A 57,671-nucleotide genomic window follows, 5' to 3' on the forward strand; every position below is an offset into this window, starting at 1 on the left:
TGCTGCGCTGCGCGGAGCTGGCGGGGGGCATCCATCACATTCCCAAACTGCTGTGCCAGCGGTCGGTCGTGGAACTGGACGGTCCCGCATTGGAGCGGGCGGCGCTGGAGCGCGCGCTGGAGCGGCGGGGCATCGCCGGTGAGGTTCTTGCGACTCCGATCCAAGGGACGTGGCGGGTCAAGCGGGCGGTGCCGACGACGGGCAAGGTGTCGATCATCATCCCGACCTGCGCGTCGCACGGTTATATCGAGACCTGCATCGAGACGCTGCGTTCCAGGACGGCCTACCGCGATTTCGAGATCATCTGCATCGACAATATCCCTCAATCGGAGGTCGCCTGGAAGGTCTGGCTGCAGCAGCATGCCGACAAGGTCATCGAGATCCAGGAGGCCTTCAACTGGTCGGTTTTCAACAACCGGGCGGCGGCGATGGCGGATGGCGAATTCCTGCTGTTCCTGAATGACGACATCGAGATCATCCAGGACGACTGGCTGGATGCGATGCTGGAACATGCGCGCCGGCCGGAGGTGGGGATCACCGGCCCGCAACTGCTGTATCGCGACGGCAAGGTGCAGCATGCGGGTATGTTCCTGGCCAATAACGGTATCGGACGGCATGCGTTCCGGTTCGCGGCGAACGACGATCCGGGGTATTTCGGGCTGGCGCTGACCCAGCGCAATGTGATCGCGGTGACCGGTGCCTGCATGCTGGTGCGCCGCGAGACCTTCGAGCAGCTTGGACGGTTCGACGAGGCGCATGAAATCGTCAATAACGATCTTGATTTTTGCCTGCGGGCGCATCGTGAGGGGCTGCTGACTGTATACACGCCGTATGCGTCGCTGACTCATTACGAATTGGCAAGCCGAGCGAATTTGAAGGACGTGTTCGATTTGTCGCATTTCAACGCGGCATGGAAGACGACGTTCGCGGAAGGCGATCCGTATTTCAATCCACGCCTGTCTCGTCATGCCGACGACTATCGTCCCGACGATGAGCCGGTGCAAACGGTGGTTTCGGGCGGGCCGCTGTTCCTGGCGGAGGAAATCCAGCGGATCCTGGTGGTCAAGCTGGATCATATCGGCGATTTCGTCACCGCGCTGCCACCGATCCGGCGGCTGAAGACGCTGTTTCCGCATGCGCGGATCACCGTGCTCGCCGGTCCGGCATCTCGAGCTTTTGTGCCGACGGAGCCGTGCATCGACGAATTCATTCCGTTCGCGTTTTTCCATGCCCGGTCCCAATTGGGGGAACGTGACCTGACCGCGAACGATTATGCCGAACTGGCCGGTATGCTGCGGCCGTACCGGTTCGATCTGGCGATCGATCTGCGGAAGCATCTGTCCACTCGCGACGTGCTGAAGCACACCGGTGCTCGGTTTTTGGCGGGATTCGACTATCTGGGGCAGTGCCCGTACCTGGACATCGCGCTGGATTGGGACGGTGACAGAACGTTACAGCGGAAGCGCAGCCACATCGTCGATGACCTGATCGGGCTGGTGGATGCGGTCGGGCATGCGGCGGAGACGGATCGCATCCTGATGCAGCCGGGGCCGGCCGCGATGCCGTTGGCGGAATTGCCGGATCCGGTGCGGGCGCTGTTCGCCAAGCCGGTGGTGGCGATCCATCCGGGGGCCGGGAATATAACGAAACAATGGCCGGAGGAGCATTTCTCGGCGCTGATCGATTTGTTGGTCGAGAAGAACGGTGTCAACATCCTGCTTGTGGGCGGTGCCGATGAGGTGGATGTCGCCAGCAAGTTACTGGAAAGTGTCCAACATCCGAAGGCGATCGCGTCGATGACGGGCAAGACGACGCTTGTGGACCTGCCTCGGTTGCTGAAGAATTGCGTTCTGTACATTGGCAATGACAGTGGGCCGAAGCATATCGCCGCGGCTGTCGGCATTCCGACGGTTGGTATTCACTCCGGCGTGGTCGATCCGGTGGAGTGGGGGCCGGTTGGGCTGAACGCGGTGGCGCTGCGGCGGAACATGACGTGCAGTCCGTGCTATCTGGCGAAGGCGGAGGATTGTCCTCGGGCTTTGGCGTGCCTGCGGTTGTTCGAACCGAACCTGGTGTATGAGACCGCGGATCTGCTGCTGAAGCGGTCCGAACTGGTGAATGCGGCGGTGGTGGATTTGGCGGAGGAGCCGAAGGCCGCCCGCGAGCTGGAGGCGGAACGCGAGCAGCCGGCGACGGAGCCGGCGTGATGGACGATCAGGCGCTGGTCGCGCTGGCGACCGGGCTGGCGGAGCGGGCGGGGGCTGAAATCCGGCGCATCCGCGATCGCGGGTTTCAGGTGCAGCGGAAGGCGGATGCGTCCGTGGTGACCGAGGCGGATCATGCGGCGGAGGCAATCATCCTGGCCGGGCTGCGAGAGGCTCTGCCAGGCTGCGTGGTGATCGCCGAGGAGGAAATGGCCGGCGGGAAAGTGACCGCGGCGACCGAGGCGTTCTGGCTGGTCGATCCGCTGGACGGGACGCGCGAGTTTAGCAGCGGCGGCGACGATTTCGCGGTGAATATCGGGCTGGTGCGGGACGGGAGGCCGGTGCTGGGTGTCGTTGGGGTGCCGGCGACGGGGGCGGTGTTCGGCGGGATCGTCGGGGTCGGTGCGTGGCGGCTGAAGGATGGGGTGCGGACGCCGATTGTCGCGCGTCACGTGCCGGTGGAGGGGCTGACGGTGGTGGCGAGCCGTCATCATGGCGATCAGGCTCGTTTGGACGCGTTTCTGGGCGGGCGGACGGTGGCCAAGGTGGTGAATTTCGGGTCCAGCTTGAAGTTCTGCCGGGTGGCTGAGGGAGGGGCGGATTTGTACCCTCGGTTTGGGCGCACGATGGAGTGGGATACCTGTGCGCCGCATGCGGTGCTGGAGGCTGCTGGTGGGGCGGTGGAGACGGTCGATGGGGCTCCGTTGCGGTATGGGAAGGCGGGGTGGGATAACCCGCATTTCGTGTGTTGGGGTGCGCGCTGACGGGTTGTGGTTGACCGGGTTGGTGGATGACTCCTAGCCTTGTCCGTGTGCCGCCATAGAGCGGACCGGGAGGGTATTATGACCAATGCGATCGAGAGCGAGGAACTGACTCGGGTCGGGCCGGGCACGCCGATGGGCGAGCTGATGCGGCAGTATTGGATACCGGCGGCGATGTCGTCCGAGGTTGCCCTGAAGGGCGATCCACTGCGGCTGATGCTGCTGGGGGAGAAGCTGATCGCGTTCCGTGACAGCAGCGGACGGGTTGGCGTGATGGATCATCGGTGTCCGCATCGCTGTGCGTCTCTGTTCTTTGGCCGTAATGAAGACGGCGGGATACGGTGTGTGTACCATGGCTGGCAGTTCGATGCGGACGGGCAGTGTGTCGACATGCCCAATTTGCCGGCGGATCAGGATTTCAAGCAGAAGGTTCGGGCGAAGGCGTATCGCGTGGTGGAGCGGGCCGGGTTGATCTGGGTTTACATGGGCACTCGGGCCGAGGCGCCGCCGATGCCGGAGATCGAGGCGACGCTGCTGGATGCGGCGGATGTGCGCTTGATGTTTGCTCAGCGGGAGTGCAACTGGCTGCAGGCGCTGGAGGGGGACATCGATACCTCGCATTTCGGGTTCCTGCATGCGGGCAGTATCCGGCCAGAGGAGGTCGGGGACGATAATATGTTGAAGTATCAGGTGGGAAACCGGGCGCCTTCTTACCAGGTGGCGGATACGGATTGGGGGACGATGTATAGCGCGTACCGGCCGGCGGAGGAGGGCAAGACGTATTGGCGGTTCGCGCATTTTGGTTTTCCGTTCTGGACGTGGGTGCCTCAGGGGGACATTACGGACCGGGTGCAGGCGCGGGCTTGGGTGCCGATGGACGATACGCACACGATGTTTATTAGTTTGACTTGGAAGAACATGGCCAAGCCGTTGCCGTTGAAGAACGGACAGTTGATCCCGGGGCAGACGGCGCTGATCGATTATCAGCCGGCGAGCACCGATTGGTATGGGCGGTGGCGTCCGGTGGCGAATGCGGCGAACGATTATCAGATTGATCGGGAGGCTCAGCGTAACGATGTGATCTATACGGGGATTACCATGATCCATATGCAGGACCAGGCGATCACCGAGAGCATGGGGTCGATCGTAGATCATGGGTTCGAGCACCTGGCACCGAGCGACCAGATGATTACGCGGACTCGGCGGCGGTTGTTGCTGGCGGCTCGGGCGTTGCGCGACCAGGGGGTGGTGCCGCCGGGGGTGGATGCGCCGGAGGTGTACGCCCGGGCACGCAGCGGGGAGTGCGTGATGCCGGGGGATGACTGGCAGGCGGTTTATGAGGCGCGGTTGAAGGATGTGGTGCGGCCGTTGGCGTTGCGGGATGCGGCGGAGTAGGGGGATGCGTGGCTGATCTGTCGGGATTTGTGATTACGGGGCGGTTGCAGCTTTATTCGTTGCTGATAGTTAATGGAGTGCAGGTGTCGATCTTGCTGACAGCGATATTGATCGCCCTGTTGATTTGCGTACCTCGCGTCGTGGCTGCTGACTCTGGGGCAATCCCGCCACAAGCCGGCTCGACATTTCGCGACTGTCCCAACTGTCCCGAGATGGTGGTCATTCCCGCAGGTGAGTTCCTGATGGGCTCGTTATCGGCGGAAACGGAGCGTGATCTTGCCGCCGTAAGTTTTTTTGAAAGTTTCATGGCGAAGAAACATATGTCAGCCGAGCATCCGCAGCATTTGGTGCGCATTGGTCGCCCGTTTGCATTGGGAAAATACCCTGTGACCCGCGTTGAATTTGCCACCTTCGTCCGGGATACTGGCTATATCGCTACGGGGGGATGCACCTTCTTCGACAATCATCGATACCGAATCAACCCCGAGGGTGGGTGGGACAACCCCGGTTTTCCCCAGACGAATCGTGACCCTGTGGTCTGTGTCAGCTGGCAGGATGCTCAGGCTTATATCACTTGGTTGAATGATAAGCTTCGGACCAACAGGACGCAACGCGAAGAGGGAAAATATCGTCTGCCTACAGAGGCAGAATGGGAATACGGGGCCAGAGCAAACCAACAAACGCCGCGCTGGTGGGGTGACGAAATTGGGCGGGGCAACGCCGATTGCGATGGGTGTGGAAGCCTATGGGACGAGAAAGGAACGGCCCCGGTCGACAGCTTCCACGCCAACCAGTTCGGGCTTTACGACGTCCTGGGGACCGCGTGGGAGTGGACGGAAGACTGTTGGAATACAGACTACAAAGTCGCCCCATCCGACGGTAGTGCTTGGACCGTCGGAGATTGCTCCGAGCGCGTAATGCGTGGCGGCGATTGGTCCAGCAGTTCTTGGGTTTTGCGTTCCGCAAATCGTAGCGAAATGGACATGACTGTCCCGACAAATTATATCGGATTCAGAGTTGCCAAAACGATTTATTGATTGGGTAGGCGCGGCTTGCTTGGGGCGGACTGTTGGGTCTGGTCGCCAAGGCGATGAGTGGAAATAGCAGAGTCACGTGGGCCGGTAACTGCGCCCCCATCGTAATCGTGGGCGAACGCCGCCATCCGCGGCTCGCGGTAATTGTCTCGACAAAAGGCGTGGATGGTGGCCCTTCGGCCACCATGACGATGGGGTGGCGACCATGCTCCCCTTGGCAACTTTGATGAGGCGTTCGGACTACCTCACGTAGCGGCGGCTGAGGATCCGCAGATGGTTCTTGAAATGCGGCCGCAGGCGATCGGTCCATTGTGACGAAGCGGCGGTTTTCCAGGCCTCGCCCATCGCGACCTCGGGTTCTTTCAGATGATACAAAGCCAAGTGGCGATGGGTACCTTTCGGGTCGTGGAAGCGGCGAGCGGAAAGGACGCCGGCCACGGCGGATAAAGCGGGGATGTGTTCGTTGTCATACCATTCGTTGAATTCGGCTTCGTGCTCCGGCGCGACGTTCATGGCGTTCACCAGCAGGCCGCCGGCGTTGGCGGGGCTGTCGGCTTCGCCGGGCAGGGTCTGTTCGCCGTCGAAGCGGATCAGGCGGGTGCACATCGGGCCGACGCGTTTGGACCAGACGGACAGGTTTTCGTAGGCGATGGCTTTGTACGGCTCGCTTTGCAGCACCGACAGGCTGGCCAGGTCGTAGCTGGCGACGGCGTGTTTCGGGTTGGCGACGCTGATCCAGCGCTCGCACAGGCCGAAGCCCGGGACGCGGCGGCGTTCCGGCACATGCTCCAGGTCGTACCAGTCGTGGAATTCGTCCTCGTGGGCGTTGGTGTAGTCGAATGCCACCAGCAGGATGCCTTTGGCCATTGTCCCCTCCGTGATCAGGTTGCGATTTGGTCGAGCTCTCGTCCGGCATGATCGGGCGTAAACCACCAGACGCCAAGAGCCATGCAGGCCATCGCCACTGGGATCAGCAAAAATGCGGCGGCGAAAGAGCCGGTGTGCTGTTGCAGTCCCACCGCGAGGAACGGCCACAGGACGAAGCCGAACAGCCAGGCGACGGACCAGGAAAAGCCGTTGCCGACGCCGCGGATGCGGGTGGGATAGACCTCGGCGGTCAGGATCATGCTGGGGGCCCAGAAGCCGAGGAAGCCGATGCCCCACAGCAGGCCGTAGATCCACAACTCGGTATCGGTTTTGGCGAACACCCACAGAGTGATGAAGACGGCGCCCTCGGCCAGCATCACGTAGAAGGCGGGGCGGCGGCCGAAGCGGTCGGAAATCCAGCCGGAGGCGAGCAGGCCGAGGAAGCCGATCAGGCCCCACCAGATGTAGAATTTTCCATACATCGCTGTGGACCAGTGGCGTTCGTGCGAAAGGTACAGCGGCATCCAGTTGCCGACCGTGCCGTAGATGGTGGTGGAACAGCAGGCGATGAAGGTGGCCACGCCGGTGTTGCGGCGCATGTCGGGCAGGAATAGCTGGCTGATCGGGATGCGCCTGGCTTTGGCGGCCCATTCCCGGTCGGCGGGCGACAGCAGCATGCCCTCGGACTTTGCTCGAGTGATGCGCGCCTTGCGGTCCTGCATGCGGACCCAGTAGGGGGATTCCGGGCATTTTGCTCGGACATAGACGGCGATCACGGAGACGACGGCAGGGACCATGAAGGCGAAGCGCCAGCCGAAGCCGGCGATGACATAGGTGGCGATGGCGCCGGCGAGGGCGGCGCCGAAGCACCAGGTGCCGCGGCTGATGCCGACGATGCGGCCGCGTAAGTGGGCGGGCCAGGTTTCGGCCACAAGCATCGATCCCAGCGACCACTCGCCGTTCAGGGCGAAGTTGACGATGCAGCGGACGGCCACGAAGGCCGCCCATGTCGTGGTGAGCGCCAGCACCGGCATCATCAGCGAGAACAGCGCGATGTTGAGCGCCAGCAAGGTGCGCCGTCCGTAACGGTCGGCGAGCCAGGGCCAGACGAACATGCCCAGGATGCCGACCAGCAGGGCGATTTGCAGGCCCGACCGGTAGTCGGGGACGCTGAGGCCGAATTCCTTGATCAGCAGAGGCGAGGCCAGCGCCATGATCACGCCGTCCATGCCGTCGAAGCCCCAGCCGAGACCATTGGCGACGGCGATGTGCCAGTGCGTCGATGTGACGCGGGTTTGGTCGGAGGCGGCGCGGAAGGCCGCCGACTGGCGATAACGTTCTTCAAGCGACCCGATCTCGACGGGTTCGTTGCCGGTATCGACGATGGCACTCATGGTCCTGGTGCTCCGTTTCTTCCCGGTCACCAGTAGGCACGTAGCGCGTGGATCAGTCCAGCCCGAGGAACCTGGCGATGCCGGCGGTGGCGTCCACCTGGGCGGGTTCGACGAAGCGGCCGGGCTCCACCACGCGGCGGCCGACGGGGTAGGCGTGCGGCAGATGCGGCAGCGACCACAGCTCGACCTGGGGCTGTTTGGCGTTGGGCCACATCTGGTGGCGCACGCCGTTGCGGGTCTGTTCGGCGACCTCCGGGGCGGTGAGGCCGTGCAGCGCGCGCCATTGTGTGGCGAGGAGGGCGGCGTTGCCGGGTGCGACGGTGGTGTCGGCCTGGCCGTGCCAGATCGACAGGCGGGGCCAGGGGCCGCCGAACTCCGGCGGCGCGGCGGTGCGGGCTAGGGTGGCCCAGTGTTCGGGGCTTTGGTCGGGGCTGGGGGAGGCCATGCGCATAAGCGCCTCCATGGTCGAGCGGGCGGCGCCGACGGGCAGGCCGGCCACCGCGGCGCCGGCGGCGAACAGGTCGGGGTAGGCGGCCAGCAGGGCGGCGGCCATGGCGGCGCCGGCGGACAGGCCGACGACGAAGACCCGGGTGGGGTCGCTGCCGAAGCGGGCGATGGCGGCCCGGGTCATCTCGGCGATGGAGCCGGCTTCACCGGAGTCTCGGGTGGTGTCCTTGGGGTGGAACCACTGGAAGCAGCGGCCGGCGTGGTTGGCGCTGGCTTGTTCGGGCAGGATCAGCGGGAAGCGATGGCGGTCGGCGCGCTCGATCCAGCCGGAATCGGCGGCGAAGGTGGCGGCGTCCTGGCCGCAGCCGTGCAGCAGGACCACCAGCGGGGCGCCTTGGATCGTGGGCGGGACGTAGGCGCGCATCCGAAGATGGCCGGGGTTGTCGCCGAAGCCCTGGAAATCGACCATCCGGCTGGGGCGTGCAAGCGGAGGCGGGTCGATTCGTGGGGTGTTCAGTTGGGTTTTGGCGATCCGGGTGGCCAGCTTGATGCCGGTGCGGAGTGCCTTGAAATTACGGGACCATTTCATGTGGTGGGCGGTCTTTCAATGGGTCTGGGCTTAGATGGATGATGGATATGTTGCATTGCAGCATAAAATCAACCGAGGCTGCCGGTGTCATCTGGGTGGTCTGCCGCGCGTTTGCGCCTACACTGGCGTGGATTAACCGCTGACATCCGAGTCGCTCGATCATGTTGCATGTGACCAAACTGGCCGTCGGCGTGCGAGACACCGACCATCTGCGCGAACTGCAGGCCGAACGCATGCTGACGCATCCTCGGCTGCGCCATCGCACGCGCAATTTCCCGCGGCGGCGGCTGGAGATCATCGATGGCGGGTCGATGTACTGGGTGATCGCCGGGACGATGATGGCCAGGCAGCGTATCGTCGATATCGTCGAGGATGAACGGGACGACCGGACGCCGTGCACCAGCTTTATCCTCGATCCGGAGTTGGTGGTGTTGGCGGGGCGGCCGACGCGGGCGTTCCAGGGGTGGCGGTATCTCGATGCGGATGCCGCGCCGCCGGATATGCCGGCGTTCGGGGCGATCCTGGGGTTGGAGAGTTTGCCGGCGGCGCTGCGCCACGAGTTGCGGGCGCTGTGCCTGCTTTGAGGATGCCGGCGTCGGGAATGGCGGCCGATCCTGGGGTGGAAGGCAAAGGATTTTAACGCAGATGAACGCTGATTTCCGGAGGCGTGATTTTGCGAGCGGCGGATTGGCGGGTACCGATTGATCCGTGCCGGATGGTCGCGCGGGGGCTTTGATCTGCATTCATTCCTGCTCATCTGCCTTCGTCTGCGTTAAAATTCTTCGCGGTTGATCGGCCTGCCGCAGTCGTCAGAGATGGAGACTCAATACCCACACTTTGCAGCATGGGATGCGGCAACGTCGTGGGTGGCCGGAATACGCCCGGCCGTGATGGGTGGGCCGAAGCCGGTTAGGTCAAACAATTCCCTGCCCACCGCTTATCCTGATTCTTATGGGGACCCGCCCGCCCTGACCCGACTCGATTGTTTCGGCTTGGAGCCCTTGGTCTGTTGGCTGTTTTGGCCGCCGCGCGGCGCTTCGAAATGTCATCAAAACTAAGTGCGATACGTCCGGAGGTTGGTTGCGCCGGCCTGGGGGACGGTGCAGAAGCGGGCTGATATGACGCATGTTCACGTGATCGGCGCGGGCCTGTCCGGCCTCTCGGCGGCTCTGTCGCTGACCGCGGCGGGCCGGACCGTGACCGTACACGAGGCGGGTTCGGCGGCGGGTGGGCGTTGCCGGTCGTATTTCGACAAGGAACTTGGTCTGCGTATCGACAACGGTAACCACTTGCTGTTGTCGGGCAACCGTGCGGCACGGGCGTATATTGCCGAAGTGGGGGCCGAAAACGCGTTCGAGACAGCGAAGCGGGCGGTTTTTCCGTTCATGGACCTGAAGACCGGGGAACGCTGGTCGGTGCGTCCGAACAGCGGGCGGATTCCCTGGTGGGTGCTGACGGCGGGGCGCCGGGTGCCGGAAACACGGTTGTCCGACTATCTGGGCATGGCTCGGATCGTGCGTATCCGGGACGACACGCCGGTGGCCGACAGCATGCGGCGCGGACGTCTGTATTGGCGCCTGCTGGAGCCGATCGCGGTGGCCGCGCTGAACACCAGTTCGCAGGAGGGATTGGCCCGGCTGCTGGGGGCGGTGATGCGGGAGACGCTGCTGCGCGGGGGCAAAGCGTGCCGGGCGATGCTGCCGAAGGAAGGGTTGTCGGAGGGGTTGATCCATCCGGCCGTCGCAACGTTGCAGGGTCGGGGGGCCGAGGTCCGGCTCAACAGTCGGATCGCGGACATGACGATCGAGGGCGGCCGGATCACGGCGCTGCGCGGGCCGGAGGGGGTGATCGCCGTGGGTCCGGACGATGCGGTGGTGCTGGCGGTGCCGCCGTGGGTCGCGGCGGACCTGCTGCCGGGGCTAATCGCGCCAGACGCGTTCGAAGCGATCCTGAACATCCACTACCGTTATGCGGCTGATCCCGGCGGGCCGCTGGGGAAAACGGGGTTCATCGGCCTGACGTCCGGCACTGCGGAATGGCTGTTCAAGAAGCCGGGGCATGTTTCGGTCACCATCAGCGCCGCGAACAACATGGTTGACGATGCCGCCCGGGCGATCGCCTCCCTGGTGTGGCCGAATGTCGTGGACGCGCTGGGGTTGCCGGCCAGTGCCAAGGAAACCTTGCCGGCCTATCGCGTGGTAAAGGAAAAGCGGGCCACGTTCACCGCCACGGCTCGGCAGGAGGTCCGGCGGCCCGCGGGCCGGACGGCGCATGCCAGCAACCTGGCTCTGGCGGGGGATTGGACGGATACCGGCTTGCCCGCCACGATCGAGGGCGCCATAAGGTCGGGCCGTTCCGCCGCGGACGTCGTTCTCACGCTTTGACCGCAAGGATATGATGGGTTTGGATTCGATCTCCGCCCCGGTTCCCGGGGACGCGATCACCCTGCCGGTTCCTGATGACTCCGCGTTGCTGGACTCGGTAAACCGAGCGGCCGACGCGTTGATGCGGCGTCGGCAACCGGATGGGCATTTCGTTTTCGAATTGGAAGCGGATGCTACAATTCCCGCCGAATACGTACTGCTAGAGCACTTCCTGGCCCGCATTGACCCGGATCTGGAGGCTCGAATCGGCATCTATCTGCGCGCGACCCAAGGCGAACACGGCGGCTGGCCGCTGTTCCATGATGGGGTGTTCAACATCTCGGCCAGCGTGAAGGCATATTTCGCGCTGAAGGCGATCGGCGACGATCCGGATGCGCCGCATATGCGCCGCGCGCGGGAGGCGATCCTGGCGGCGGGCGGGGCGGAACGGACGAATGTGTTCACGCGGGCGCAGTTGGCGCTGTTCGGCGCGGTGCCGTGGCGTGCGGTGCCGGTGATGCCGCTGCAGATCATGCATCTGCCGCTGTGGTTTCCGTTCCATCTGTCGAAGGTGTCGTACTGGTCGCGCACGGTGATGGTGCCGCTGCTGGTGCTGATGGCGCTGCGGCCGAAGGCGCGCAATCCGCGTGGGGTCGGCATTTCGGAGCTTTTCCGTACGCCGCCGGATCAGGTGAGCGACTGGATCCGGGGGCCGTACCGCTCCGGCTGGGGGCGCTTCTTCAAGGGGATCGATGCGGCGTTGCGGGTGGCCGTGCCGCTGTTGCCGAAGACGACGCGGCAGAGTGCGATCGGCAAAGCGGTGGCCTTCGTCACCGAACGGCTGAACGGCGAGGACGGGCTGGGCGGGATCTACCCGGCGATGGCAAACAGCGTGATGATGTTCGACACACTGGGCTACGCGCCCGATCATCCGGATGCCGCCATCGCGTGGCGGGCGGTGCGCAAGCTGCTGGTGATCGAGGCGGATCGGGCGTACTGCCAGCCCTGCCTGTCTCCGGTGTGGGATACTGGCCTGGCCGGGCATGCCCTGGCGGAAGCTGGGGTGGCGACAGACGCGGAGTGCGCGTGGCTGCGGCCGTTGCAGATCACCGATGTCGTGGGCGACTGGGCGGTACGGCGCCCCGATTTGCGTCCTGGCGGCTGGGCGTTCCAGTACAACAATCCGCATTATCCTGATGTAGACGACACGGCGGTGGTCGGGCTGCTGCTGCACCGGAACGGCGATCCAACCCATGTCGAGGCGATCGAGCGGGCTCGGGAGTGGGTGATCGGGATGCAGGCGTCCGATGGTGGCTGGGGCGCGTTCGAGCCGGAAAACACGCACGGGTACCTGAATCATATTCCGTTCGCGGATCATGGCGCGCTGCTGGACCCGCCGACCGCGGATGTCAGCGCGCGCTGTGTGTCGTTCCTGGCGCAGATCGGTATGCCGGCCGAGGATCCGGTGATGGTGCGGGCGTTGGCGTATCTGCGGCGGGAGCAGGAGGCGGACGGAAGCTGGTTTGGCCGGTGGGGCACCAACTATATCTATGGCACGTGGTCGGTGCTGTGTGCGCTAAATGCGGCCGGGGTGGCGCATGACGACCCGGCGATGGTGCGAGCGATGGATTGGCTGCTGTCCGTCCAGCGGCCGGATGGCGGCTGGGGTGAGGACGAGGAGAGCTACGGGGAGGCGCCGCACGGACGGTACAAGGAAAGCACACCGAGCCAGACGGCGTGGGCGTTGCTGGGGCTGATGGCGGCGGGGGCGGCGGATCATTCCGCCACAGCGCGTGGGATCGCCTTTCTGGCCGGGACGCAGAAATCGGATGGCGAGTGGGATGAGACGCCTTACACGGCGGTCGGTTTCCCGCGGGTGTTCTACTTGCGCTACCACGGCTACAAGCTATATTTCCCGCTGCTGGCAATCGCCCGCTACCGCAATCTACGTCGGGGAAATGCTCATCGCGTCGAGGTGGGATTTTGAGAACCAGCACCGGGTCGAGACCGGGGTTTGTTGTTGGGCTGACGGCTGAGGCCCGGGTCGCGGAGCGGTTCGGCTATCCCGTGGTGGTTGGCGGTGGCACGCCGGAAGGTGCGGCCGACGCGGCATACCAATTGGTCGAAGAAGGGGTGAATGCGCTGGTGAGCTTCGGCTTTGCTGGCGGTCTGGATCCGGCGTTGCGGCCGGGGTCGGTGATCATTCCTTCCGCCATCCTGTCCGAAGGGCATCTGTATGCGGCGGAGCCGACGCTGGCCGACCGGTTCGGTGGGCTGACCGGGCACCGCCTGGTGGCCGGGACGCTGGCCGCGACGGATGTGAGCACCAAGCGCCAGTTGCACGCCGAGACCCGGGCGCATGCGATCGATTTGGAAAGCGGCAGTGTGGCGCGCGTTGCCCTGGCGCATGGATTGCCGTTTGTCGTCGTGCGGGCGATTTCGGACGCGGCGGACCGGGATTTGCCGCCGGCCGCGTTGCTGGCGGTGGATCGGTGGGGCCGCATCGACCTGAGGCGTGTGCTGGCATCGCTGCTTCGGCAGCCCAGGCAGTTGCCGGGGCTGTTGGGTTTGGCGTTGGACGCCGCCCGCGCCCGCCGAGCGCTGGTCGGGCTGACGGCGCTGCGGCTATCCGGCCGGCAACACCAGCCGGCGTGACGCGCCGAACCGCTCAGGGCGCTATTTCGCGGCTGGTGCATAGCTCATGGCCTCGTGAGCGGGTTGCCAGTCGGCCTCGTCGCCGGCGGTTACTTTCGGGCGCCTGAACGACGTCGCGGTATCGAACCAGTCTCGCTTACCGTTGATGGTGGTGCTGTACTCCTCGTTGAGGATGCGCCCGTCCTCCATGTGAATGATCCGATCGGCGAATGGCAGAGCGCGCGGGTCGTGGGTGACCACCAGAACGCCCCGGTTGGTGTCCCTGGCGATGCGGGACAGAAGCAGCATGACCGCGTGGCCGTTTTCGCTGTCCAGCGCGCCGGTCGGCTCGTCCGCCAGGATGGCGGAGGCGTCGCCCACGATGGCTCGGGCGATCGCGACACGCTGCTGCTCGCCGCCGCTAAGTTGGCGGGGGAATGCATTGATCTTGTGCGACAGGCCCACGGTCGCCAGCACGTCCTTTGCCTTGGCGAGGGCTGTTCCGGCGGGTTCGCCGCGCACATCCAGCGCCAGCCGGACGTTGTCCAGGGCCGAGAGGGTCGGCAGCAGGTGATAGTTCTGGAAGATGAACCCGATATGGTCGCGACGCAGTTCGGCCAACTGACCCGGCGGGGCGCCGGCGATCGAGCGGCCGAGGATGCGAACTTCGCCTGAGGTCGGCGTCAGCATGCACCCGAGGATGGAGAGCAGGGTCGTCTTGCCGCTGCCGGACGGTCCCATCAGCAGGGTCAGCTCACCGCCGGTGAGGGCCAGGCTGACGCCGTTCAGGGCGCGCACCTGGCTAGCCCCGGCGCCGAGGGTCTTGGTGATGTCGGTTGCTTCGATAACGGGTGCGGTCATTGTCTGAATACTCGCGCTGGGTCGATGCGGACGACCTGCACCACGGCGGCGACGGAGGAGGTGACGCACATGAGGACCGTGAGCAGGAAGAGGCCGCCGGTCAGTTCCGGGGTCATGACAATCGGCAATGCCGTCCTGGCGGTCATCCCGACAACGATAAGACCGATGCCGGCGGCAACGGCGAAGCCGATCACGGCGCTGAGCACCGCCTGGGAGATGATGATTTTGTTGATGTAAAGATTGGATGAGCCGATAGCGCGCAGCGTGGCGAATTCATTCAGGTGATCCTTGGTGCTGGAATACAAGGTTTGCGCGATGATGACGGTGCCGACGATGGCGCCCAGCAGCGCGCCGGCAAACAGCGCGGCGCCAGCGCCGGTGCCGAACAGCCAAAAGTTGCGGCTACGGTTGCGGAATTCGTCGGGCGTCAGGACCTCAACCTTCGACAGTTTCGTCTGCAACTGGTTGCGGACGGCGGCGATATCGGTGTTGGGCGCGAGATTCACCAGCAGATAGGAGACCTTGCCGGGCGGGGTGCCCATGTAGGCCTGCGCCCGGGCGAGCGGGGCGAAGACGTAGGGGGTGGTGGTGAAGGAGCGGATGCCGTCGGTGATCTCTGAGATCCGGGCCTTCTGGCCTCGGATTTCAGTGGTGTCGCCGAGTTTGGTGATGCCGAGGCGTCCGAAATAGGTGGCGTCGACGGCGACGGCGTTGGGGGATGAGAGGGAGGCGGTATCGCCTTGGGTGACATTCCAGGGATGCAGTCCGGCGCCGCTTTCATCGGAACCGATGACGAAAACCGGTGTCGTGCCGCCGTTTGGCACTGTCCATTCGGAAAATCCGATCATCACCGGCGTGGCCTGGCTGACACCCGGGACCGCCAGGGCCTTTGTCCGGTCCTGTGCATCGAGCAGCGAGGGGTCCTCGAAGCATTTGGTTCCAAACGGAACTATCCAGAGGTCGGCGGGCGCATGATCGATCATTGTGGTGACCATGCGCTCGAAGCTGAGGAACAGGCCCATCTGGATGTTGACGAGAACGATGGAGAAGACGATCCCGACGATGGTCGCGATGAAGCGCAGCCTGTCCTGCAGGAGATTCCGCGATGCGATCTTGATGATCAGCGACGTGGACATGGTGGGGCGCGCTTTCATATTGCGACGGCACCTTGTTCGGCGGGCCGTGTGTCGTTTTCAGGGCGACGTGTTGCCTGACGCGGTGGCAGCGTTGCTGTCAGCGAACGCCGTTCCGACCCCAGCAGTAACGAACCGAACGGGATGAAACGCATGGCGGCGGTGGTTGCCCAGGCGAGGAGCAGGGTGCCGGCGAGGACGATCATGGCCTTGGCGAGGGCGAACAGCGCCACGCCCAGCAGGGCGTATTGCAGCCAAACGACGAAGACGTAATGGAACAGATACATGCCGAAGGATTTGCCGGCGAGGTTGTTCAATATCGGCGACGGCCTGGTGGCGAAGCGCAGGCAGGCCCCCATCACGAAGAAACCACCGCTGGCGCAGGCCAGGACGAACGCGATGTCGACGGCGACGTTCAGGAGGAGTGGATGGGAGGCGGCGTCGATCATCGCCAGGCCGGAAAGGCCCATCCAGAGGATCTGGAAGCCCACGGCGAGACCCAGCCAGGTGGCCCAGGAGCGGGCCAGTTTGCCGTCGGGGGCGAGCAGGCCGCGTTCCAGCCCGTAGGCACCCACGGCGAGACCGGCGAGGTAATAGACCACGTAGTGCAATGGCCGGCAGAACTGGACGGCCAATATGCCGTGATTGGACCAGTTCATCGGCGTAAAGATCATCGCCATGGGGACGTAAACGATGGCGGAGGCGGCGGTCAGCCCGATGAAGAAGTGGCTGGGATGTGTTTTGGCGGATGCCGTGCGGCGGCCGAGGAAGGTGACGAAGCGGGGTGCGATGCGATACAGGGCCGCGGTGATGACGGTCAGCGCCAGAAGTTGCCACAGGAACCACATCGGGCCGTTGGGCACGAACGGCAGTGCCCGGTAATGCTGCCAGTAGGCGGCGAGGCTGGGATCGGCGGCGGTGACCCGGTAGGCGGGGTAGAGCGCGATCGGCATGAGGACGACCAAGGCGAACACGTATGGTATGCCCAGCCTGGTGAACCGTTCGATGAGGAACTTCAGCGATCCCTTGCGGGAGAGGCTCGACCAGGTGAACAAAGCCGACAGGAAAAACATCAACGTCATCAAGTAGACGTCCTGCCAGGCACAGAATATGTCGAATCCGGACCAGCGATGGCTGTCGACAATGGGGAATGCCCGCCATTCGAACGGTGATTTGTCAAATGGAAACGGCTTGGGACCCAGGAAGCCGAGATAGGCCAGGAAAGAATGGAAAGCGAGGACGGTGACGATGACCATGCCTCGCATATTATTGAGAGCCAGACTGCATTTAGCCCGAGCGTCACTGCTGGTTGCGCTGTCGATGGTGGGCGTCGGCCGGGCCGGCGCGACGGGATCACGATCTGTTGCGGTCCTGGTCCGGAACTGCGGGACCGTGCGCGCCATCTCCGGCATGGTAGCGTGGGGGCGATTGGCGAAAACGAGCGATCGCGCGATCGAGAGGGATCGTTCTATGACCATGACGGCACCGGAAAACGCGTGTCCCGGCCTGAGGCTGTGCCGGCGAAATCGCTGGAGGCCGCCGAGCGATCGAGGCCGTGTCTTGTTGCTGCCGGCAAAGCGTCGTGGGAGCCCTGATCGAGCACGCGGAACCGGTCGTCGGTCATAGGCAATCCTTTTCGCATCGTAAGAGCGTAACGCATATCTTGGGACGACGTTGCCGAATGAGTATCGGAATCATCTATTAGGGAAATTATTTGCCGGTAGTTTTGGCGTTACCTACCGATTTCATCGGCTTAGGTGCTGTTTTTGCTGGATCTGGTGAGTTGCAATCCCGGGTTTCACTTAGTTGTTTGTTGTAAAGTTAATGAATCGCGCGAAAGTGACTGTGCGATGACGGTGACTGCTGTTTGTCCTGTTGCCGGGATCGTGATGTCTGGACTTTTCTTAAGGCCCGAGCGCACGATGGAAGGCAACCGCCGCTATCCGGGGAGAGTTTCAGCATCAGGCGTTGTACGCATGCTCGGTTTTCGCCGGTCCTGGAACGGGATCGGGTCGTTCTTTTGCCCGGAATGCATGGAGAGGCCATTTCACGATGTTTCGGAAGCCGTTCGGATGGACGATCGCGTTGGCCGGATTGACCGCGGCGGTGCTTGCCGGTTTCTCCGTTCTCGCCGCGACCGGGCCGACGGACCCGCCTGGCCAGCCGGCTGAGGCGTGCGCGAAATCGACCGGATCGTTCAAGCAACTCGCGATGATCGACAACGAAACCGACGGGAGCTTCCAGTGCCTGGGCGTGTTGCTGGATGGTGGTGCGATCAAGGCAATCCGCGTGGAGACGCATCGTTTCGCCTCGGCGGCGCGGCGCAAGGAGACCGAACAGGTGAAGGTCGAGGAATTCTCGCAGGCTGTCATCGAAAGCAGTCGCGGTGCGGTCCTGGACGGTGTTCCCGGGCATGACGCGATCATCTTGCGGGGCCATTTCTCCGACGCGTCTGACCGGTTGCAGCTTGTGACCACGTTCCTCTACAACGGCTTTACCAGCGAATACCGCAGTTGCCAGATGACGCTGGACCATACGCCGGGCGCGGGCTGGCATTTGGTCAACGGGCGGGACCAGACCATCTCCCACATCATGGTCAAGACGCGGGAAATTCCTTTGATTGGCACGTTTGGCATTGCCAATCTGGAGGGAGCCTGCACCTAGTGTCCTGCCCCAGAAGTTCGTCGCATTCTGCGACGGATTTCTGGGATCGGCAGGCCACTGAACACAAAGAGCTTTGTTTGATCGCATGATTCACGCGCTCTGGACGTTCCGCCCAGCGCGATCATGCTCTAGTGACGTGCATCCCGGCTGGTGCCTGGCGCGGTCGGCTGGTCCGGCTCCTGGCCCGCGCCGGCGTCCAGCCTGGCGAGGCTGACCTTGCTGCCGTCGGACAGGCGGGATGCGCCCTCGGTCACCACGGCCTGTCCCCCGTTCAACCCGGCGGCGACGATCGAACCCTGCTCGTCTTCGTATCCGACGGTCACCAGCCGGCGGGTCGCGGTGTCGTGGTCGATCACGAAAACATAGGGGCCGTGCGGGCCGCGCTGGATCGCCGCCGGCGGCACGACCACCGCACCCTTGGCGATGTCGGTGCGCAACCGGATGCTGACGAAGCCGCCGGGCCAGAGGCGATGCCGGGCATTGGGGAAGACCGCCTTCAGCTTGATCGTGCCGGTGGTGGAATCAACCTGGTTGTCCAGCACCGTCAGCGTGCCGGTGTCCAGCAATCTGGATGCGCCGCCGGTGGCGTCCTGGGCCAGCGCCAGGACCTGTGGGGTGCCGTCGGCCATCGCCTTCGCCACCGTGGGCAGGGCCTGCTGCGGCAGGGTGAACAGCACCGCGATCGGTTCAAGCTGCGTGATGACCACCATGCCGGTGGTGTCGGCCGCGTGGACGATGTTGCCGGGATCGACCTGTCTGATGCCGGTGCGGCCGTCGATCGGCGAGACGATGGTGGTGTAGCTCAGTTGCGTTCGCGCGGTGTCGATTTGCGCCTGGTCCTGCTGCACCAGGGCCTCAAACTGCGCGACCTGGGCCTTGGCGGTATCCGCCTGCTGTGCCGAGGTATAGTTGTTCGCCACCAGCTTCTGGTAACGGGCCAGGTCCAAACGGGCGTTGGCGAGTTGCGCCTGATCCTGCGCCTTCTTGGCGATGGCGCTATCCAGCGCCGCCTGATACGTGCGCGGGTCGATCTGCGCCAGCACGTCGCCTTTGTGGACGTCCTGGCCCTCCTTGAAGTTCACGCTCAGCAGCGGACCATCGACCATCACCTTCATCGTGACGGTGTAGAACGCCTGCACGGTGCCCAGCCCGTCTTGATAGATCGGCACGTCCTTCGTCGCCGCGGCGACGGTCAGCACGGGGATCGGCTGGCCGGCCGTGGCGTCGCGCTTGTTGGCTGCCGGGGGAACGGCGGGGAAAAACCAGATCGCGTAGACGATGGCGGCGACGGCCAGCAGGCACAGCGCTATCATGCCCCAGCGGCGCGGTTTGGACCTTGTTTGGAGGGGTTCGCGGGTCAGGGCATCCATGCGGGGGCGCTTTCCAATGCCGCCTGGCGATGCTGGTCCGGTTGCAGAGACGTTGCTCTCATCATTATCGCTGAGCCTGTCTCGGCTATCCGCGTTTCGCCGGCCGATGCGAAGATGGCCGGGACACGCCCGGCCATGACGGATCGGCCAGGACCGGCCATGACGGATCGACCGGGACCGGCGATGACGGATCGACCGGGACCGGCGATGACGGATCGACCGGGACCGGCGATGACGGATCGGCCAGGACCGGCCATGACGGATCGGCCAGGACCGGCCATGACGGATCGACCGGGACCGGCGATGACGGATCGACCGGGACCGGCGATGACGGATCGGCTAGGACCGGCGATGACGGATCGACCGGGACCGGCGATGACGGATCGACCGGGACCGGCGGTGACGGATCGACCGGGACCGGCGATGACGGATCGACCGGGACCGGTCATGACGGATCGACCGGGAAATGCGTCTCTCACTTGACATTCCCTCCTACCGGCAGCGCCATGCCGCCAGGGACCATACCGGGGGCCAGGCCGGGGAATTGGTCGGTCACCGAACGATCCGGTTCCGTCCAACCTCCACCGAGAGCCTTGTATAGAGTCAGCAACGCCTGCGCACGTGCCAAGCGAACCTGGACCAACGTATCTTCAGCACTAAAAAGGGTAGTCTCCGCCGTCAGCACGGTGGTGATATCGACCGTTCCCGCCTCCATCTGCGCCCGCGCGATCGTCGCCGCCCGCCGAGCGGTCTCGACAGCGACGGCCTGCAGCCGCTCCTGTTCGGTGGCGTAGCGCCAGGCGGTCAGTGCGGTGTCGACATCGGTGAACGCCTGCACCACCGCTTTACGATAGTCCGCCAGCAGTTCATCGTACCGCCCCTTCGCCAGATCGAGTTGCCCGCGCAGCGTGCCGCCGTCGAAAATCGGCAGCGTCAGGCCCTCGGCCACCGAAGCGAGTGCCCCGCCCGGCGTCACCAGCCGGTTCAGCGCCGGCGCCTGATAGCCGGCGCTGGCGGTCAGCTGGATGCTGGGAAAGAACGCGGCCCGAGCCACGGTGATGCTGAAATTCTGCGCCACAAGCTGGGCCTCGGCCAAGGCGACGTCGGGGCGGCGCGCCAGCAGTTCCGAGGGCAGGCCGGGTGCGACCGGCGGCAGCGCGAGTGTGGTCAAGGTGCCGGGTGTGACGGCGATGCGCTCCGGCGGCTGACCCGTCAGGATGCCGAGGGCGATGACCTGCTGGTCCAACTGGCTGGCAAAGTTGGGGATGGTGGCGCGTACGCCGGCGACCAGGGATTCCTGCTGGGCGATGTCCAACTGGTTGGCGGTGCCGGCGTCGAAGCGGCCTTTTATCACCGCGAGGGTGTGCTCCGAGTCCGCCAGGTTGCCGCGCGCCACGGCCAGACGGTCGGCCAGCGACAAAGCGGTGAACCAGGTGTTGGCGACGTTGGTGACGACTGTCAGCGCCACCGTCTGCTGATCGAACCGGCTGAACATCGCGGACGCCACCGCCGACTGACGGGCGGCTCGGTTTTTGCCCCAGAAATCCAGCTCGTAGCTGGCGCTGAGGCCGGTGCTGTAGCTGTGGAAATCGAAGCCGGCGTTGCTTACCAGCGTGCTGCCGGTGTTGATGCCTTCATGCTGCCAGGACGCGCCGGCGTTGCCGCCGATATTGGGCAGCAGCGACGCGCCGGCGATGCGGACCTGGGCATCCGCCTGCCGGACCCGGGCGATCGCGGCGGCGATGTCGAAGTTGCGGGTGCGGGCGGCCTGGATCAGCGCGTTCAGTTCCGGCGACCGGAAGCCCTGCCACCAGACGGTGGACGGCCACGCGGCCGCTTCGGTTGCCGCGGTTGCCCGGTAGGCCTGGGGCAGGTCGAGCGCCGGGCGTTGGTAGTCGTGCCCGACGTCGCACGCCGCCACGACGGCGACGGCGGCGGCCAGGGCGAACAGGGTCGGCGCGCGGCGGCTTTGCAATGGATGGGCACCCGGGTTCGTCTTGCCCCGGCCCCGGGGATCGGTGGGCCAGGGATTCCGGGTGCCTCTGTAACGGTGGTGTGTCCGCCGGGCGAGTCCCGGGTGACGCGCTATGGCACGCAGGTGGACAGCTGCATCGCGGATGAATGGCGACCGATACGTTGCCTGAAGCCATCCCGGGCAGGGGGCGGCTTCCCACTTATCAGCCTGTACGCCGCTTTCCGTGGCGGAAGACGGCCTTGCACCATCTCTCGGTATATGCAAAACGCCCCGCATACTGGAATCAATTCCAACGGGGAGACGTCCGGGGGTGACAGACACCATCCTGGAGACAGACGGCCTGACGCGTGAATTCGGCGGCTTCGTTGCTGTCGATGGCGTTTCGCTGCGTGTTGAAGCAGGGACTATCCACGCGTTGATCGGCCCCAACGGCGCCGGCAAGACGACGTGTTTCAACCTGCTGACCGCTTTCCTACCGCCCTCACGCGGCAAGATCAAATTCAAGGGCCGCGACATCACCGGCATGAAGCCGGCCATGGTTGCTCGGCTGGGCCTGGTCCGCAGCTTCCAGATTTCCGCCGTGTTCCCGCATCTGACCGCGCTGGAAAACGTCCGGCTGGCGTTGCAGCGGTCCCGTGGCGCGAGCTACGACTTCTGGCGGTCCGAAAGCTCGCTGAAGGTCTTCGACGAACGGGCCCGCGAACTGCTGTCCGACGTCGGCCTGTCCGGTTTTGCCCAAACCGTGGTTGCCGACCTGCCCTACGGCCTGAAGCGCGCGCTGGAGATCGCCACCACCCTGGCGTTGGACCCCGAGATGCTGCTGCTGGACGAACCCACCGCCGGCATGGCGCATGGCGACGTGGACCGGATCGTCGAGCTGATCAAGCGCATCCGCAAGGGCCGCACCATACTGATGGTGGAACATAATCTTTCGGTTGTGGAAGGCCTTTGCGATACGATCACTGTGTTGACCCGAGGCAAGGTCCTGGCCGAGGGCACCTACGACACGGTGTCGAAGAACCCCGAAGTGATCGCCGCCTATCTGGGAACCGTCGATGCTTGAACTCCCCCATGCTTGAAATCAGCGGGCTGAATGCCTGGTACGGCGAAAGCCACATCCTGCACGGTGTCGATCTCGAAGTTCGCGAAGGCGAGGTGGTCACGCTTCTTGGCCGCAACGGTGCCGGCAAGACCACCACGATGAAATCGATCATGGGCCTGGTGCCGCGCCGCGAGGGCAGCGTGAAATTCCGCGGCGGCGAGACGATCAGGATGATGTCGAACCAGATCGCCCATGCCGGCATCGCCATCTGCCCCGAAGAACGCGGCATCTTCGGCACGCTGTCCGTCACCGAGAACCTGAAGCTGCCGCCTGTCATCGCCCCCGGCGGGCTGTCGGTAGACGAGATCTACACGTTGTTTCCCAACCTGAAGGAACGGGCCAGGACCGCCCACGGCACCAAACTGTCGGGCGGCGAGCAACAGATGCTGGCGATCGGCCGCATCCTGCGCACCGGCTCGAAGATGCTGCTGCTGGATGAGCCGACCGAGGGGCTGGCGCCGGTGATCGTGCAGCAGATCGGCCGGACGATCCGGGAGATCAAGAACCGCGGCTTCACCGTGCTGCTGGTGGAGCAGAATTTCCGTTTCGCCGCGACGGTCGCGGATCGTCATTACGTCATGGAACACGGCAAGATTGTCGATATGATCCCGAACCAGTTACTCGAGTCCAGCATGGACAAGCTGCACGAATACCTGGGGGTTTGAGACCGCGACTTCCGCCCGACTAGGCGCCGTAATTCGGCTTACGGCAAACGGACTGCAGGACGGCGCCGGCCCGCCCACCAACCCGCCGGCAAAGGGAGACCGGGGCGCCCCGCGAAAGGCCCCGAAAGGAGTTGGCGTGATGAACTTCACACGTAGAACCATGACGCTGGGCGGATTCGCGACGGCCGCCGCCGCGACCGTGCCGTTTCGCTCGGGCAGAGCCCAGGCGGAACCGACGATCAAGATCGGCTGCCTGACCGACATGTCGGGTCCCTATCGCGACCTGGCCGGTCCGGGCGCCGTTGCCGCGGCACATATGGCGGTCGACGAATTCGCCTCGAAAGGCTTCAAGGTCGAGGTCCTGGTCGCCGACCATCTCAACAAGCCCGATGTCGGGGCGACCATCGCCCGCCAGTGGTTCGACCGCGACGGCGTGGACGTGATCGTGGAGGTCGCCAATTCCGGCGTCGCGCTGGCAGTGGCCGGCGTCGCCCAGGAAAAGAACAAGGTCTATCTGAACTCCGGCGCCGCGAGTTCCGACCTGACCGGAAAATCCTGCAACGCCAACACCATCCATTGGGTGTACGACACCTATATGCTGGCGAAGTCCACCGGCGGCGCCATGGTGAAAGCGGGCGGCGATTCGTGGTATTTCATCACCGCCGACTATGCGTTCGGCCACGCGCTGCAACGTGACACCACCGATTTCATCACCGGTGCCGGCGGCAAGGTGCTGGGCAGCGTGGCCTATCCGTTCCCGGGGACCAGCGATTTCTCGTCTTACCTGATCCAGGCGCAGGCCACAGGCGCAAAGGTGCTGGGGATTGCCAATGCCGGCGCCGACACCATCAGCACGATCAAGCAGGCGAAGGAATTCGGCATCAAGATGAAGCTGGCCGGGCTGTTGCTGTTCATCAGCGACGTTCACTCGCTGGGCCTGGAGACGGCGCAGGGCATCGTCATGACCGACGCCTTCTACTGGGACCTGAACGACCACACGCGGGCGTTCTCCGACCGCTACACCGCGAAAATGCCGGGCACGCGGCCGACCATGGTGCATGCCGGGGTGTATTCCTCCTCGCTGCACTACCTGAAGACGGTCACTGCGATGGGTGTCGCCGAGGCGAAAAAGAGCGGCGCTGCCACGATCTCCCGGATGAAGGCGATGCCCACCGACGACGAATGCTTCGGCAAGGGATCGATCCGGATCGACGGCCGCTGTATCCACCCGTCCTATCTGTGGGAAGTGAAAAAACCCTCGGAAAGCAAGGGGCCGTGGGATTACTGCAAGCTGCTCGCCACCACGCCCGCCGACGAAGCATTCCGTCCGCTGGACAAGGGCGGCTGCTCTCTCGTGAAAGCATAAAGGTTATTTATTGATGCGACTGACACGCCGAAACGCCTTGACCACGGTGGCCGCGGCCGCCGCGCTGCCATTGATCCGCCCGGCTTATGCCCAATCGTCGGCGAGCAAATCGCCGACGATCAAGATCGGCGTGCTGAACGACCAGTCCGGTCCCTACACCAACACCGGCGGCCTAACCTCGGTCGCTTGCACGCGGCAGGCGCTGGAGGATTTCGGTGTCTCCACCAAGGGTATGAACGTCGAGGTGATCTCGGCCGACCACCAGAACAAGCCGGACCTCGCGGTGTCGATCGCGCGCCAGTGGTTCGATCGCGACAACGTGGACATGCTGTTGGACGTGCCGACGTCGTCGGTGGCGCTGGCGTTGCAATCGGTGGTGCGTGAGAAGAACAAGGTCTACCTCAACGCCAGCGCCGCCAGTTCCGCGCTGACCGGCGAGCAATGCTCGCCCAACTTCATCTCCTGGAACTACGACACCTACATGCTGGCCAAATCGACCGGCGGCGCGATGGTGAAAGCCGGCGGCGATACCTGGTACTTCCTGACCGCCGACTACGCGTTCGGCAAGCAGTTACAGGCGGATACCTCGGCGCTGATCGTGAAATCCGGCGGCAAGGTCCTGGGCGCCGCCCAGTATCCGTTCCCCGGGACGACCGATTTCTCCTCCTTCCTGGTGCAGGCGCAATCCAGCGGGGCGAAAGTCCTCGGTCTGGCCAATGCCGGCGCCGATACGGTCAACGCGATCAAGCAGTCCGCCGAGTTCGGCCTCAACAAGTCGATGAAGATCGCCGCGCTGCTGATGTTCATCAACGACGTCCATGCGCTGGGCCTGGAGACCGCCCAGGGCCTGAACCTGACGGAAAGCTTCTACTGGGACATGAACGACCGCACGCGCGCGTTCACCAAGCGGGTGCTGCCGAAGACCCCGAACAATTATCCCAACATGGACCATGCGGGCTGCTACTCCGCCACGCTGCATTACCTGAAGACGGTCGTCGACATGGGCGTAGTCGAGGCCAAGAAGGACGGCGTCGCCACGGTCAACCGGATGAAGGCGATGCCTGTGGAGGACGACTGCTTCGGCAAGAGCAAGATTCGCGAGGATGGCCGCAATCTGGTCGCCTCTTATCTGTTCGAAGTGAAGAAGCCGTCGGAAAGCAAGGGGCCGTGGGACTACTACAAGCAAGTGGCGATGACGCCGGGCGACCAGGCGTTCCGTCCGCTGGCCGAGGGTCATTGCTCTTTCATCAAGGCTTGAAAATAACGCAGGGGAACGGCAGGGCCGGGAAACAACCATGATCATGATCTTCGGCATTCCCGGCCCGCTGTTGTTCGGACAGCTTCTGCTGGGGCTTATCAACGGCGCCTTCTACGCGATGCTGTCGCTGGGACTGGCGGTGATCTTCGGCATGCTCAACATCATCAACTTCGCCCATGGGGCGTTGTTCATGATGGGCTCCTTCGCCGCGTGGATGCTGTTGAACTACGTCGGCATCGGCTACTTCCCATCGCTGATCCTGGCCCCGCTGCTGGTCGGCATCATCGGGGTCGTCCTGGAAAAGCTCGTCATCAGCCGGCTGTACAAGCTGGATCATCTCTATGGCTTGCTGCTGACGTTCGGCATGTCGCTGGTGATCGAGGGTCTGTTCCGCAACGGCTACGGCAGTTCCGGCTTGCCTTACCGCATCCCCGACATCCTGCAGGGCGCCGTCAACCTGGGCTTCATGTACATGCCGATCTATCGCGGCTGGGTCGTGGTGGCGGCGCTGGTGGTCTGCCTCGCGACATGGGCCATCATCGAGAAGACCTCGCTGGGCGCCACGTTGCGGGCGGCGACGGAAAACGCCCCGCTGGTGCAGGCGTTCGGTGTCAACGTGCCGCGGCTGGTCACCCTGACCTTCGGCGGCGGCGTGGCCCTGGCCGCGTTCGCCGGCGTGCTGGCGGCGCCGATCTACTCGGTCAACCCCAACATGGGCGACAACTTCATCAACACCGTGTTCGCCGTCGTGGTGATCGGCGGCATGGGATCGATCATGGGCTCGATCATCAGCGGCTTCGGCCTGGGTGTGATCGAGGGGCTGACGAAGGTGTTCTATCCGCAGGCCTCGGCCACCGTGGTGTTCCTGGTCATGGTGATCATCCTGATGGTCAAGCCGCGCGGCCTTTTCGGAAAGACAGCCTGACATGTTCGGATTTTCGCGCACGCAGTCCATCGCCTTCGTGGTGATGGTGGCGCTGATCGTCATCTGCCCCTACGTGCTGTATCCGGTGTTCCTGATGCGGGTGCTGTGCGCGGCGCTGTTCGCCTGCTCCTTCAACCTCATGATCGGCTATGTTGGGTTGCTGTCGTTCGGCCAGGCGGCGTTTTTCGGGATGGGCAGCTATGTCGCGGCCTGGACGATAAAGGCGTGGCATGTGGATGCCTCAATCGCGATCATTTTCGGCGGGCTGACCGGCGCGGTGCTTGGGTTGGTACTGGGATACCTGGCGATCCGCCGCTCCGGCATCTATTTCGCCATGATCACGCTGGCGCTGGCGCAGATGGTTTATTTCTTCTGCCTGGAAGCGCCCTTCACCGGTGGTGAGGACGGCATCCAGCAGGTGCCGCGCGGGCATATGTTCGGCATTATCGACCTGAACAACGACATGGCGATGTACTGGGTGACGGCGGCGGTGTTCATCGGCGGGTTCCTGCTGGTGCACCGGATCATCCACTCGCCGTTCGGGCAGGTGCTGAAGGGCATTCGCGAGAACGAGCCGCGGGCCACCTCACTGGGCTATCGCACCGACGACTACAAGCTGATCGCGTTCGTGCTGTCCTGCACGCTGGCGGGCGTGGCGGGCGGCACCAAGGCCCTGGTGTTCGGGATCGCGACGCTGACCGACGTGCATTACTCGACGTCGGGTGAGGTTGTGCTGACGACGCTGCTGGGCGGGCTGGGGACGGTGTTCGGCCCGGCCATGGGCGCGGTCGTTGTGACGTCGATGGAAAATTACCTGGCGCAGTTCGGTGCCTGGGTGACGGTGACGCAGGGCGCGATCTTCTGCGTATGCGTGCTGGCGTTCCGGCGCGGGATCATCGGCGAACTGGGGGCGTTGTTCAAGATCTCGCTGTAGGATGCGGCGTGCGGTAACCCGCGTTTTCATCGGCCATTTGCGCTTCCAACGTCCGCCGTCACCATCGAAGCCGCGGACGGGCGCGCAGGACCGGATTCTCCACGAACACGTGCAGCAGCCAGGCCACCGGGATTGTCACGGCGACCGATACGATCGCGATGCCGGCTATCATAACCAGGGACGGCGCGGCCGGCAGCAGGACCAGAAGATGGTCGGCGGCGGACATGCCGATGAAATGGGTCAGGTAGAAGGGGTAGCTGATTGCCCCCAGAAACAGCGGTACGCGCATGCTCAGGATGGGGATGCGACCGTTCGCGACTGCTCCGACCAGAACCGTGGCGCCGGCCATTTCGAAGCATCGGGTGATTCCGCCGTGGCCGAGGACGACGTTGGTGAAGATCAGAACCGCGATTCCGGTGCCGGTGATCCACCACCGGTTCCACAGCCGCGGCGGGATCGAGGATATCGATGCGCCCAGGACGAAGGCGGGAAAGAACACGACGTTACCGTGGCCTCGGAAGAAGGGGGTCGCGGCGAACCCCAGGAGCAGGCCAAGCAGCAGGCCCCGCCGGTTTCCGCGGGTGATACCCCAGAGCGCGAACAAGGCGAGGCTCGCGACCACCTCCACCTGCAGCGACCATAGAACGCCGTTGAGGCTGTTGCTGAGCAGGAGCATGTTCCTGACAAGTTCCGCGGCCGGCGCGCTCGACAACAGTCCCAGCGGCAGCGCGCTGACGATCGCCAGCGGAAACAGGCGATACACACGGGAGCAGGCGTAATCCGGCAGGTCGGCGAAAAAACCGAGCTGTTTACGCTGAAACGATCCCCAGAGCACATGGCCGCTGAGGACAAAGAAGACCATGACGGCGGCATCGCTGGGGAACAAGGCCGACAGCACGCGCATGCCGATATCAGCCGCCGGCATCGAGGGGAAATCGCGCATGCTGGTGGCCCAGAGGGGCAGTCCGGTGACCTGCACCACACAATGACCCAGGGCGACGGACAACGCCGCGATTCCCCGCAGCCCATCGAGGGCCGCGTTTCTGGGGCCGCTGGAGGGTGGGGGGACCGTCATCGGCATGCTTCCCGCTATGGTGGGGTCGGAAGCGGATGTCACATCCGTCGCCGGTCGCTATTACATCCCCAGCGCGCGGCGGTAGATGTCGAGCATGGTCTCCTGCTCCTCCACCTCGGCGGCTTCCTGCTTGCGGATGCGGATGAGCTGACGCAGCACCTTGGGGTCGAAGCCGGCGGATTTCGCTTCCTGGTAAATGTCCTTGATGTCGCTACCGAGCGCCTTGCGTTCTTCCTCCAGGCGCTCGATGCGCTCGACGAGGCTACGCAGACGATCGACCGCGACGCCGCCGGACTTGATTTCTTCTTCGCTCACGGCTTTGGCCATAACGCCTCATCTCTCCGCTGTGGCAGGGCGGGCGGGGATAGCTTCGGGGGGCGCCGGGGTCAATGGGACGTGGACCAACTGGCCGGCGCTGCCCGCGGCGCGGGACGCCGGTCAACCATGAGTGACCGGCGGCCGGACTTAATGTCCCGGATTCGCCTTGGCGAACGCTGCCTTCTGTTCGGCGGACGCCTCGGCCTGGTATTTTGCCTGCCATTCCTTGTACGGCATGCCGTAGACGATCTCCCGCGCATCCGGATCGGCGATGGTGATTCCCTTAGTCGCGGCTTCCTCGCGGTACCACCGGCTCAGGCAATTCCGGCAGAATCCGGCGAGATTCATCATGTCGATGTTCTGCACGTCGGTGCGCTCGCGCAGATGGGCGACCAGGCGGCGGAAGGCCGCGGCTTCCAGTTCGGTACGGGTGGCGGTGTCGAATTCGGGTGCGGACATGGTTGTCTCCTTCTCGGTTCCCCCCAAGATGGCGCGCCTCGTTCGGCTTCGCCATACTCCCCGCGCCGGAAAAGAGAGGAAACCGTCGATGCCCCGGGATACGCCCTGGAACGACATGACAGCCCGATCCGCGTTGCGTGCCCTGTTCGATACCGCCGTCGCGGCGGCCGATCCGCGGACCGTGCTGGCTCGTCATCTGCCGCCGAAGCCGGTGTCCGGCCGCTGCATCGTGGTGGGTGGCGGCAAATCGGCCGCGGTCATGGCCGCCGCGCTGGAGGACGCCTGGCCGGATGTCGTCCTGGAAGGGACGGTGGTGACGCGATACGGGCATGCCGTGCCGACTCGGCGGATCGAGGTGATCGAGGCGTCCCATCCTGTTCCCGATGCCAACAGCGAACGCGGCGCGTTGAGATTGCTGGAACGGGTCCGGGGGCTGACCAAGGACGACCTGGTGATCGCATTGATGTCGGGGGGTGCCTCGGCGTTGCTGGCGGCGCCGGTGGCGGGGCTGACGCTGCTGGACAAGCAGGCGATCAACCGGGCGCTGCTGGCCTGTGGGGCTAACATCACCGAGATGAACGCGGTGCGGAAGCATTTGTCCGCCATCAAGGGCGGGCGCCTGGCTGCCGCCGCCGCGCCGGCGCGGGTGGTGACGCTGGCGATCAGCGACGTGCCGGGCGACGATCCGGCGGTGATCGGGTCCGGCCCTACCGTGCCCGATGCCACCACTTTCGCCGAGGCGCGTGCGCTGATCGCTCGGTATGGCATCGTGCCGTCCCCGGCTGTCGCCGCACGGTTGGCCCGGGATGATGACGAGACGCCGAAACCCGGCAGCCTGCCGCGCGTAGAGTTCCGCATGATCGCGACCCCCATGATGGCGCTGGATGCGATGGCGGCGAAGGCTCGCACGCTGGGCCTGACTCCACTGATCCTGGGCGACGCGCTGGAAGGCGAGGCCAGCCAGATGGGCACCGTCATGGCCGGCATCGCCCGGTCCGTCCGAACCCACGGCCAACCGCTGCGGGCGCCGGCGGTGCTGCTGTCGGGTGGGGAGACGACCGTGACCATGACCGGTAAGGCGACCGGCCGGGGCGGCCGCAACACCACGTTCCTGCTGGGCCTCGCCATCGCCCTGGACGGCGCGCCCGGCATCTGGGCCACGTCCGGCGATACCGACGGCATCGACGGCATGGATGAGATCGCCGGTGCCCTGCTGACCCCGGACACGCTGTCCCGAGCGGGCGCGAAGGGCCTGGATGCACGCGCCATGCTGGCCGGCCATGACAGCCATGGCTTCTTCGAAGCCGTCGGGGACTTGATCGTGACTGGCCCGACGCTCACGAATGTTAACGATATCAGGGCGATCCTGATCGCCTGAGACATGCCGAACGCATGGCTCCAACAAAACCGAAGGGAATCGCCTATGGCTGTCCGCCCAAAGATGCGCCGTCGCCGCCGCACCAAGATCATCGCCACGCTGGGTCCCAGCAGTTCATCGCTGGAGATCATGACCCGCCTGTTCCAGGCCGGCGCCGATGTGTTCCGGTTGAATTTCTCGCATGGCACGCATGAAGACCACGCCGCAAGGTTTGCCGCGATCCGCGAACTGGAGGAAAAATTCGACCGGCCGATCGGCATCCTGGCCGACGTGCAGGGACCGAAGCTGCGCGTTGGGCGGTTCGGCGGCGGGCGCGTCCATCTGCAGACCGGTCACATGTTCCGGCTGGACCTGAACGCGACGCCGGGCAACGCCCAGCGCGTCAACCTGCCGCATCCGGAGATCATCGAGGCTGCGTCGATCGGGTCCTCGCTGTTGCTGGACGATGGGAAGCTGCGCTTGCGAGTGGTGCATAAACGGAGCGATGCCCTGGAAACCGAGGTCGTTGTGGGCGGCCCGCTGTCCGACCGAAAGGGCGTCAATGTTCCCGACGTGGTGCTGCCGATCCCCGCTCTGACGGTGAAGGACCGGGAGGACCTGGAATTCGCCGTCTCGCACGGCGCCAACTACATTGGTCTATCGTTTGTGCAGCGACCCGAGGATGTGGTTGAGGCCAAACGGCTGATCGACGGGCGGGCCTGGGTGATGGTGAAGTTGGAGAAACCGCAGGCGCTGGACAATCTGGAGGAAATCCTGGCGCTGACCGACGCGGTGATGGTCGCGCGCGGCGACCTGGGTGTCGAATTGCCGCCGGAGGAAGTGCCGTTGGCGCAAAAGCGCATCGTCCGGCTGTCCCGAGCTCTGGGCAAGCCGGTGGTGGTGGCGACTCAGATGCTGGAAAGCATGATCAGCGCCCCGGCCCCGACCCGAGCCGAGGCTTCGGACGTCGCCACCGCGGTGTTCGACGGCGCTGACGCGGTGATGCTGTCGGGTGAGACAGCCGCCGGCCAGTATCCCTATGAGGCGGTCAACATGATGGACCGCATCGTCGCGCGGGTGGAGCAGGACGCTGGTTGGCGGGCGATGATGGATGCTTCCCGCGCGCCCCCGGAGAAGAACGCCGCGGACGCGATCGCCGCGGCCTCGGCCCAGGTTGGGCATACGATCGGGGCGAAGGCGATCGTGGCGTTCACCGCGTCCGGCAGCACCGCGCTGCGGGTGGCCCGGGAGCGGCCGGAATCGCCGATCATCGGGCTGACCCCGCACGAGGCGACCGCTCGGTTGATGGCGGTGGTCTGGGGGGTGCATGCGGTGGTCGTGCCGGATGTGCATTCGATGACCGAGGCGGTGGCGCGCGCCGTTCGGGTGACCCTGACGGAGGGATTCGCCGACCATGGGGAGGAGATCGTCGTGAGTGCCGGGGTGCCGTTCGGTCAGGCGGGCACGACCAATGCGCTGCGGGTGGCGACGGTGAAATAGCGCGGCCGGCCAAGGGTCGCGGGGCATAGGCCAAACACCGGGTTCATTGGCCAGACGATCGATTATTCCGATGGTCGAGGTGCCCGGGACGACAATCGATTCGTTTGGGCTGACGCGGGTCGACCTGATCAAGATCGACGCGGAGGGGATGGAGACGAACCGAAGGGGGCAAGTTGCACCCATGGTACGCTGCGCGAGGTGCGGTAGCCGAGCGCGCTGAAACCTTTTAGACTCATAGCAGCACACGTTTCATGAGCAGCGTCATGTGGCGGCCACGGTTACCGCGGATATACCTGTTTCTCGCTCGTGTACCGCCGCTGATCTATCTGACGGCATACCTTTTGGCGGTTCCTTGTTTCGGCTTCGCCTATGCGACGGTTGCCTATCGGGGATTCTACGCTCCATATGCTCATTTGGAACGGCAATGGATTAGCGCGAAGAACGATCTTGTCGAATACCTGAGTGAAAAAATACGCAATGAAATGGATAAAGCGGCCGCACGGATCAGCTCGAATACGTCCGCAGAGGTCTATATGAGTCACTTCGAGGTAGGCCAGGACAATCTGTCGTTCGATTTAGAAGGGGGATCGACCGTCTTTCAAAAGCGATCTTTGAATGCACCAATAGAAGATCGGTTGAAGCCGGTTATTCTACGTTCAAATAGCTTTTCTTGTCATATTATATTCCATCCCGTTGAAGACGACTATTATGCGCGTTCGCAAGTTGATATAGAATTGGAAGTCGTGTCCGGAGATAATTGCTACAATTCAACCTTGGATGATGATTTTAGAACTAAGTATAAGGGGTCTCGTCCGGGGATTATTCTAACCATTGATAGTGACAGGGCATGGGATGCCGTCAATCTGATCGAGGGGTTCAATGGAACACCGGATTCCGTCGGCGGCAATCTCTGGCGGATGCTTTATCTCAGCGTCGTCGTGATAACGACTCTCGGCCTTGGCGACATTGTGCCGATCTCGGACGCGGGCCGGGTGCTCGTTGGGAGCGAGGCTATGCTGGGTGTGCTACTTGTCGGCTTGTTCCTCAATGCCGTGGCGTGGCGAGCTTCTCGGCCGAATTCGGGGCCGCCGTGACTGTATTGCGTCGGAGGTTGTGTTGAGCGCCTTGCCTCCCTGACAACGCCAGCGATGCCGGCCGACTGGAATGATAATGCTCGCTGCCGTCTTGTCTTGGGCCAGCGACGTCCGGGACATTTGATCCAGCATCTTGCTGGGGCGGATGGCCCGGACTGACGTGACGCCGGGCCATGACGAATCAGGAGACGTCGGGTCATGACGAATCGCGGGTCATGACGAATCAAGAGACGCTGGGCCGTGACGACTCAGGCGTTGACCTCAACGGCGGGCGGCAGCCATAGCACCTGGTTGATCCGGTCGGCGCCGGACGCGATCATCGCCATCCGGTCGAACCCCAGGGCGATCCCTGCGCTGGGCGGCATTCCGTGTTCCAGCGCCGCCAGAAAATCCTCGTCCAGCGTCCAATCGGGCCCGAACATCGCGTGGCGCCGTGCGCGATCCGTCAAAAACCGAGCGCGCTGCTCGATGGGATCGGTCAGTTCGGCGAAGGCGTTGGCCAGTTCGATGCCACACACGTAGAGTTCGAACCGTTCCGCCACCCGGGGATCGGTGGGGTCGCGCCGAGCCAGAGCGGCCTGGGCGGCGGGCCAATGGGTCAGGAAGGTTGGATGCCGGCGGCCGAGGGCGGGCTCGATCCGCTCCAGCAGCAGACGGAAGAAAAGGTCCTCCCATGTTTCATTGTCGCGCAGCCGTGCTTTGGCGGCGGTGGCCAGCGCCGCGGCGTCCTCGCCGATCGCCAGCAGATCGACGCCGACGTGACGAGCAAATGCCTCGGCCACGGTCAGGCGCTCGAACCGCGATAGATCGGTGGTGATGCCACGGCAGCGAACGACCGGCGGCAAGGTCGAGCGCAGCAGATCGGTGGTCTCGGCGATCAGCGAGTCCATGGTGGCGCCGGGCCGGTACCATTCCAGCATGGTGAACTCGGGCGCGTGCAGGTCGCTGCCCTCGCCGTTGCGCCACACTCGGGCGAACTGGAAAATCGGGCCGGAGCCGGCCACCAGAAGCCGCTTCATGGCAAATTCCGGACTGGTGTGCAGCCAGAGGTTTTCCGGTGTTCCGTCGGGATGGTCGCGTCGCGTGGCGAAAGGCCGCAGATGGACCTCCTCGCCCGGCACGGCAACCGCGTACGGCGTTTCGACCTCCACATAGGCACGGTCATGGAAGAACCCGCGGACCGCGCGGGTCAGGGTGCCCCGCCGGTGCAGGAACGGCAGGCGGGCGGCGAGGCTGTCGGGATGCCAAACGGGAAGGACCATGCCGGGATGTTTACCGTCCCCGGTGTATCGCCGCTACGTTGCCATGAAACCGACACCCGGCGGCCTCGGTTGTTGCCAATGTCGCTACGGTCGTTAACCGAAAGGCAACCTCATGGGCCTGTTACTGCTACTTCTGATCATCTTCCTGCTGTTTGGCGGCGGAGGCTTCTACGGCTACCGCTCCGGCTACTACGGCGGCGCGCATTATGGCGGCGGCCTGACGCTGCTTGTCGTGATTATCGTGCTGTTCCTGCTGTTCGGCGGCCACGGCGGCTATTACCACTACTAAACCACCCTCACGCGAACGCCATGGCCGGGCACAGCCAGCCCGTCCATGGCGTCACTGTGGTCAGGCCGCGGCGAACTGGCCGCGTCCGAACAGCTTGTCAAGCGTGGCTGCTTCCGCTTTGTCGAACGCCGTGGTGCGACCGCGCACCGCGTCTACCTCGGCCAGCGCCTTTTTCACTGCCGGCCGTTCGTCGATCGCCTTCACCCACCGTGTGACATTCGGCAGCTTCGCCGCTGCGTCGGCGCCCAGTAGGGCGGGGACGTTGCGCAGCCACGGGAAGGTGGCGATATCGGCCACCGAATATTCGGACCCGGCCAGATATGCCGCCTGGGCCAACCGCTGGTCGATCACCGAGGAGACGCGGGTCGCCTGGGTCAGGTAGCGGCTTTTGGAATAATCGTTCCCGGCTGGTGCGAACCGCAGGAAATGGACGAACTGGCCGAACATTGGCCCCACAGTGGACATCTGGGTCATCAGCCACTGGATGGCGTCGAACTTCGCCGCCTGGTCCTTGGGCAGCAATTTCCCGGTCTTTTCCGCCAGATACAGCAGGATCGCGCCGGATTCGAAGACGGTGTACGGCTTGCCCCCCGGACCATCCGGATCGACGATGACCGGAACCTTGGCGTTCGGATTCAACTTCAGGAACGCATCGTCGAATTGCTTGCCGGTGAAGACATCCACCGGGGCCACCGCATAGGGCAGCGCCAGTTCCTCCAGCGCGATGTAGATTTTGACGACGTTGGGACTGCCCATGCCGTACAGGGTGATCATCGTCTCGTTCCTCCCGTTGTGAGTGCGCCAGCTTTGCACAGGCGGCCAACCCGGGGAAGACAACCATCCAAGGCAATCTGATGAAGCCAGGTCCCGGCTGTGTCCGACGCGTCGCGTGCTTCAGCCATGCGCCCCAGATCGCTTGCCGTTGCCGGCGAAATTAGCTTACGCTGCGATGCGGCAAGAATGTTGCCATTTGTCCACCCAGCGGGCAAAAGGGTCTCTTGCGCGAAATCGCGCATCCCTGACGGCAGGTCTGTTACGCCAAGGAAAGTTGTGGCTATGCATGAGGTTGTGAGACAAGGACTTTATGATCCCCGGAACGAGCACGATGCGTGCGGCGTCGGCTTCGTGGTGAACATCAAAGGCCGAAAATCTCATGATATCATCTCCCAGGGCCTGAAAATCCTGGAGAACCTCGACCATCGCGGCGCGGTCGGGGCGGACCCGCTGGTCGGCGACGGCGCCGGCGCCCTGATTCAGATTCCCGATGCCCTGCTGAACGACTGGGCCCGAGCGCATGGCAAGTCGCTGCCGGCGGTCGGCCGCTATGCCGTGGCGATGTGCTTCCTGCCGCGCGATCCGACCGCTCGGGAATTCGTCATCCAGCATTTCGAACAGGTGGTGGCCAAGGAAGGCCAGGCCATGGTCGGCTGGCGTGACGTGCCCACGGACCAGACCGGCCTGGGCAAGACCGTCATCGAGACCATGCCGGTGATCCGCCAGGCGATCATCGAGGCGAACCTGTCGATCCGCGACCAGGGCGCGTTCGAGCGCAAGATCCTGGCGATCCGCAAGCAGATCCTGAACAATCTGCGGGCGCTGGCGGAAAAGAAGAACATCCCGGCGGTGATGCACACTTATATGCCGTCGTTCTCCACGCGGACGGTGGTGTACAAGGGTCTGTTGCTGGCGACCCAGGTGGGCAGCTTCTACGAGGATCTGCGCAATCCGCTGACTGTCTCGGCGCTGGCGCTGGTGCATCAGCGGTTCTCCACCAACACTTTTCCGTCGTGGAAGCTGGCGCATCCGTACCGGTTCCTGGCGCATAACGGCGAGATCAATACCGTCCGCGGCAACGTCAACTGGATGTATGCCCGGCGCCGGTCGATGGAATCCGACCTGATCGGGCCGGACCTGAACAAGATGTGGCCGATCATTCCGCACGGCCAGTCCGACACCGCCTGCATCGACAATGCGCTGGAGATCCTGGTGGCCGGCGGCTACTCGCTGTCGCACGCGATGATGATGCTGATCCCGGAGGCCTGGGCGCAGGACCCGCTGATGGATCCCGAGCGCAAGGCGTTCTACGAGTATTATGCCGCGCTGATGGAACCCTGGGACGGGCCGGCCGCCATCGCCTTCACCGACGGCCGCCAGATCGGTGCCACGCTGGACCGCAACGGGTTGCGGCCGGCGCGCTACGTCATCACCGACGACGACTACGTGATCATGTCCTCGGAATCCGGCGTCTTGCCGGTGCCGGAGGAAAAGATCGCCCGCAAATGGCGCCTGCAACCCGGCAAGATGCTGCTGATCGACCTGGAAGAAGGCCGCATCATCGACGACGCCGAGATCAAGCAGAAGCTCGCCCGCGAACATCCGTACGCGGAGTGGCTGAAGCAGACCCAATACAAGCTGGAAGAACTGCCGGAAAGCGAGGAGCAGCGCGCGCTGCCCCGGTCGAACGACCTGGAAGGCCTGCTGCACCACCAGCAGGCGTTCGGTTACACCCAGGAAGACATGCAGTTCTTCCTGGAGCCGATGGCCGCGCAGGGGGATGATCCGGTCGGGTCGATGGGCACCGATACGCCGCTGGCGGTGCTGTCCGACAAGCCCAAGCTGCTGTTCAACTACTTCAAGCAGAACTTTGCCCAGGTCACCAACCCGCCGATCGATCCGATCCGCGAGGAACTGGTGATGTCGCTGGTGTCCATCATCGGCCCGCGGCCGAACCTGCTGGGACACAGCGCCGGCAATTTCCTGCGGCTGGAAGTCGCGCAGCCGATCCTGACCAACACCGACCTGGAGAAAATCCGCGACATCGATGCCGTGGCCGGCGGTGCGTTCCGCACCCAGACCATCGACATCACCTGGCCCGCCAGCGAGGGCGCTGATGGGATGGAAAAGGCGATTTCCAGGATTTGCCAGGAAGCCACCGAGGCTGTGCTGGCGGATTTCACCATTCTCATACTTTCGGATCGCGAGGTCGGTGAAAACCGCATTCCGGTGCCGTCGCTGCTGGCGACCGCGTCGGTGCACAACCACCTGATTCGCCAGGGCCTGCGCATGTCCACCGGCATCGTCGTCGAAACCGGCGAGGCGCGTGAGGTGCATCACTTCTGCGTCCTGGCCGGCTATGGCGCCGAGGCGATCAACCCCTATCTCGCGTTCGAGACGCTGGAGCAGATCCGCGTCGAGTCGAAGCTGCCGAAATCCGCCGCCGACGTGAAGAAGAACTACCTGAAGGCGGTGGGCAAAGGGATCATGAAGGTGATGTCCAAGATGGGCATCTCCACCTACCAGTCCTATTGCGGCGCGCAGATCTTCGATGCGGTCGGGCTGAGTTCGGCGTTCGTCGAGCGCTGCTTCACCGGCACGGCGACGACGATCGAGGGCGTCGGCTTCGCCGAAATCGCCCAGGAAGCGGTCGCCCGCCACATGGCGGGGTACGGCAACAACCCGATTTACCGCGGCATGCTGGACGTCGGCGGCGACTATGCGTTCCGGATGCGCGGCGAGGCGCATGCCTGGACACCGGACACCGTCGCGAAGTTACAGCATGCGGTGCGCGGCAACCTGCCGGCCGAATTCCACGCCTTCACCCGCACAATCAACGACCAGAGCGAACGCCTGCTGACCATCCGCGGGCTGATGGACCTGAAACTCGCCCCCACCCCGGTGCCGATCGATGAGGTCGAACCGGCGGCGACCATCGTCAGGCGCTTCGCTACAGGTGCGATGAGCTTCGGGTCGATCTCCCGCGAGGCCCACACCACGCTGGCGATCGCGATGAACCGCATTGGCGGCAAGTCGAACACCGGTGAGGGCGGCGAGGAATCCGACCGCTACGTGCGGCTGCCCAACGGCGATTCCGAACGGTCGGCGATCAAGCAGGTGGCGTCGGGGCGGTTCGGGGTGACGACAGAGTATCTGGTCAACGCCGACGACATCCAGATCAAGATGGCGCAGGGCGCGAAACCGGGCGAAGGCGGACAGTTGCCCGGCCACAAGGTGGACAAGAACATCGCTCGGGTTCGCCACTCGACGGCGGGCGTCGGCCTGATTTCGCCGCCGCCGCACCATGACATCTACTCGATCGAGGATCTGGCGCAGCTTATCCACGACCTGAAGAACGCCAATTCCAAGGCGCGGATTTCGGTGAAGCTGGTGTCGGAGGTCGGTGTCGGCACGGTCGCGGCCGGGGTGTCCAAGGCGCGCGCCGATCACGTGACGATCTCCGGCTACGAAGGCGGCACGGGGGCGAGTCCGCTGACCTCGCTGACCCATGCCGGTTCGCCGTGGGAGATCGGGCTGGCGGAAACCCAGCAGACGCTGGTGCTGAATGGGCTGCGCAGCCGTATCGTGGTGCAGGTCGATGGCGGCCTGCGCACCGGGCGGGACGTGGTGATTGGTGCGCTGCTGGGGGCCGACGAATTCGGCTTCGCCACCGCGCCGCTGATCGCCGCCGGCTGCATCATGATGCGCAAATGTCACCTGAACACTTGCCCGGTCGGCGTGGCGACCCAGGACCCGGTGCTGCGCAAGCGCTTCACCGGCACGCCGGAACACGTCATCAACTTCTTCTTCTTCATCGCCGAGGAAGTACGGCAGTTGATGGCGCAGCTTGGCTTCCGCACCTTCAATGAAATGGTGGGCCAGGTCGGCAAGCTGGATATGCGCAAGGCCCTGGCGCACTGGAAGGCGCACGGCGTCGACCTGAGTCGGATCCTGTATCAGCCGGAACTGAAGCCGGGGATCGGCATCCATCACTCCGAGGCGCAGAACCATCACCTCGACAAGGCGCTGGACCAGGTGCTGATCCGGGAGGCCGCCTCCGCCCTGGAGTCGGCGACGCCGGTGCGGCTGGAGCATCCGATCCACAACGTCAACCGCACGGTGGGTGCGATGCTGTCGGGTGAGGTTGCCCGCAAATACGGTCATGCCGGCCTGCCGGACGATACGATCTCGGTCAGCCTGACCGGGACGGCCGGCCAGAGTTTCGGGGCGTTCCTGGCGCGCGGCGTGTCGCTGTACCTGACCGGCGACAGCAACGACTATGTCGGCAAGGGCCTGTCCGGCGGGCGCGTCGTGGTGCGCCAGCCGCCCAAGGTGAAGCGCGATCCGGCACAGAACATCATCGTCGGCAACACCGTGCTGTACGGCGCCATCGCCGGTGAGGCCTATTTCCAGGGCGTCGCCGGGGAGCGGTTCGCGGTGCGCAACTCTGGTGCCGTCGCGGTGGTGGAAGGGTGCGGCGACCATGGCTGCGAATACATGACCGGCGGTGTGGTCGTCGTCCTCGGCGATACCGGACGCAACTTCGCGGCCGGCATGTCGGGCGGCATCGCTTACGTCTATGACGAGGCAGGCCGGTTCTCGAAGCTGTGCAACATGGCGGGAGTCGAGCTGGAAAGGGTCGGTGTGGCCGAACTCGGGCGGGCGGACGAACCTGGCCGGCCGCGGCAACGGGCCGCCAGCGTCGAGGATAACGGCATGGGCGACCCGCTGCGCTTCGACGCCGAACGGCTGCGCATTGTGGTGGAGCGGCACCTGCTGTTCACCGGCAGTGCGAAGGCTCGTGCGCTGCTGGAGGATTGGGAAAGCGCGCTGTCCCGCTTCGTGAAGGTCATGCCGCGCGATTACAAGCGGGCGTTGCTAGAGCTAAAGGCCGAGGCCGCCGCCAAAGCCACCGTTGCCGCTGAGTAAGGCCAGGGCTCTGCCCTGGACCCGCCAAGGGCATTGCCCTTGGAACCGCTACTTGGGGTTTGGGGGAGACGGGAGGCCAACGCCGATGTTGGGTCGGCCTGTGTCGGCCTCCCGTTTCCCCCAGACCTAAATTAATGGATTTCAAAGGCAGCGCCTTTGATGGGGTCGAGGGGCAAAGCCCCTCGCCTTACGGACCATCTGGAGACGATCATGGGTAAGGTTACCGGCTTTCTAGAAATCGACCGTCACGACCGCGCCTACGAAAAGACCGAGCTGCGGCTGAAAACCTTCAAGGAATTCGTCAAGCCGCTGGCGCCCGAAGCCCTGAACGGCCAGGCGGCCCGCTGCATGGATTGCGGCATTCCGTTCTGTCACAACGGCTGCCCGGTCAATAACCAGATCCCCGACTGGAACAACCTGGTGTATCGGGAACAGTGGGAGCAGGCGTCGATCAACCTGCACTCCACCAACAATTTCCCCGAATTCACCGGCCGCCTCTGCCCCGCCCCGTGTGAGGCCGCCTGCACGCTGAACATCGACGACAACCCCGTCACCATCAAGACGATCGAATGCGCCATCGTCGATCGCGCCTGGGAAGAAGGCTGGATCGTGCCGCTTCCGCCGGCGGCGAGAACCGGTAAGACGGTCGCCGTGGTCGGTTCCGGTCCGGCTGGCATGGCTTGCGCGCAGCAGTTGGCCCGAGCGGGTCATGCCGTAACGCTGATTGAGAGGCAGGACCGGATTGGTGGGCTGCTGCGCTACGGTATTCCCGACTTCAAGATGGAAAAGCACCTGATCGATCGCCGTATCGACCAGATGGCGGCCGAGGGCGTGACGTTCCAAGTCAGCACCGAGGTCGGTAAGGACGTCTCGATCGACCAGTTGCTGGCCGATTACCACGCCGTCGTGCTGACTGGCGGCGCCGAATGGCCGCGTAATCTGGATGTCACCGGACGTGAACTCGATGGCATTCACTTCGCGATGGATTTCCTGACCCAGCAGAACAAGCGCGGCGCCGGCGACAACGAAAGCGTGGCGGCATCCGGCGGCACGATCAGCGCCAAGGGCAAACACGTCATCGTCGTGGGCGGCGGCGATACCGGGTCCGATTGCATCGGCACGTCCGCGCGCCAGGGGGCTGCCTCGATTACCCAGATCGAGATTATGCCGAAGCCACCGGTGAAGGAGAACAAGGCGATGGTCTGGCCCGACTGGCCGACCAAGCTGCGGTCGTCCCATGCGCATGACGAAGGCGTCGAACGCGACTGGTCGGTGCTGACCAAGCACACCGTGGGTCAAAACGGCAAGGTCACCGCGCTGGATTGCGTCCGCGTCGAATGGGAACGCACCGCGGACGGCCGTATGACGATGAAGGAGGTGCCCGGCAGCGAATTCCAGTTCAAGGCTGATCTGGTGCTGCTGGCGATGGGGTTCCTGGGTCCCCGGCGCGGCGCCCTGCTGGATCAGGCCGGCGTGGAATTGGATCAGCGCGGCAATGTGCTGGCGAACACGGTCGAGTATCGCACGTCCCGGGATGGGTTGTTTGCCGCCGGCGACATGCGGCGCGGCCAATCGCTGATCGTCTGGGCGATCCGCGAGGGCCGGCAGTGCGCTCGTTCGGTGGATCAATTCCTGATGGGGTCGACCACGCTGCCGCGATAAGCCGTCCTGGCATTGAAATGGACTCGCTGCCGGCACAGCCCCGCGTGCTGGCGGCTTTTCCCATCCCAAACAAAGCCGTATGGTCATCCGGATGGGCTGAACGTCGCCTCCGGATTGGGATAAGCGTTACGGTACATTAACGTCACGATTGCTTCACGGACTGCTGCCGGATGGCATTCTACATGGCGGCGGCTTTACCATGAGAGATCCGCCGATGACCCGCCGCACCGCGTTGCTTGCCTCCACCACCTTTCTTGCCGCCAACCTCGCTATTGGGGCCTGCATCGCGTTTGCCGCGACGGGGGCGGCCACCCCGGCCAACGGGCCCGATCCGCAGGACGCTGTGAAGACAGCGACGCCGATCAAGCATCTTGTTGTCCTGTACAACGAGAACGTCTCGTTCGATCATTATTTCGCCACCTATCCGAAGGCCGCGAACCCGCCCGGCGAGCCGCCATTCGCCGCCGCCGCCAACACTCCGCATGTCGAGAACCTGGCCAATGCCAATCTGCTGAAGCAGAATCCGAACACCAATCCGGCCAACGGTCCGGGTGCTTCCCTGCCTTTCCGGCTGGATCGCACCCAGGCCAACACCGCCGACCAGAATCACGCCTACACGGCCGAGGAGCAGGCCTACAACGACGGCAAGGCCGACCTGTTCCCGAAATACACCGGCAAGGGCACGCCGGGTGGCGCCGGCGCGTTCGGGACCCAAGGCCAGGTACTGGGGTATTTCGACGGCAACACCGTCGGCGCGATGTGGCGCTACGCCCAGCATTTCGCGATGAGCGACAATGCCTATACCGACACCTATGGGCCATCGACACCCGGCGCCCTGGAAGTCGTTGCCGGCCAGACCAACGGCATGAAGATCGTCGCCACGACCAAAAAGCCCTCCACCCTCGCCGCGGTGTCCTATTACATCGACGACGGACAGGGCGGCCTGACGATGATCAACGACGTCGATCCCGGCGCGGATACCTGTTCCGCGAAGTCCGACCAGGCGATGATGGCGGGCAAGAACATTGGTGACCTGCTGAACGACGCCGGCATCACCTGGGGCGGCTTCATGGGCGGCTTCGATCTGGCGACGAAGAACCCGAACGGCACCGCCGGTTGCGCCCGCAGCACGCAGTCCGAGGTGGTCGGCAAGGCGATCGTCGACTACATCCCGCACCACGACTGGTTCCAGTATTACGCGTCAACCGCGAACCCGACGCATGCCCGTCCGGCCTCGATCGCCACGATCGGCCACACCTTCCAGGCCGACGGCAAGACGGTCGATCCGGCGAACCACCAGTACGACCTGACTGATTTCTATGCCTCGGTGAAGGCGGGCAATTTCCCCTCGGTGTCCTACATCAAGCTGCCGGCCTATCAGGATGGCCACGCCGGCTATTCCGATCCGCTGGATGAGCAGGCCGGCACCGTCGAGCTGCTGAATTTTCTGCAACAGCGGCCGGACTGGAAGAACACCGCCGTGGTGATCGCCTGGGACGACTCGGACGGCTGGTACGACCACGCCTACCGCAAGCCGACCTCGGCCTCTTTCGACGGCCAGGCCGACCAGTTGAATGGTCCGGGCAAGTGTGGTTCGGGCACGGCGCCGGCGGGGGTCGATGGCAAGCCGGTGAACGGCCGCTGCGGCCCGGGCACGCGCACGCCATTCCTGGTGATCTCACCCTGGGCGCGCGCGAACCATGTGGACCATGCGCCAATCACGCAGGCGTCGGTCGTGCGGTTCATCGAAGACAACTGGCTGCATGGCCAGCGCCTCGGCGGCGGGTCGTTCGATGCGACGGCTGGCTCGCTGGCGGGCCTGTTCGACTTCGCCGCGCACCGTCCGGACCCCAAGCTGTTCCTCGATCCGAAGACGGGTGAGGTTGTGAAGACGGCGCCAGCCACCGGCGCGAACTGACGCATGCGGCGGGGCAGCCTCCCGATCATGGGCGCTGTCCTGCTGACGCTGGTTGCCGCCGTCCAACCCGCGGCCGGCACGCCTCCGTCCTCCGCCGACGCGCGGGAGATGCTGGCGCGCGGCGAGAACCCCTATCCGGTCCATCTGGTGCGCCCCGAAGCGGCGCCGCTGTCCGCCATGGCTTGGCTTGGCCAGGCGATCTTCAACGACACCAGCCTGTCCGCGTCCCATCGGCAGTCCTGTGCATCCTGCCATGATCCGGCCAACCATTACGGTCCGCCGGGAAGCCTTCCGGTCATGCTGGGTGGTCCGACCTTGCACGCGCAGGGGGACCGGGCGGTGCCCTCGCTGGCCTATCTCGAACGGCAGCCCCCGTTCAGCGTCGGGCCGGACAATGAGGAGAGCGAGACAAGCAATCTCGCCCAGATGATCGCCTCCAGCAGCACTGCCGCGCGAACGGTCAAGACCGCGACCGGGACGGCGCAATCCGCTGTCAACGTGGTGCCGCAGGGCGGTCTGTTCTGGGACGGACGGGTGGACACGCTGCAACAGCAGGCGTTGCAGCCGCTGCTCAACCCGGTGGAGATGGCTAACACCAGTGCTTCCGCCGTCGCCGCCAAGCTGCTTCACGCGCGCTACGCGTCGGGTTTTACCCAGCTTTTCGGCCCGGGCGTCGTGGACGATCCGGGTCTTCTGCTTAGCGAGGCGATGTTCGCGGTGGCGCGCTACCAGATCGAGAACGTCGACTTCCATCCCTACACCAGCAAGTTCGATTACTGGCTGGAAGGCCGAACGCGCCTGGCGCCGGCGGAAATGCGCGGCTACGTATTGTTCAACGACCCGAACCGGGCCAACTGTGGCGGCTGTCATCTGGATCAGGCCGGGCGGGACGGCCAGCCGCCGCGTTTCACCGACGATCAGTTCGAGGCCCTGGGCGCGCCGCGCAATCCCGCGCTGGCGAACACACGCGATCCTCATTTCTTCGATATAGGTATCTGCGGCCCGTTCCGTTCGGACATGCGCACACAGACACAGTACTGCGGCATGTTCCTGACGCCGACCCTGCGCAATGTGGCGACCCGCCATACCTTCTTCCACAACGGCGTGTTCCACAGCCTGCGAGCGGTGATGGATTTCTACAACGACCGCGACGTCGCGCCGGAAAAGGTCTATCCGCGCAATCCTGACGGCACGGTCGCCAAATTCGATGACATTCCGCCGGCCTACCGGGACAACGTTGACGTCGTCGACCCGCCGCTCGACCGGCACCTCGGCGAAGCTCCTGCCATGACCGAGCAGGATGAGTTGGATATTATCGCTTTTCTGGCGACGCTGACGGATGGGTATCGGCCGCCGGCGCGGTGACCGCCGTTGCCGTTGCATCAGATGCTGCGTGACGCTCTTTTCGTCGTCGTTCAGGCGTCCGGCAACGATACGCTCTCCGATTGGATATCCGCTCGCCACGGCCCCATGTCCGCACTCACCATCGAGAGGAGGGATATGATGGAGCCAGACAACAAAACGACCGCGATGAATTTGATCTCGGTTTACGGCGTTCGGGCGCAGGCTGTGGTCAGCGAGCGGAGGGAAGAGGCGCGCCTGCAGGGGGACGTATCCGGCCTGGCTCGCTGGCAAAATGTCGAAGCCGCGATCAGCGAGTTGCGCCGAACCAGTCCGGCACGCGCCTAATATCAGCCGTCGTTGACATTGACACATCAGTCTTGTCTTGGGCCAGCGACGTCTGGGCTATCTGATCAAGCACCTTACTGGTGCGGATAGCCCGGACTGACGCCGGGCTATGACGAATTAGCTGAGGCCGGGCCGTGACGAATTAACTGAGGCCGGCCCATCGCGAAGCAAGAGACGCCGGGCCATGACGAATCGAGGGTCGGCCTCAACGGCGGCTGGTCTAAAGCGTTTCTCGGGTCATTGCGCTGTCTAGCCGTCCCAGACGCTGCTGGGCATCGGCAGCTTGGCGAACGCGGAGTCGTCCAGGGTCACGACCGGGGTGATTCCGGCCATTCCCAGCAGCATGAACCATTGGCGGACGTGCTGGCCGCAGTGCCAGGTGGTGCGCTCCATCACCTCATGCAGGAGCTGCGGGCCGTAGTAGGTCTGGACGATCTGTTGCCCGGTCTTGTCGGTTTTCGGGTCCCACCAAGCGTGCATCGCCGCCAGCACCTGCTGGCCGTAGGCGGCGATCGAGGCACTGGTTTTCTGGTCCGGCGATGGTCCGTTGGTCAGCATATCGTTGATCAGCGTCGCGCCGGCCGCGACCTCCAGCAGGCCTTCGGGGATACGGAACAGATGATGGCTCAGCGCCAGATAGGTGCGCGGGCGGTTGGGGACCTCGGTGGAGAGCAGCGAGTCAGGCATCTGCGGGACGATCTGGATGGCGGTACGGACGAACAGGTCCAGCCGTTCCATCAACTGGGCGGGGGACAGGACGGGACCGGTCGCCTCATTCAGTCCGAGGAACTTCACGACGTGGCCGATATTCTGGGCGAAAATCCATTCGTCGCCGCGCGACAGCACGGGAATGGAGCGGGCGCCGAGACGGCGCAGTTCATTCATCCCGTCAGGGTCGGTCAGAATATTGATAGACTTGAACTCGATCGCACGGACCGAAAGAAACTCTTTGAGTTTCAGGCAGCTTGTTCAGCCAGGCTGCCAGAAGACGTTCAGTGTCGTGTCACCCTGCATGGTGTCGATCTCCCTGAAATCCCGGTTACGCCGGAACCGGCGGCACGTCAATCGCCACATCCAGCCAGCCGCGCGGATCAAACCGAGCGACGTCGTGCGGGCGGAGGAGGACGGTGGTGGTGTCGGATTCGATGACCGCCGGCCCGCGGATGATTTGATCCCGTGCTAATCGGAGGAAATCGAACACTGGTACCCGGGTCCAGCCGCCCAAGTACACTTGCCGTTCGGCCTTGGGTTCCGCGGCCGTGGACGGTGCGTCGGCTACCACGCCGGCTACCTGCGGCAAGCGCCCGATCGCCGACACGCGGGCGTTAACGAGCACCGCTTCCTGATCCCTTAGGGCGTAGGTGTAGAGGCGTTCGTGCGCGGCGTGGAACCGGTCGGCCAGGATCGCCGGCAGGGCTGCATCGTCCCAAGCGATGCCATCCAATGGGACGGGGATTTCGAACACCTGCTCGCCGTAGCGCATGTCGGCGGAGCGGTGCAGCGTCACGGGTCCGTCAAACCAACCGAGCCGGTTTCGGCCTTCGGTCTCCATCGTCGCGAAGGCTGCTTTCAGGGCGGTGATGTCGATGCCGCCGGATTGACCCTGGCTGCGGCTGAGTTCGACGCGCAGGTCGGTGTTCAGCATGCCCCAGGCGGACAGGACCGAGGCGGCGACCGGTACCACCACCCGGCTGATACCCAGTTCCGCGGCGACCGCGGTGATGTGCAGGCCGGCCGCGCCGCCGAATGCCAGCAGCGTGTAGCCACGCGGATCGACGCCACGCCGCACGGTGGCGACGCGGACGCCATCCGCCATCCGGCTGTTGACGACGCGATGGATGCCAGCGGCAGCCTGATCCGTCTCTATTCCCAGTTCCGCCGCCAGCTTTGCCATCACTTCGGTCGCGGCTTCCAGGTCCAGACTGCGCCGTCCGCCGAGGAAGTTGCTCGGATCGAGGTAGCCCAGCACAAGGTTGGCGTCGGTTACCGTCGCCCCGGCGCCGCCCTGGCCGTAGCAGGCGGGGCCGGGCATGGCACCGGCACTTTCGGGGCCGACGGCGAGCAACCCCGATCGGTCCAGTTTGCCGATCGATCCGCCACCTGCACCCAGGGTCACGATATCAAGGCTGGGTAGCGCGATGCGGGCGCTGGCGACCGACTTGTCGCCGGACAATGTCGGCTGCCCGTCACGCACCACGGCGATGTCGGTGGACGTGCCGCCCATGTCGAAGCTGATCACGTTGGGTGCCAGGCCGTTGCGCGTCAGGGCGACCGAAGCCGCGACGCCGCCGGCCGGACCGGACAGCGCGGTGCCGGCGGCGAGCCGTGTCGCCTCCGCCACCGAGGCGACGCCGCCATGCGACAGGATGACCAGCAGTTCGCCGTCGTATCCAGCTTCTCGCAACCGGGACTGCAGCCGCCCGAGATAATTCTGGATCACCGGGCCCACGGCCGCGTTGGCGACGGTGGTGGAGAACCGCTCAAATTCCTTTATCTGCGGCAGCACGTCGGACGATGTCGTGACATAGGCACCGGGCAGGCGGTCGCGCACGGCGGCGGCGGCACGCTGCTCATGGTCCGGATTGCGCCAGGCGTGCAGGAAGCAAATCGCCACGGCCTGGACATCGGCGTCGCGCAGGCGGTCGATCGCGGCCTGCAGCGAGGCCGGGTCGAGGGCGATTTCCACCGATCCGTCGGCTCGGATCCGTTCCGTGACCGGCAGGCGCAGGCGGCGGGGCACCAGCGGGGCAGGGGGCGTCATGCGCAGGTTGTAGCGATCGGGTTTCAGGCCCTCGCGCATTTCGATGACGTCGCGATGGCCTTCGGTGGTTAGCAGGCCGACCCGGGCGCTTTTGCCTTCGAGCAGGGCGTTGGTGGCGACGGTGGTCCCATGCACGATGCGGGATGTGGTGCGCAGCAGATCGGCCGGGGCCAGGCCGAGGCGTTCGGCCGCCAGGGCGATCCCGTCCAGCACGCCGTCGGATTGATCGGCCGGCGTTGTCGCCGCCTTGGCGATGACGGTCTGTCCGCCGGCGGTGGAGACGACGATATCGGTGAAGGTGCCGCCGACGTCGATACCGATGGTGATGCTCATGCGGTGAAGGTGAACTTGCTGCCGGTGGTGCAGAGGATGAGTTTCTCCGGCATTTCCCGCTTGGCGGTTTCCACGAAGTTGCTGCCGCTGCAATGCATCGGGATCAGGTGCTCGATGTCGAACTTGCTCAATTCGGTCATGATGCTCTCCAGGTAGGGCTGTGACGCCGGCGCGAGGTGGAAACCGCCGCACAACGCGAGGATTTTCTCGATGCCGGTGATTTCCCGGGCGCGTTGCAGCGTGTTGATGATGCCCGCGTGGCCGCAGGACGTGATCACAACCAGCCCGCGATCGCCGACCTGGAAGCAGGTCGCGTGTTCGTGCCAGTGCTGGTCGGGGACGGGGTTGCCGGAGAGTTCGTCGGCGGTGAAATGATGGTCCTCGTCGTATTTGAATGTGTCGCAGCCGACACCGTCTTTCTCGCCGTAGACAACGAAGGTGTTGGGCAGCACGTGCTCGATGCTGGTGCGGGGGATGATTCCGGTGGTGAAGGCGTGATCCTCGATGATGATCGGCAGTTCCGACAGGATCGGCTGCACGTTCAGTGCCTTCAATTCGCGACGGTCCAACACGCCGTAGGGGGCGAAGCTGCCATCGGCCTGCTGCTGTTCGCGACGGCAGAACGTATCTTCGCCGCCGGTGTAGAGCATGATGTTGTCGTGCATGCCGGTGCGATTGGCTTTCAGGAATCCGACCAGGCCGCCCATGTGGTCGATATGCGCATGGCTGAGGATCAGCGCGTCCAGGCTGTTCGGGTCGATTTTCAGCAACTTCAAGTTGTTGGTCAGCACATCCGGGGTGAAGCCGAAATCCAGCAGATAGCGGCGGGTTTCGTTGGCCTTGGTGGACACCAGGTGCAGCGACAGGCCCCATTGGCTTTCCAGCGTCTTGTCGCCGAACGCGGCCGGGGAGCCGACGCGCTGCACCCCCACGCCCGGCGGCTGGTCTTTGGAGATGAAAATGTCATGGCTGTTGTCGATGACCGCTTGGATGGTCAGCGTATCCACGACGGGTGGCGTGATATGCACCGGCATGGCGGCGTTGGCGCGATCCATGACGCCGTAGCAGGCGAGAAACGATCCTGTGGCGGCGGCGGAGCGCATGAAGCTGCGGCGCCCGATCGGCGATGGCATAATGGTTACTCTTTCGGTTGGGTGGAAGTCTTGATTGATCGCATGGTTTATCAGCCCTGGACGTTCCGCTCGGCGAGAGTTTTGGTCATGAAAACCCGAGCGGTGCCGGGGGGATCGCAGGCGATGCGACCGAATTCAGTCCAGCCGTGGCGTTCGTAGAAGCCGGGTGCCTGGTAGGTGATGGTCAGCAGAAACGCCGATTTACAGCCTCGGGCCATCCCTTCCTGTTCCATCATCTGGAGCAGTTTTTTGCCGATGTCCTGACCGCGTAAAGTCTCCGGCAGATAGACAAGGTCGATGAACAGCAGGCCATAGGACGTGCGGCCGATCATGCCGCCGAGGGTTTCGCCGGTATCGGGGTCGCGCAGCAGGGCGGCGAGCGGGCGCCAGTCGCGGTAGCCGGTTTTCAGCGCGTTGTAGTCGGCAAGGCCGCTCTGGATGACGCTTTCATCCTTGTCGGTGGGCTGGTCGGTCAGGGTCAGGACGGGTTCGGTCACGTCAGCCCCTCGGCTGCGTCGGCGTCGCGGGCCGCGGGGTCTCTTTCGGTGGGATCACCCCAACCGCCGCCGCCGCCGGACAGGACGTGGATCACACTGCCGGAGGGAACCGGCACGTTGATCTCCTTGCTTTTCAGCTTGCGAGGTGCCGTGTTCGGGGCCAGCAGCGTGTAGTCGTGCGGCGCGCCGTCCTTGCCGCCGCCGATGCCGCGGGCACCATGCACGACGCCTTCGCCGGCGGTGTTGGCGTTGGTGACGCCCTCGGATTCCACGCGCAGACGCATGTCGCCGCCATAGCCGCCGCGATAGCGTCCTTCGCCGGCCGATCCGGGGCGGTATTCGTGGGTTTCGAACACCAGGGGGAAACGGGATTCGGCCACTTCGATGCTGCCGAATTTGATCCCGCCGGCGGAGTGCCACTCGCCGATCGTCGAATAGCCATTGCCGGCCGCCGATCCGCCGCCGCCGGGACGTGCCTGGAACATGTGCCAGATGAAGCGGCGGCCGGTGCGTGGATCGGTGCCGTTCAGCGCGATCCGCAGCCGCCGTCCCCAGCCGCCCATCGCCCGATCCGGGCAGGCCTGGGCCAAGGCCACGATGATCGCCTCGATGACCTCGTTCGAGCAATGGCTGGTACACATCGTCACGGGGGCGCCTTCCCGTGCCCAGACGATGGTGCCTTCTCTGAGCTTCACCGTCAGGGGACGGAACGCACCTTCGTTCTTGGCGATGTCGGGATCGAGCAGGAAGGCGAACGCCATCGCTACGGCCGATTGGGTGTTGGCGTGGGAGGAGTTGATGAACCCGGTCACCTGCGGGTCTGATTCGGCGAGGTCGATGGTCAGGTCGCTGCCCTGTTTGATGACGCGGGCGCGTATGACGATGTTCGTTTTGTCGAAGCCGTCGTCGTCCAGCACCGCTTCCCCGAGGTATTCTCCGTCTGCCCAGTCCGAAACGATCTGCCTTGCATGGCGTTCGGCGGCGTCCAGCATGGCCTCGATCGAGGCGGACAATGTCTCGGCGCCGAATTCGCGGATGACGGTGGCCAATCGTTGCTGACCCAGTCGCGCCGAACCGATCTGCGCAGCCAGGTCGCCGCGAAAGTCACGCGGATGGCGGACGTTCAGTGCCAGCATCTCCAGCAGGTCTTCGCGCAAGACGCCGTTTTCCGTGAGGCGCATCGGGGGCAGGCGCAGTCCCTCGTGCCAGATTTCCGTCGCGGCGGGGTTGTAGGCACCGTGCGTCGCGCCGCCGATGTCGGAATGGTGTGCGCGGACCACTGACCAGAACATCAGCACCGGTCCGGCGAAGACCGGCACGAACACGGTGAGGTCGGGCAGATGGGAGCCGCCACGGTACGGATCGTTCAGCAGGTAGACGTCGTCGGGTGCGGGATTCGGGAAGCGTTCGGACAGTGCCTTCGCCGCCCAGGGCATCGCGCCGACATGGACCGGGATGTGGTCCGCCTGCGCCACCAACCGGCAGTTCGCATCGATCAGCGCGATGGAAAAGTCGCGCGATGAGTTCAGGATCTGCGAATAGGCGGTGCGCAACATGGCCTCGCCCATCTCCTCGGCGATGGCGTTCAGCCGGTTTTGGAGCACGGCGATGGTGATCGGGTCGGTCATATCGGGATGGTGCCAAAATTGGCGGCGTTGGGGAATGGGTCGGTGAGAATTCAACGGTTCCGGGTAACGGCGTTTAGGGTGCTGTGGAGAGCTAACCGCATTCTAGGAGCACGGTGGAGGTGTATCGGCGTTACGATGAGAATGGAGGACCGGCCAGCCCCTTGTGATGGGGCTTTCAGGTTGGGGCGGCTGGGTTGTTGGGGGGGACCGATAGACCGGTGTTTGGTTGGGGCCTTTTTTTGACGCAGAGGGCGCAGGGCGGAGCGCAGAGCGCGCGGAGAAGAATTTTTGCGGTGTTGGGGGAGAATTTTGCGTAAAAATTCATCTGCACGTTCTGCGTCGCCATGTGAGTGTGTTCGGATATGGGCTGTGCCTGGTTGAAATCTGGCGCTGCGGCCGACCCTCGGCACTTGGACGAGGCGGGCGATGGCATCGGGATAGATCGTTTTGCGGGATATCATTTTGGCGCCGGACTTGCCCCCTTAACCTGCCCGGATAACAATCGCGGGACGAAAGAGGCCAGGAACCATGAACTTTGAATTTCTCGGCGCGTTGATCCGACGCCGGGATATGGCGTGCCGATCGTTGTTTCCCCTTTTTGGTGCGCCGCACCTTGGATGCGCCCGAGCCTGGGTATTTGACGATTGTTGCGTTCGTGCAAATGGGCGCGCGGGCGAACGTCGCGACATCTCGACCGGAGCACGCGCGTGACCGCGCACGCCCTGCACAGTTTCTTTTGGCCGGAATCGATCGCGATCCTGGGGGCTTCGCCGGACCTGCACCGCATCCGCGGTCGGCTGTTTCGCCAACTGCACGAGAATGGCTTTCCCGGCCGTATCCTGCCGATCAATCCCAGCTATCAGGAGATCGACGGGTTTCAATGCTATCCGTCGATCGGTTCGGTCGGTGGCGGTATCGACCTTGCCCTGATCGCCATCCCCGCGGCAGGTGTGGCGGCGGCGGTGGAAGAGTGCGCGCGAGCCGGGGTGAAAAACGCCCTGATCATCAGCTCCGGTTTCGCCGAGGAAGGCGGGGCCGCCGGCGACATGCAGGCTGAACTGCTGACGGTCACGCAACGAACCGGCATCCGCGCCTGCGGTCCCAACTGCGAGGGCTACTACAATGCGCTGGGGCGTGTCGCCACGACGTTCAGCCCAACTGTGGAAACGAAAGAAGACGACGGCCGCACGCTAGTTTCGGAAAAGCGTGTCGGAGTCATTGCCCAATCGGGCGGAATCGGGTTTGCCTTGTTCAACCGCGGTAAGGCGGCCGGATTGGGGTTCAGCTACGTCATCTCCACCGGCAACGAAGCCGACCTGTCGATGGCCGACTTCCTGGACTACATCGTCGAAGACCCGCACACGCACGCGGTCATGCTGTTCTGTGAGGCGGTCCGTAACGGCCCCGGGTTCGTTGCCGCCTTGGAAAAGGCTCGCCGTCTTGGCAAGCCGGTGATCGCCATCAAGGTCGGCCGGTCGGATGCCGGGACACGAGCGACTGCGTCCCACACGGCATCTTTGTCCGGCTCGCATACGGCCTATCACGCGGTGTTCGAACGGTACGGCGTGATCGAGGCGGAGGATGCCGACGAAGCCGTCGCGATCGCCGGGCTTGTGCTGACCTGCCCGCTGCCGAAGGGCCGGCGGGTCGGGATCATCACCGTTTCTGGCGGTGGCGGCGCCTGGATGGCCGATACGCTGTCCGCGCACGGGTTGGTGGTGCCGAACCTGTCGGCGGACTCGCAGGCGGCGTTGCGGCCGCTGATGCCGTCGTATGGCGCATCCGGCAATCCCGTCGACGTCACGGCGCAAGGGTCCAACACCGGTCCAGCGATGATGACGGTGATGGAACATCTCGCGCACTCGGATGAAATCGATATGCTGGTGCTGGTGGCGTCGCTGGCCAGTGAGACGCGGGTGTCGCTCGATGCTGCCCGCGTGCGCGCCGTGGCGGAAAGCTGCGGCAAGCCGATGACGGTTTGGACCTATACGCTGCCATCGATGTTCGGGCGCGCCTCGGCCGCCGGTTGCGGCTTGTTTGTGCACAGCGATCTTCGCAATGTCGGCGTGGCGATGGGCAAGCTGGCGGCTTATGTGGAGGCGTTGCGGCGCGAACTGCCCGAACCGTTCACGCCCGTCTCTGGCCGTCTTTACCCGGGCTTGCCACCGGTGGTGCCGGAGTATTTGGCGAAGCAGGTCCTGGCCGCCTGGCTGCCCGATACGCGGGAGAAGCTGGCCGCCTCGGCTGAGGAAGCAGCGGACGCGGCGGAGCGCCTAGGATTCCCTGTCGTGCTGAAGGTGCAATCGCCGCAATTGCCGCACAAGACCGAGGCTGGCGGTGTGCGGCTGAACCTGGCGGACCGGGCGGCGGTGACAGCGGCCTATGGGGCGATGTTGGCGGATGTGGCGCGCCATGCGCCTGATGCAACGATCGACGGTGTCCTGGTGCAGCGCATGGCGCCGAAAGGCCATGAGTTGGTCATCGGGATGGTGGATGATCCCACGTTCGGGCCGATCATGATGCTGGGCTTCGGCGGCACGACGGTGGAACTGTTCGGCGACGTGGCGCACGCCCCGGCGCCTGTGGATGAGGCGGAAGCGATCCGCATGATAATGTCGCTGAAATCTGCTCGCCTGTTGACGGGTTTCCGTGGTGCTGAACCGATTGACCTGGCGTCGGTGGCGACCTTGGTCTCGGCACTATCTCGAGCGGCGCTGACGCTTCGGGAGCAGGTGAGGGAGTTTGAATTGAACCCGGTGATCGTGCATGCCGATGGCTCCGGCCTGACGGTCGCCGATGCGTTGCTGACGATGAAAACCTGAGGAGGACTGAACCCATGCTCAGTATCCAGCCGACCGGCGCGATCCTTGGCGCCACTGTCCGGGGCATCGATTTGTCGCGGCCGATTCCCGAACCGGAGTTTGGGCGCATCCTGCTGGCTTTGGGACAGCATGGTGTGCTGCGCTTTCCCGGCCAGCAACTGGATATCGGCGACGTCAAACGGTTCTCGGAACTGTTTGGTGAGATACAGGGCAATCCCATCAGCGCCGTCGATGCGACCCGGCCGTACCCGGAAGTTGGTATTCTTTCCAACGTCAAGGAGAACGGGGTCTATATCGGCAGTCCCGATGCCGGGCAGGACTGGCACACCGATATGTCGTATCGCGAGACGATCGGGTTCGTGAACGTGCTGTATGGGATTCGGATTCCTCGTCGCGATGGCAAGCCGCTGGGAGGCACCGAATTCGCCAATATGCATGCGGCGTACGATGCCTTGCCGGACGATATCAAGAGCCGGTTGGACGGGATGACCGCCACGCATGATTTTGAGAAATTCTGGGAGCATATGCGTCGGGACAAGGCGAGCGGCCGGCCGGCGATGACGGATGAGCAGCGCATGCGGCGTCCTCCGGTCGTGCATCCGGTGTTCCTGACGCATCCGATCACTGGGCGTAAGGTGCTGTATTGCAACGAAGGCTATGCGATGCGCATTAACGAGCTGCCGCAGGCGGAAAGCGACGAGATGCTGGATTATCTGTTCCGCCACCAGTTGGAGATGCGGTTTCGCTATACGCATGACTGGAACGAAAACGATTTGCTGATCTGGGATCACCTGGGTACCATTCATCGCGCCATCGCCGACTACGGGCCTGACGAAATCCGGCTTATGCGGCGTTGCCAGGTCATGGCCACCAAGGTTTTTGACGCCGCGTTCCTGCGCCCAGCGCTGGAGGCGGCAGGGGCTTGATGATCTGACCTGAAAGTGTCACGCTGGATGTCTCGATAGTTACCTAGACTTCGCATATCCACCGTTCGGTGGCCCTGTATCAGACCGTTTCGGATAAGTATCAGGAGGCAGGTATGCAGAGCGATATGGCGCGTCGTGTAACAGCAGAGCTTTTCGGTACGTTTTGGCTGACATTCGGGGGGTGTGGCGCCGCCGTGCTGGCGGCCGCGTTCCCCGCGGTGGGGATCGGTTTTCTGGGCGTGGCCTTGGCGTTTGGCCTGACTGTGCTGACGATGGCGTATGCGGTCGGGCACATCTCGGGCGGCCATTTCAATCCGGCAGTCACGCTGGGGTTATGGTCCGCCGGCCGATGCGCGAACAAGCATGTGGTTCCGTATATCCTGGCGCAGGTGGTGGGTGCGATCCTGGGTGCGGCGGTGCTTTGGGCGATCGCCTCGGGCAAGTCGGGCTGGGTTCCGGGTGGGTTCGCGGCGAACGGTTATGGCGATCTCAGTCCTGGCAAATACTCGTTGAGTGCGTGCCTGGTCACCGAACTGGTGATGAGCTTTTTCTTCCTGTTCATCATCGTCGGCACCACGTCCAAGGGGGCGGCGAGCGGCTTTGCGGGCATTCCGATCGGGCTGGCGCTGACGCTGATCCATCTTGTTTCTATTCCGGTGACCAATACCTCGGTCAATCCGGCGCGCAGCACGGGTCCGGCGTTGTTCGCCGGCAGCGAATATGTCGATCAGCTCTGGCTTTTCTGGGTGGCCCCGATCGTCGGTGCGATGGTTGCCGGTGCGTTGGCTCGATGGATGTACGAGCCGGACGTGCTGATCGAGACGGTTGTGGTGGAAGAGCGAGGGATAGCCTGACCTTGCCAGCCTGACCGCCTGGGAGCGATCATGGTCGGATCAACACGGGGGATCCGACCATGCGCTGGGTACGTTTCAGCAAGGACAATACGACGTCGTACGGCTCGCTGAACGGCGACGCGATCACGGAAATCAGCGGGGAGCCGTGGGGGAAGGCGACACCGACAGGACGCACCCTGGCGCTGTCGGAGGTGAAGCTGGAAGTGCCGGTGATCCCTCGCACGTTCTACTGCGCCGGCATCAACTACGCCGCCCATATCCGGGAGATGGCGCATAAGCGCGGTGTCGAGCCGGTGTTCCCGGAGAAAGCCGATATCGGCTATCGCGCCAACAATGCGCTGATCGCGCACAATGAGAACGTGGTGATCCCGCGGGACGCTCCGCCCAAGGTCAACTACGAGGGTGAGCTGGTGGTGATCATCGGCAAGCAGGTCAAACACCTGACCGAGG

46 protein-coding genes (2 of these 46 only partly in view) are annotated in these 57,671 nt (G+C 64.2%); 28 read left to right on the forward strand and 18 right to left on the reverse strand.

The annotated features are described in order from the left end of the window. The 4 genes from GSQ89_RS15055 to GSQ89_RS15070 form a co-directional block, all read left to right on the forward strand. A protein-coding gene (locus tag GSQ89_RS15055; RefSeq protein WP_158926539.1) for a glycosyltransferase family 9 protein crosses the window boundary here: on the forward strand, positions 1 to 2,207 show its end. 2,482 nt of this gene lie to the left of the window's left edge; only the last 2,207 of its 4,689 coding nucleotides appear in the window; its start codon lies beyond the left edge, outside the window; the stop codon is at positions 2,205 to 2,207. Further along, complete coding sequence (gene cysQ / locus GSQ89_RS15060) at positions 2,207 to 2,968, forward strand: 3'(2'),5'-bisphosphate nucleotidase CysQ (protein WP_158926541.1); 762 nt, start codon at positions 2,207 to 2,209, stop codon at positions 2,966 to 2,968. The genes GSQ89_RS15055 and cysQ overlap by 1 nt, the downstream gene beginning before the upstream one ends. A gap of 78 nt (positions 2,969 to 3,046) precedes the next feature. Next, entirely contained in the window at positions 3,047 to 4,360 is a 1,314-nt protein-coding gene (locus tag GSQ89_RS15065; protein WP_158926543.1) for a Rieske 2Fe-2S domain-containing protein, read from the forward strand. 8 nt (positions 4,361 to 4,368) lie between these two features. Next, complete coding sequence (locus tag GSQ89_RS15070) at positions 4,369 to 5,397, forward strand: formylglycine-generating enzyme family protein (RefSeq protein WP_254073218.1); 1,029 nt, start codon at positions 4,369 to 4,371, stop codon at positions 5,395 to 5,397. 237 nt (positions 5,398 to 5,634) lie between these two features. Here GSQ89_RS15070 and GSQ89_RS15075 read toward each other — a convergent pair whose 3' ends face one another. From GSQ89_RS15075 to GSQ89_RS15085, 3 genes are read right to left on the reverse strand one after another with little or no spacing between them, the layout of a single operon-like run. Beyond that, positions 5,635 to 6,261 carry a DUF4286 family protein gene (locus tag GSQ89_RS15075; protein ID WP_158926545.1) on the reverse strand — a complete coding sequence of 209 codons (627 nt, stop codon included), beginning with the start codon at positions 6,259 to 6,261 and terminating at the stop codon, positions 5,635 to 5,637. A gap of 14 nt (positions 6,262 to 6,275) precedes the next feature. After that, a complete protein-coding gene (locus tag GSQ89_RS15080) occupies positions 6,276 to 7,655 on the reverse strand; it encodes an MFS transporter (protein WP_158926547.1) in 1,380 nt (459 codons plus the stop codon). Positions 7,656 to 7,707: 52 nt separating this feature from the next. Further along, a complete protein-coding gene (locus tag GSQ89_RS15085) occupies positions 7,708 to 8,691 on the reverse strand; it encodes a PHB depolymerase family esterase (RefSeq protein WP_158926549.1) in 984 nt (327 codons plus the stop codon). Between the two features lie 161 nt (positions 8,692 to 8,852). Between GSQ89_RS15085 and GSQ89_RS15090 the strand changes: the two genes are divergently transcribed. From GSQ89_RS15090 to GSQ89_RS15105, 4 genes are all read left to right on the forward strand, one after another. Beyond that, positions 8,853 to 9,275 (forward strand): DUF1489 family protein, encoded by a 423-nt coding sequence (locus GSQ89_RS15090; protein WP_158926551.1) that lies wholly within the window; start codon positions 8,853 to 8,855, stop codon positions 9,273 to 9,275. 534 nt (positions 9,276 to 9,809) lie between these two features. Beyond that, entirely contained in the window at positions 9,810 to 11,075 is a 1,266-nt protein-coding gene (hpnE, locus tag GSQ89_RS15095) for a hydroxysqualene dehydroxylase HpnE (protein ID WP_158926553.1), read from the forward strand. A gap of 28 nt (positions 11,076 to 11,103) precedes the next feature. Further along, positions 11,104 to 13,041 (forward strand): squalene--hopene cyclase, encoded by a 1,938-nt coding sequence (gene shc / locus GSQ89_RS15100; protein WP_371734257.1) that lies wholly within the window; start codon positions 11,104 to 11,106, stop codon positions 13,039 to 13,041. Further along, positions 13,038 to 13,709 (forward strand): hypothetical protein, encoded by a 672-nt coding sequence (locus GSQ89_RS15105; protein ID WP_158926557.1) that lies wholly within the window; start codon positions 13,038 to 13,040, stop codon positions 13,707 to 13,709. Before shc ends, GSQ89_RS15105 begins: the two co-directional genes overlap by 4 nt. 21 nt (positions 13,710 to 13,730) lie before the next feature. On the opposite strand, the gene GSQ89_RS15110 is transcribed toward GSQ89_RS15105, so the two are convergent. The 3 genes from GSQ89_RS15110 to GSQ89_RS15120 are packed head-to-tail and all read right to left on the reverse strand — an operon-like array spanning position 13,731 to position 17,160. Next, positions 13,731 to 14,549, reverse strand: coding sequence for an ABC transporter ATP-binding protein (locus GSQ89_RS15110; protein WP_158926559.1), 819 nt, complete (start codon positions 14,547 to 14,549; stop codon positions 13,731 to 13,733). Beyond that, positions 14,546 to 15,703 (reverse strand): ABC transporter permease, encoded by a 1,158-nt coding sequence (locus GSQ89_RS15115; RefSeq protein WP_216856179.1) that lies wholly within the window; start codon positions 15,701 to 15,703, stop codon positions 14,546 to 14,548. Before GSQ89_RS15115 ends, GSQ89_RS15110 begins: the two co-directional genes overlap by 4 nt. Continuing rightward, positions 15,700 to 17,160: an acyltransferase gene (locus GSQ89_RS15120; protein ID WP_371734252.1), complete on the reverse strand. Its 1,461-nt coding sequence runs from the start codon at positions 17,158 to 17,160 to the stop codon at positions 15,700 to 15,702. The genes GSQ89_RS15115 and GSQ89_RS15120 overlap by 4 nt, the downstream gene beginning before the upstream one ends. A 574-nt stretch (positions 17,161 to 17,734) precedes the next feature. Here GSQ89_RS15120 and GSQ89_RS15125 point away from each other — a divergent pair. Next, a complete protein-coding gene (locus GSQ89_RS15125; protein ID WP_158926562.1) occupies positions 17,735 to 18,346 on the forward strand; it encodes a hypothetical protein in 612 nt (203 codons plus the stop codon). A 128-nt stretch (positions 18,347 to 18,474) separates the two neighbouring features. On the opposite strand, the gene GSQ89_RS15130 is transcribed toward GSQ89_RS15125, so the two are convergent. Together GSQ89_RS15130 and GSQ89_RS15140 are read right to left on the reverse strand one after the other, a co-directional pair. After that, on the reverse strand, positions 18,475 to 19,716 hold the full coding sequence (locus GSQ89_RS15130; protein WP_254073219.1) for an efflux RND transporter periplasmic adaptor subunit: 1,242 nt from the start codon (positions 19,714 to 19,716) through the stop codon (positions 18,475 to 18,477). A 475-nt stretch (positions 19,717 to 20,191) separates the two neighbouring features. Beyond that, positions 20,192 to 21,691 (reverse strand): efflux transporter outer membrane subunit, encoded by a 1,500-nt coding sequence (locus tag GSQ89_RS15140; RefSeq protein WP_158926566.1) that lies wholly within the window; start codon positions 21,689 to 21,691, stop codon positions 20,192 to 20,194. A gap of 310 nt (positions 21,692 to 22,001) precedes the next feature. Here GSQ89_RS15140 and GSQ89_RS15145 point away from each other — a divergent pair, with 310 nt between their 5' ends. The 6 genes from GSQ89_RS15145 to GSQ89_RS15170 all read left to right on the forward strand — a co-directional run bounded on the left by GSQ89_RS15145 (position 22,002) and on the right by GSQ89_RS15170 (position 27,941). After that, on the forward strand, positions 22,002 to 22,754 hold the full coding sequence (locus GSQ89_RS15145; protein WP_158926568.1) for an ABC transporter ATP-binding protein: 753 nt from the start codon (positions 22,002 to 22,004) through the stop codon (positions 22,752 to 22,754). A gap of 8 nt (positions 22,755 to 22,762) precedes the next feature. Further along, positions 22,763 to 23,458, forward strand: coding sequence for an ABC transporter ATP-binding protein (locus tag GSQ89_RS15150; protein WP_174254873.1), 696 nt, complete (start codon positions 22,763 to 22,765; stop codon positions 23,456 to 23,458). A gap of 139 nt (positions 23,459 to 23,597) precedes the next feature. After that, positions 23,598 to 24,824, forward strand: a complete 1,227-nt coding sequence (locus GSQ89_RS15155) for an ABC transporter substrate-binding protein (protein ID WP_158926572.1) — start codon at positions 23,598 to 23,600, stop codon at positions 24,822 to 24,824. Between the two features lie 13 nt (positions 24,825 to 24,837). Continuing rightward, a complete protein-coding gene (locus GSQ89_RS15160; RefSeq protein WP_158926574.1) occupies positions 24,838 to 26,082 on the forward strand; it encodes an ABC transporter substrate-binding protein in 1,245 nt (414 codons plus the stop codon). 37 nt (positions 26,083 to 26,119) lie between these two features. Then, positions 26,120 to 27,007 (forward strand): branched-chain amino acid ABC transporter permease, encoded by an 888-nt coding sequence (locus GSQ89_RS15165; protein WP_158926576.1) that lies wholly within the window; start codon positions 26,120 to 26,122, stop codon positions 27,005 to 27,007. Position 27,008: 1 nt separating this feature from the next. Next, a complete protein-coding gene (locus GSQ89_RS15170; RefSeq protein WP_158926578.1) occupies positions 27,009 to 27,941 on the forward strand; it encodes a branched-chain amino acid ABC transporter permease in 933 nt (310 codons plus the stop codon). A 58-nt stretch (positions 27,942 to 27,999) separates the two neighbouring features. On the opposite strand, the gene GSQ89_RS15175 is transcribed toward GSQ89_RS15170, so the two are convergent. The 3 genes from GSQ89_RS15175 to GSQ89_RS15185 form a co-directional block, all read right to left on the reverse strand. After that, the gene (locus GSQ89_RS15175; RefSeq protein WP_158926580.1) at positions 28,000 to 29,016 is read right to left on the reverse strand and encodes an acyltransferase; all 1,017 of its coding nucleotides are present in this window, start codon (positions 29,014 to 29,016) and stop codon (positions 28,000 to 28,002) included. 60 nt (positions 29,017 to 29,076) lie between these two features. Continuing rightward, on the reverse strand, positions 29,077 to 29,343 hold the full coding sequence (locus GSQ89_RS15180; protein ID WP_158926582.1) for a GapR family DNA-binding domain-containing protein: 267 nt from the start codon (positions 29,341 to 29,343) through the stop codon (positions 29,077 to 29,079). Positions 29,344 to 29,481: 138 nt separating this feature from the next. After that, entirely contained in the window at positions 29,482 to 29,793 is a 312-nt protein-coding gene (locus GSQ89_RS15185) for a DUF1244 domain-containing protein (protein ID WP_158926584.1), read from the reverse strand. Between the two features lie 88 nt (positions 29,794 to 29,881). Between GSQ89_RS15185 and GSQ89_RS15190 the strand changes: the two genes are divergently transcribed. The 3 genes from GSQ89_RS15190 (at position 29,882) to GSQ89_RS15205 (ending at position 33,744) form a co-directional block, all read left to right on the forward strand. Beyond that, positions 29,882 to 31,171, forward strand: a complete 1,290-nt coding sequence (locus GSQ89_RS15190; RefSeq protein ID WP_174254874.1) for a glycerate kinase — start codon at positions 29,882 to 29,884, stop codon at positions 31,169 to 31,171. A 45-nt stretch (positions 31,172 to 31,216) separates the two neighbouring features. Continuing rightward, entirely contained in the window at positions 31,217 to 32,650 is a 1,434-nt protein-coding gene (gene pyk, locus GSQ89_RS15195; RefSeq protein WP_158926586.1) for a pyruvate kinase, read from the forward strand. Positions 32,651 to 32,901: 251 nt separating this feature from the next. Next, positions 32,902 to 33,744, forward strand: a complete 843-nt coding sequence (locus GSQ89_RS15205; RefSeq protein ID WP_158926588.1) for a potassium channel family protein — start codon at positions 32,902 to 32,904, stop codon at positions 33,742 to 33,744. Positions 33,745 to 33,992: 248 nt separating this feature from the next. Here GSQ89_RS15205 and epmA read toward each other — a convergent pair whose 3' ends face one another. Then, the gene (gene epmA, locus GSQ89_RS15210; RefSeq protein WP_158926590.1) at positions 33,993 to 35,006 is read right to left on the reverse strand and encodes an EF-P lysine aminoacylase EpmA; all 1,014 of its coding nucleotides are present in this window, start codon (positions 35,004 to 35,006) and stop codon (positions 33,993 to 33,995) included. A 112-nt stretch (positions 35,007 to 35,118) separates the two neighbouring features. Between epmA and GSQ89_RS15215 the strand changes: the two genes are divergently transcribed. After that, positions 35,119 to 35,295, forward strand: coding sequence for a DUF3309 domain-containing protein (locus tag GSQ89_RS15215; RefSeq protein WP_174254875.1), 177 nt, complete (start codon positions 35,119 to 35,121; stop codon positions 35,293 to 35,295). 60 nt (positions 35,296 to 35,355) lie between these two features. Here GSQ89_RS15215 and GSQ89_RS15220 read toward each other — a convergent pair whose 3' ends face one another. Then, positions 35,356 to 36,069 carry a glutathione S-transferase family protein gene (locus tag GSQ89_RS15220; RefSeq protein WP_158926592.1) on the reverse strand — a complete coding sequence of 238 codons (714 nt, stop codon included), beginning with the start codon at positions 36,067 to 36,069 and terminating at the stop codon, positions 35,356 to 35,358. A 282-nt stretch (positions 36,070 to 36,351) separates the two neighbouring features. Here GSQ89_RS15220 and gltB point away from each other — a divergent pair, with 282 nt between their 5' ends. The 5 genes from gltB (at position 36,352) to GSQ89_RS15245 (ending at position 46,267) form a co-directional block, all read left to right on the forward strand. Then, on the forward strand, positions 36,352 to 40,998 hold the full coding sequence (gltB, locus tag GSQ89_RS15225) for a glutamate synthase large subunit (protein ID WP_158926594.1): 4,647 nt from the start codon (positions 36,352 to 36,354) through the stop codon (positions 40,996 to 40,998). Between the two features lie 210 nt (positions 40,999 to 41,208). Continuing rightward, positions 41,209 to 42,660 carry a glutamate synthase subunit beta gene (locus GSQ89_RS15230; protein WP_158926596.1) on the forward strand — a complete coding sequence of 484 codons (1,452 nt, stop codon included), beginning with the start codon at positions 41,209 to 41,211 and terminating at the stop codon, positions 42,658 to 42,660. A gap of 214 nt (positions 42,661 to 42,874) precedes the next feature. After that, positions 42,875 to 44,578 (forward strand): phospholipase C, encoded by a 1,704-nt coding sequence (locus GSQ89_RS15235; RefSeq protein WP_158926598.1) that lies wholly within the window; start codon positions 42,875 to 42,877, stop codon positions 44,576 to 44,578. A gap of 27 nt (positions 44,579 to 44,605) precedes the next feature. Then, a complete protein-coding gene (locus GSQ89_RS15240; RefSeq protein ID WP_254073220.1) occupies positions 44,606 to 45,943 on the forward strand; it encodes a cytochrome-c peroxidase in 1,338 nt (445 codons plus the stop codon). Positions 45,944 to 45,955: 12 nt separating this feature from the next. Beyond that, the gene (locus GSQ89_RS15245) at positions 45,956 to 46,267 is read left to right on the forward strand and encodes a hypothetical protein (RefSeq protein ID WP_158926602.1); all 312 of its coding nucleotides are present in this window, start codon (positions 45,956 to 45,958) and stop codon (positions 46,265 to 46,267) included. Between the two features lie 249 nt (positions 46,268 to 46,516). On the opposite strand, the gene GSQ89_RS15250 is transcribed toward GSQ89_RS15245, so the two are convergent. The 5 genes from GSQ89_RS15250 to GSQ89_RS15270 form a co-directional block, all read right to left on the reverse strand. After that, a complete protein-coding gene (locus GSQ89_RS15250) occupies positions 46,517 to 47,152 on the reverse strand; it encodes a hypothetical protein (RefSeq protein ID WP_158926604.1) in 636 nt (211 codons plus the stop codon). A gap of 154 nt (positions 47,153 to 47,306) precedes the next feature. Continuing rightward, entirely contained in the window at positions 47,307 to 49,361 is a 2,055-nt protein-coding gene (locus GSQ89_RS15255) for a hydantoinase/oxoprolinase family protein (RefSeq protein WP_158926606.1), read from the reverse strand. Beyond that, positions 49,358 to 50,494, reverse strand: coding sequence for an MBL fold metallo-hydrolase (locus GSQ89_RS15260; RefSeq protein ID WP_216856181.1), 1,137 nt, complete (start codon positions 50,492 to 50,494; stop codon positions 49,358 to 49,360). The genes GSQ89_RS15255 and GSQ89_RS15260 overlap by 4 nt, the downstream gene beginning before the upstream one ends. 50 nt (positions 50,495 to 50,544) lie before the next feature. Then, entirely contained in the window at positions 50,545 to 50,991 is a 447-nt protein-coding gene (locus GSQ89_RS15265) for a GNAT family N-acetyltransferase (protein ID WP_158926608.1), read from the reverse strand. Further along, the gene (locus tag GSQ89_RS15270; RefSeq protein WP_158926610.1) at positions 50,988 to 52,619 is read right to left on the reverse strand and encodes a hydantoinase B/oxoprolinase family protein; all 1,632 of its coding nucleotides are present in this window, start codon (positions 52,617 to 52,619) and stop codon (positions 50,988 to 50,990) included. The genes GSQ89_RS15265 and GSQ89_RS15270 overlap by 4 nt, the downstream gene beginning before the upstream one ends. A gap of 707 nt (positions 52,620 to 53,326) precedes the next feature. On the opposite strand from GSQ89_RS15270, the gene GSQ89_RS15275 reads away from it, so the two are divergent. The 4 genes from GSQ89_RS15275 to GSQ89_RS15290 all read left to right on the forward strand — a co-directional run. Then, positions 53,327 to 55,441, forward strand: coding sequence for an acetate--CoA ligase family protein (locus tag GSQ89_RS15275; protein WP_158926612.1), 2,115 nt, complete (start codon positions 53,327 to 53,329; stop codon positions 55,439 to 55,441). A gap of 14 nt (positions 55,442 to 55,455) precedes the next feature. Next, on the forward strand, positions 55,456 to 56,367 hold the full coding sequence (locus GSQ89_RS15280) for a TauD/TfdA family dioxygenase (protein WP_158926614.1): 912 nt from the start codon (positions 55,456 to 55,458) through the stop codon (positions 56,365 to 56,367). 113 nt (positions 56,368 to 56,480) lie between these two features. After that, positions 56,481 to 57,221, forward strand: coding sequence for an aquaporin Z (gene aqpZ, locus GSQ89_RS15285; RefSeq protein ID WP_158926615.1), 741 nt, complete (start codon positions 56,481 to 56,483; stop codon positions 57,219 to 57,221). A gap of 59 nt (positions 57,222 to 57,280) precedes the next feature. Next, positions 57,281 to 57,671 carry the beginning of a fumarylacetoacetate hydrolase family protein gene (locus tag GSQ89_RS15290; protein ID WP_158926617.1) on the forward strand. It continues 395 nt past the right edge of the window, so the window shows 391 of its 786 coding nt (coding positions 1-391); it begins with the start codon at positions 57,281 to 57,283; its stop codon lies beyond the right edge, outside the window.

The organism is Acidisphaera sp. S103, assembly GCF_009765975.1.
Lineage (GTDB): Bacteria > Pseudomonadota > Alphaproteobacteria > Acetobacterales > Acetobacteraceae > Rhodopila.

Coding starts and splice junctions, on each gene's coding strand:
- cysQ (WP_158926541.1), top strand. CDS start 2,207: ATGGACGATCAGGCGCTGGTCGCGCTGGCGACCGGGCTGGCGGAGCGG.
- GSQ89_RS15065 (WP_158926543.1), top strand. CDS start 3,047: ATGACCAATGCGATCGAGAGCGAGGAACTGACTCGGGTCGGGCCGGGC.
- GSQ89_RS15075 (WP_158926545.1), bottom strand. CDS start 6,261: ATGGCCAAAGGCATCCTGCTGGTGGCATTCGACTACACCAACGCCCAC.
- GSQ89_RS15080 (WP_158926547.1), bottom strand. CDS start 7,655: ATGAGTGCCATCGTCGATACCGGCAACGAACCCGTCGAGATCGGGTCG.
- GSQ89_RS15085 (WP_158926549.1), bottom strand. CDS start 8,691: ATGAAATGGTCCCGTAATTTCAAGGCACTCCGCACCGGCATCAAGCTG.
- GSQ89_RS15090 (WP_158926551.1), top strand. CDS start 8,853: ATGTTGCATGTGACCAAACTGGCCGTCGGCGTGCGAGACACCGACCAT.
- hpnE (WP_158926553.1), top strand. CDS start 9,810: ATGACGCATGTTCACGTGATCGGCGCGGGCCTGTCCGGCCTCTCGGCG.
- GSQ89_RS15110 (WP_158926559.1), bottom strand. CDS start 14,549: ATGACCGCACCCGTTATCGAAGCAACCGACATCACCAAGACCCTCGGC.
- GSQ89_RS15115 (WP_216856179.1), bottom strand. CDS start 15,703: ATGAAAGCGCGCCCCACCATGTCCACGTCGCTGATCATCAAGATCGCA.
- GSQ89_RS15120 (WP_371734252.1), bottom strand. CDS start 17,160: ATGGTCATAGAACGATCCCTCTCGATCGCGCGATCGCTCGTTTTCGCC.
- GSQ89_RS15125 (WP_158926562.1), top strand. CDS start 17,735: ATGTTTCGGAAGCCGTTCGGATGGACGATCGCGTTGGCCGGATTGACC.
- GSQ89_RS15130 (WP_254073219.1), bottom strand. CDS start 19,716: ATGGATGCCCTGACCCGCGAACCCCTCCAAACAAGGTCCAAACCGCGC.
- GSQ89_RS15150 (WP_174254873.1), top strand. CDS start 22,763: ATGCTTGAAATCAGCGGGCTGAATGCCTGGTACGGCGAAAGCCACATC.
- GSQ89_RS15155 (WP_158926572.1), top strand. CDS start 23,598: ATGAACTTCACACGTAGAACCATGACGCTGGGCGGATTCGCGACGGCC.
- GSQ89_RS15160 (WP_158926574.1), top strand. CDS start 24,838: ATGCGACTGACACGCCGAAACGCCTTGACCACGGTGGCCGCGGCCGCC.
- GSQ89_RS15165 (WP_158926576.1), top strand. CDS start 26,120: ATGATCATGATCTTCGGCATTCCCGGCCCGCTGTTGTTCGGACAGCTT.
- GSQ89_RS15170 (WP_158926578.1), top strand. CDS start 27,009: ATGTTCGGATTTTCGCGCACGCAGTCCATCGCCTTCGTGGTGATGGTG.
- GSQ89_RS15175 (WP_158926580.1), bottom strand. CDS start 29,016: ATGACGGTCCCCCCACCCTCCAGCGGCCCCAGAAACGCGGCCCTCGAT.
- GSQ89_RS15180 (WP_158926582.1), bottom strand. CDS start 29,343: ATGGCCAAAGCCGTGAGCGAAGAAGAAATCAAGTCCGGCGGCGTCGCG.
- GSQ89_RS15185 (WP_158926584.1), bottom strand. CDS start 29,793: ATGTCCGCACCCGAATTCGACACCGCCACCCGTACCGAACTGGAAGCC.
- GSQ89_RS15190 (WP_174254874.1), top strand. CDS start 29,882: ATGCCCCGGGATACGCCCTGGAACGACATGACAGCCCGATCCGCGTTG.
- pyk (WP_158926586.1), top strand. CDS start 31,217: ATGGCTGTCCGCCCAAAGATGCGCCGTCGCCGCCGCACCAAGATCATC.
- GSQ89_RS15205 (WP_158926588.1), top strand. CDS start 32,902: ATGAGCAGCGTCATGTGGCGGCCACGGTTACCGCGGATATACCTGTTT.
- epmA (WP_158926590.1), bottom strand. CDS start 35,006: ATGGTCCTTCCCGTTTGGCATCCCGACAGCCTCGCCGCCCGCCTGCCG.
- GSQ89_RS15215 (WP_174254875.1), top strand. CDS start 35,119: ATGGGCCTGTTACTGCTACTTCTGATCATCTTCCTGCTGTTTGGCGGC.
- GSQ89_RS15220 (WP_158926592.1), bottom strand. CDS start 36,069: ATGATCACCCTGTACGGCATGGGCAGTCCCAACGTCGTCAAAATCTAC.
- gltB (WP_158926594.1), top strand. CDS start 36,352: ATGCATGAGGTTGTGAGACAAGGACTTTATGATCCCCGGAACGAGCAC.
- GSQ89_RS15230 (WP_158926596.1), top strand. CDS start 41,209: ATGGGTAAGGTTACCGGCTTTCTAGAAATCGACCGTCACGACCGCGCC.
- GSQ89_RS15235 (WP_158926598.1), top strand. CDS start 42,875: ATGACCCGCCGCACCGCGTTGCTTGCCTCCACCACCTTTCTTGCCGCC.
- GSQ89_RS15240 (WP_254073220.1), top strand. CDS start 44,606: ATGGGCGCTGTCCTGCTGACGCTGGTTGCCGCCGTCCAACCCGCGGCC.
- GSQ89_RS15250 (WP_158926604.1), bottom strand. CDS start 47,152: ATGAATGAACTGCGCCGTCTCGGCGCCCGCTCCATTCCCGTGCTGTCG.
- GSQ89_RS15255 (WP_158926606.1), bottom strand. CDS start 49,361: ATGAGCATCACCATCGGTATCGACGTCGGCGGCACCTTCACCGATATC.
- GSQ89_RS15260 (WP_216856181.1), bottom strand. CDS start 50,494: ATGCCATCGCCGATCGGGCGCCGCAGCTTCATGCGCTCCGCCGCCGCC.
- GSQ89_RS15270 (WP_158926610.1), bottom strand. CDS start 52,619: ATGACCGACCCGATCACCATCGCCGTGCTCCAAAACCGGCTGAACGCC.
- GSQ89_RS15280 (WP_158926614.1), top strand. CDS start 55,456: ATGCTCAGTATCCAGCCGACCGGCGCGATCCTTGGCGCCACTGTCCGG.
- aqpZ (WP_158926615.1), top strand. CDS start 56,481: ATGCAGAGCGATATGGCGCGTCGTGTAACAGCAGAGCTTTTCGGTACG.